The 57671-nt window shown below is 74.4% G+C and carries 49 protein-coding genes (2 of these 49 cut by a window edge); 39 read left to right on the top strand and 10 right to left on the bottom strand.

The features are described from left to right. The 3 genes from THESUDRAFT_RS15090 to THESUDRAFT_RS08645 all read left to right on the top strand — a co-directional run. Positions 1-824, top strand: the end of a protein-coding gene (locus THESUDRAFT_RS15090; protein ID WP_006904401.1) for a DNA-directed RNA polymerase subunit alpha C-terminal domain-containing protein. It extends 2389 nt beyond the left edge of the window; 824 of the gene's 3213 nt are visible here — the last part of the coding sequence; the start codon falls outside the window, past its left edge; the stop codon is at positions 822-824. Between the two features lie 133 nt (positions 825-957). Further along, complete coding sequence (locus tag THESUDRAFT_RS08650) at positions 958-2184, top strand: bifunctional phosphoglucose/phosphomannose isomerase (protein WP_006904400.1); 1227 nt, start codon at positions 958-960, stop codon at positions 2182-2184. A gap of 110 nt (positions 2185-2294) precedes the next feature. Then, positions 2295-3293 (top strand): ABC transporter substrate-binding protein, encoded by a 999-nt coding sequence (locus THESUDRAFT_RS08645; protein ID WP_006904399.1) that lies wholly within the window; start codon positions 2295-2297, stop codon positions 3291-3293. A gap of 168 nt (positions 3294-3461) precedes the next feature. Here the strand turns inward: THESUDRAFT_RS08645 and THESUDRAFT_RS08640 are convergent, their stop codons facing one another. Then, positions 3462-4175 (bottom strand): thiamine diphosphokinase, encoded by a 714-nt coding sequence (locus THESUDRAFT_RS08640; RefSeq protein WP_242823384.1) that lies wholly within the window; start codon positions 4173-4175, stop codon positions 3462-3464. A 135-nt stretch (positions 4176-4310) separates the two neighbouring features. Here THESUDRAFT_RS08640 and THESUDRAFT_RS08635 point away from each other — a divergent pair, with 135 nt between their 5' ends. Next, entirely contained in the window at positions 4311-4700 is a 390-nt protein-coding gene (locus tag THESUDRAFT_RS08635) for an SH3 domain-containing protein (protein WP_006904397.1), read from the top strand. On the opposite strand, the gene mntR is transcribed toward THESUDRAFT_RS08635, so the two are convergent. The 5 genes from mntR to THESUDRAFT_RS08610 form a co-directional block, all read right to left on the bottom strand. After that, positions 4666-5385, bottom strand: a complete 720-nt coding sequence (gene mntR / locus THESUDRAFT_RS14610) for a transcriptional regulator MntR (RefSeq protein ID WP_006904396.1) — start codon at positions 5383-5385, stop codon at positions 4666-4668. The two genes, THESUDRAFT_RS08635 and mntR, sit on opposite strands and share 35 nt — an antisense overlap. Before the next feature lie 302 nt (positions 5386-5687). Then, on the bottom strand, positions 5688-6089 hold the full coding sequence (locus THESUDRAFT_RS08625; RefSeq protein WP_006904395.1) for a cupredoxin domain-containing protein: 402 nt from the start codon (positions 6087-6089) through the stop codon (positions 5688-5690). A 320-nt stretch (positions 6090-6409) separates the two neighbouring features. Then, on the bottom strand, positions 6410-7798 hold the full coding sequence (locus THESUDRAFT_RS08620; protein ID WP_006904394.1) for a M28 family metallopeptidase: 1389 nt from the start codon (positions 7796-7798) through the stop codon (positions 6410-6412). 98 nt (positions 7799-7896) lie between these two features. Then, positions 7897-9621: a VOC family protein gene (locus THESUDRAFT_RS08615; protein WP_006904393.1), complete on the bottom strand. Its 1725-nt coding sequence runs from the start codon at positions 9619-9621 to the stop codon at positions 7897-7899. Positions 9622-9875: 254 nt separating this feature from the next. Next, the gene (locus THESUDRAFT_RS08610; protein ID WP_006904392.1) at positions 9876-11024 is read right to left on the bottom strand and encodes a hypothetical protein; all 1149 of its coding nucleotides are present in this window, start codon (positions 11022-11024) and stop codon (positions 9876-9878) included. 395 nt (positions 11025-11419) lie between these two features. On the opposite strand from THESUDRAFT_RS08610, the gene THESUDRAFT_RS08605 reads away from it, so the two are divergent. Next, on the top strand, positions 11420-12031 hold the full coding sequence (locus THESUDRAFT_RS08605; RefSeq protein WP_006904391.1) for a MerR family transcriptional regulator: 612 nt from the start codon (positions 11420-11422) through the stop codon (positions 12029-12031). Beyond that, a complete protein-coding gene (locus THESUDRAFT_RS08600) occupies positions 12012-13328 on the top strand; it encodes a glutamine synthetase family protein (RefSeq protein ID WP_006904390.1) in 1317 nt (438 codons plus the stop codon). Before THESUDRAFT_RS08605 ends, THESUDRAFT_RS08600 begins: the two co-directional genes overlap by 20 nt. A 307-nt stretch (positions 13329-13635) precedes the next feature. On the opposite strand, the gene THESUDRAFT_RS08595 is transcribed toward THESUDRAFT_RS08600, so the two are convergent. After that, a complete protein-coding gene (locus THESUDRAFT_RS08595) occupies positions 13636-13932 on the bottom strand; it encodes a glutaredoxin domain-containing protein (RefSeq protein WP_006904389.1) in 297 nt (98 codons plus the stop codon). Positions 13933-14081: 149 nt separating this feature from the next. After that, positions 14082-14486 carry a DUF192 domain-containing protein gene (locus THESUDRAFT_RS08590; RefSeq protein WP_006904388.1) on the bottom strand — a complete coding sequence of 135 codons (405 nt, stop codon included), beginning with the start codon at positions 14484-14486 and terminating at the stop codon, positions 14082-14084. A 327-nt stretch (positions 14487-14813) separates the two neighbouring features. Here THESUDRAFT_RS08590 and THESUDRAFT_RS08585 point away from each other — a divergent pair, with 327 nt between their 5' ends. From THESUDRAFT_RS08585 to menC, 26 genes are all read left to right on the top strand, one after another. Beyond that, positions 14814-17441 (top strand): glycoside hydrolase family 2 protein, encoded by a 2628-nt coding sequence (locus THESUDRAFT_RS08585; RefSeq protein ID WP_006904387.1) that lies wholly within the window; start codon positions 14814-14816, stop codon positions 17439-17441. Positions 17442-17581: 140 nt separating this feature from the next. After that, a complete protein-coding gene (locus THESUDRAFT_RS08580) occupies positions 17582-18841 on the top strand; it encodes a glycosyltransferase family 2 protein (protein ID WP_006904386.1) in 1260 nt (419 codons plus the stop codon). A gap of 255 nt (positions 18842-19096) precedes the next feature. Further along, positions 19097-19762, top strand: a complete 666-nt coding sequence (locus THESUDRAFT_RS08575) for a hypothetical protein (protein ID WP_006904385.1) — start codon at positions 19097-19099, stop codon at positions 19760-19762. Positions 19763-19870: 108 nt separating this feature from the next. Further along, a complete protein-coding gene (locus tag THESUDRAFT_RS08570; RefSeq protein WP_006904384.1) occupies positions 19871-22129 on the top strand; it encodes an ABC transporter ATP-binding protein in 2259 nt (752 codons plus the stop codon). Positions 22130-22334: 205 nt separating this feature from the next. Beyond that, positions 22335-22805: an acyl-CoA thioesterase gene (locus THESUDRAFT_RS08565; RefSeq protein ID WP_006904383.1), complete on the top strand. Its 471-nt coding sequence runs from the start codon at positions 22335-22337 to the stop codon at positions 22803-22805. Continuing rightward, on the top strand, positions 22802-23200 hold the full coding sequence (locus THESUDRAFT_RS08560) for a hypothetical protein (protein ID WP_006904382.1): 399 nt from the start codon (positions 22802-22804) through the stop codon (positions 23198-23200). Before THESUDRAFT_RS08565 ends, THESUDRAFT_RS08560 begins: the two co-directional genes overlap by 4 nt. Before the next feature lie 78 nt (positions 23201-23278). Continuing rightward, the gene (locus THESUDRAFT_RS08555; RefSeq protein ID WP_006904381.1) at positions 23279-24136 is read left to right on the top strand and encodes a class II fructose-1,6-bisphosphate aldolase; all 858 of its coding nucleotides are present in this window, start codon (positions 23279-23281) and stop codon (positions 24134-24136) included. 145 nt (positions 24137-24281) lie between these two features. After that, positions 24282-25271, top strand: coding sequence for a class II fructose-bisphosphatase (gene glpX, locus THESUDRAFT_RS08550; protein WP_006904380.1), 990 nt, complete (start codon positions 24282-24284; stop codon positions 25269-25271). Positions 25272-25282: 11 nt separating this feature from the next. Next, the gene (locus tag THESUDRAFT_RS08545; protein WP_006904379.1) at positions 25283-25840 is read left to right on the top strand and encodes a GAF domain-containing protein; all 558 of its coding nucleotides are present in this window, start codon (positions 25283-25285) and stop codon (positions 25838-25840) included. A 26-nt stretch (positions 25841-25866) separates the two neighbouring features. Continuing rightward, positions 25867-26385: a type 1 glutamine amidotransferase domain-containing protein gene (locus tag THESUDRAFT_RS08540; protein ID WP_006904378.1), complete on the top strand. Its 519-nt coding sequence runs from the start codon at positions 25867-25869 to the stop codon at positions 26383-26385. 798 nt (positions 26386-27183) lie between these two features. Next, positions 27184-27993, top strand: coding sequence for a molybdate ABC transporter substrate-binding protein (modA, locus tag THESUDRAFT_RS08535; protein WP_242823297.1), 810 nt, complete (start codon positions 27184-27186; stop codon positions 27991-27993). A 218-nt stretch (positions 27994-28211) separates the two neighbouring features. Then, the gene (gene modB / locus THESUDRAFT_RS08530) at positions 28212-28946 is read left to right on the top strand and encodes a molybdate ABC transporter permease subunit (RefSeq protein ID WP_006904376.1); all 735 of its coding nucleotides are present in this window, start codon (positions 28212-28214) and stop codon (positions 28944-28946) included. Beyond that, positions 28943-30313 (top strand): substrate-binding domain-containing protein, encoded by a 1371-nt coding sequence (locus tag THESUDRAFT_RS08525; protein WP_006904375.1) that lies wholly within the window; start codon positions 28943-28945, stop codon positions 30311-30313. The genes modB and THESUDRAFT_RS08525 overlap by 4 nt, the downstream gene beginning before the upstream one ends. A gap of 256 nt (positions 30314-30569) precedes the next feature. Next, positions 30570-31772, top strand: a complete 1203-nt coding sequence (locus tag THESUDRAFT_RS08520) for a polysaccharide deacetylase family protein (protein WP_006904374.1) — start codon at positions 30570-30572, stop codon at positions 31770-31772. 179 nt (positions 31773-31951) lie between these two features. After that, positions 31952-33043, top strand: a complete 1092-nt coding sequence (locus THESUDRAFT_RS08515) for an ABC transporter ATP-binding protein (protein ID WP_006904373.1) — start codon at positions 31952-31954, stop codon at positions 33041-33043. 5 nt (positions 33044-33048) lie between these two features. Next, positions 33049-33768, top strand: a complete 720-nt coding sequence (locus THESUDRAFT_RS08510) for an ABC transporter permease (protein ID WP_006904372.1) — start codon at positions 33049-33051, stop codon at positions 33766-33768. A 218-nt stretch (positions 33769-33986) separates the two neighbouring features. Then, positions 33987-35507 (top strand): GldG family protein, encoded by a 1521-nt coding sequence (locus tag THESUDRAFT_RS08505; RefSeq protein ID WP_006904371.1) that lies wholly within the window; start codon positions 33987-33989, stop codon positions 35505-35507. Continuing rightward, the gene (locus THESUDRAFT_RS08500) at positions 35504-36721 is read left to right on the top strand and encodes a DUF4340 domain-containing protein (protein WP_006904370.1); all 1218 of its coding nucleotides are present in this window, start codon (positions 35504-35506) and stop codon (positions 36719-36721) included. The genes THESUDRAFT_RS08505 and THESUDRAFT_RS08500 overlap by 4 nt, the downstream gene beginning before the upstream one ends. A 287-nt stretch (positions 36722-37008) precedes the next feature. Then, entirely contained in the window at positions 37009-37620 is a 612-nt protein-coding gene (locus THESUDRAFT_RS08495; RefSeq protein ID WP_006904369.1) for a TetR/AcrR family transcriptional regulator, read from the top strand. Between the two features lie 55 nt (positions 37621-37675). Beyond that, on the top strand, positions 37676-38482 hold the full coding sequence (locus THESUDRAFT_RS08490) for an electron transfer flavoprotein subunit beta/FixA family protein (RefSeq protein WP_006904368.1): 807 nt from the start codon (positions 37676-37678) through the stop codon (positions 38480-38482). Positions 38483-38507: 25 nt separating this feature from the next. Next, entirely contained in the window at positions 38508-39464 is a 957-nt protein-coding gene (locus tag THESUDRAFT_RS08485; RefSeq protein ID WP_006904367.1) for an electron transfer flavoprotein subunit alpha/FixB family protein, read from the top strand. A 99-nt stretch (positions 39465-39563) separates the two neighbouring features. Next, on the top strand, positions 39564-41699 hold the full coding sequence (locus tag THESUDRAFT_RS08480) for a (Fe-S)-binding protein (protein ID WP_006904366.1): 2136 nt from the start codon (positions 39564-39566) through the stop codon (positions 41697-41699). A gap of 103 nt (positions 41700-41802) precedes the next feature. Continuing rightward, on the top strand, positions 41803-43647 hold the full coding sequence (locus THESUDRAFT_RS08475; RefSeq protein WP_006904365.1) for a long-chain-fatty-acid--CoA ligase: 1845 nt from the start codon (positions 41803-41805) through the stop codon (positions 43645-43647). A 216-nt stretch (positions 43648-43863) separates the two neighbouring features. Next, positions 43864-44643, top strand: a complete 780-nt coding sequence (locus tag THESUDRAFT_RS15190; protein ID WP_341349088.1) for an acyl-CoA thioesterase — start codon at positions 43864-43866, stop codon at positions 44641-44643. Positions 44644-44745: 102 nt separating this feature from the next. Continuing rightward, positions 44746-45837, top strand: coding sequence for a GNAT family N-acetyltransferase (locus tag THESUDRAFT_RS08465; protein WP_006904363.1), 1092 nt, complete (start codon positions 44746-44748; stop codon positions 45835-45837). 143 nt (positions 45838-45980) lie between these two features. After that, complete coding sequence (gene menC / locus THESUDRAFT_RS08460) at positions 45981-47288, top strand: o-succinylbenzoate synthase (protein ID WP_006904362.1); 1308 nt, start codon at positions 45981-45983, stop codon at positions 47286-47288. Between the two features lie 9 nt (positions 47289-47297). On the opposite strand, the gene THESUDRAFT_RS08455 is transcribed toward menC, so the two are convergent. After that, complete coding sequence (locus THESUDRAFT_RS08455) at positions 47298-47822, bottom strand: PaaI family thioesterase (RefSeq protein WP_051009268.1); 525 nt, start codon at positions 47820-47822, stop codon at positions 47298-47300. Between the two features lie 504 nt (positions 47823-48326). Here THESUDRAFT_RS08455 and THESUDRAFT_RS08450 point away from each other — a divergent pair. The 4 genes from THESUDRAFT_RS08450 (at position 48327) to THESUDRAFT_RS08435 (ending at position 52911) form a co-directional block, all read left to right on the top strand. Next, positions 48327-49526, top strand: a complete 1200-nt coding sequence (locus tag THESUDRAFT_RS08450; protein WP_006904360.1) for an ABC transporter substrate-binding protein — start codon at positions 48327-48329, stop codon at positions 49524-49526. Between the two features lie 181 nt (positions 49527-49707). Continuing rightward, entirely contained in the window at positions 49708-50742 is a 1035-nt protein-coding gene (locus tag THESUDRAFT_RS08445; RefSeq protein WP_006904359.1) for an ABC transporter permease, read from the top strand. A 99-nt stretch (positions 50743-50841) separates the two neighbouring features. Beyond that, positions 50842-51654, top strand: a complete 813-nt coding sequence (locus THESUDRAFT_RS08440) for an ABC transporter ATP-binding protein (RefSeq protein WP_006904358.1) — start codon at positions 50842-50844, stop codon at positions 51652-51654. Between the two features lie 204 nt (positions 51655-51858). Continuing rightward, a complete protein-coding gene (locus THESUDRAFT_RS08435; RefSeq protein WP_006904357.1) occupies positions 51859-52911 on the top strand; it encodes a cation diffusion facilitator family transporter in 1053 nt (350 codons plus the stop codon). 36 nt (positions 52912-52947) lie between these two features. Here THESUDRAFT_RS08435 and THESUDRAFT_RS08430 read toward each other — a convergent pair whose 3' ends face one another. After that, positions 52948-53151, bottom strand: coding sequence for a YHS domain-containing protein (locus tag THESUDRAFT_RS08430; protein ID WP_006904356.1), 204 nt, complete (start codon positions 53149-53151; stop codon positions 52948-52950). A gap of 138 nt (positions 53152-53289) precedes the next feature. On the opposite strand from THESUDRAFT_RS08430, the gene rlmD reads away from it, so the two are divergent. The 3 genes from rlmD to THESUDRAFT_RS08415 all read left to right on the top strand — a co-directional run. After that, positions 53290-55185, top strand: coding sequence for a 23S rRNA (uracil(1939)-C(5))-methyltransferase RlmD (rlmD, locus tag THESUDRAFT_RS08425; RefSeq protein WP_006904355.1), 1896 nt, complete (start codon positions 53290-53292; stop codon positions 55183-55185). A 140-nt stretch (positions 55186-55325) separates the two neighbouring features. Then, positions 55326-56189, top strand: coding sequence for a hydrogen peroxide-dependent heme synthase (gene hemQ / locus THESUDRAFT_RS08420; RefSeq protein ID WP_006904354.1), 864 nt, complete (start codon positions 55326-55328; stop codon positions 56187-56189). Positions 56190-56433: 244 nt separating this feature from the next. After that, positions 56434-57671 carry the 5' portion of an amidase gene (locus tag THESUDRAFT_RS08415; RefSeq protein WP_006904353.1) on the top strand. Its footprint extends 622 nt past the window's final position, so only the first 1238 of its 1860 coding nucleotides appear in the window; its start codon is at positions 56434-56436; its stop codon lies beyond the right edge, outside the window.

Genomic DNA, 57671 nt, shown 5'->3' with positions numbered 1-57671 from the left:
GAACCGGGCCCGCAGGGCACCGGGAGTCCGCCGTGCCGGCCCTGGACCAGGCCGCCGGCTGGCTGGCGGACCGCATCCGCCGGGCCGCCGGCGCCCGGGGGGAGGAGCCGGGCCCCGAGCTGCTGGAGCGGCTGCGCCGGCAATGGCTGGTTACCGCCTGGTTCGACCCCTGGATTTCCCTGCTGGTCCCGGAGCGGGTGGCACCGGCGGGCGGGGCGGGAGAGCCCAGCGGCGCCGCAGCGGCCGCCGCGGCGGACGAACCGGCGGCTGCCGGCGGGGGTCGCGGCCGGGGCGCCCTGGCCCGGGCCGCCTTGTGGGACCAGGCGGTGACCCGCCTCTGGCCCCGCCGCCCCGTTCACCTGCCGGCGGCGTGGGTGGAGACGCCGGCGACGGCCTGGGCCATCCTGGCCGACGTGGTGGCCTCCTGGTCGGGACCGGACCGGGTGGTCGACCTGGAGGCTCTGGGGGACTGGTGCCGGTCGCGGGGGTTGGACGCCAACCCCGTGCAGATCGAGGCGGAACTCTTCGCCCTGGGGCTGTGGCCTGTGGGCGAGGGCTCGCGCCTGCGCCTCTACATGCCTTACCGGCTGGTCGTGCCGCCGGGCGGGTTCGGTGCCGCCGGCTTGCCCGGCGGCGGCGACCTGGCCGACGCGGCGGCCGCCGCCCTGGAGGGCTCCGGGGTGGTCGCTGCAGCCCCCCCGGGCTGGCCCGCGGCGCCCCAGGCCCGCGTCGACGTGATCCCGCCCCTGGGGGACGGGGGCCCGGCGGAGGCCGCAGCGCTGGGGGAAGAACCGGAACCGGGCGGCAACACTCGCGACGGGTAGCGGTTACCGGCCGGCGCCGGGAGGCCGGCCGCGGCCGGCTCCCCGCACCCCTTGCCGGACCCCTGGTCCGGGAGGGCGGCTAGCGGGCCGGTGCCGGCGGATCGAGGGACTGGCGCAAAGGGAGGCCCAGCGGATGGATTCGAACCAGCGGGTAAGCAACCCGTCACGGCAGGAGGAAGGGGCGCCGCCCCCGGCACCGGCAGCCGCGGGGCCGGGGACGGTGGTTCCCGACTGGGCAGCCTTGCGGGAACTGGACCGGCAAGGGATGCTGGGCGCGGTCGCGGCCTTCCCCCACCAGCTGGAGGAAGCCCTGCGGCTGGGCCGGGAGGCGGCCAACCTGCCCCGGCCCCTGGCGGGCACCCCGCGGGCCGTGCTGGTGGCCGGCCTGGGCGGGTCGGCCATCGGCGGCGACTTCGTGGCGGCGGTTCTGGAGCCGGAAGCGCCGGTCCCGGTGGTGGTCCACCGGGATTACGGCCTGCCCGGCTGGGTGGGGACCGGGGACCTGGTCTTTGCCGTCAGCTACTCCGGGGCCACCGAGGAGACCCTGAGCGCTTTCGAAGAAGCCCTCGCCCGGGGGGCGGCGGTGGTGGCGGTCGCCAGCGGCGGGCCGTTGCTGGAGCGGGCAGCCGCGGCGGAGGCGGCCGGGCGGCCGGTCCGGCAGGTCCGGGTGCCCGGCGGCCTGGCGCCCCGGGCCGCCCTGGGCTACCTGATGCTACCGGTTCTGTACCTCACCTGCGCCTGGACCGGCATGGGCGATCCTTCGGCCCAGGTGGAAGAAGCCATCGCCGTCCTGCGCCGCCAGGCCCGCGAGCTGGAACCCGGCGGCCCGGAAGGCCCCGCCCACCGGCTGGCGCGGCAACTTCTGGAGCGGCCGGTGTTCATCTACGGCGCCGGGCGCCTGGGCCAGGCGGCGGCCTACCGCTGGCAGTGCCAGCTGAACGAGAACGCCAAGCTGCTGGCGCACTACCACGCGTTCCCCGAGCTCAACCACAACGAGATCATGGGCTGGGAGGGAGTGCCCCTGGACGGGGCGGCGGGTGGAACCGGCAGCGGCGGGCGGGACGGGGCATCGCACCGGCCGCTGGTGGTTTGCCTGCAGGCCGGCCCGGACCACCCGCGGAACCGGACGCGCATGGCCATCACCGCCGAGCTGGTGGACGGCCGGGCCGGCTGGGTCACCGTCGCGGGGCACGGCCGGAGCCGCCTGGCGCAGCTGCTCAGCCTTTCCTATTTCGGCGATTTCGTTTCGGTCTACGCTGCCCTGCTGAGGGGCCTTGACCCCTCGGCCATCGCCAGCATCCAGCGGCTCAAGGAGAGGCTGGCGGCCCTGCCGGTGGGAGCGGGCGGATCTTCGAACTGAAAGCCGGCGGGTTGAAACCCGCCGGCGGGAGATGGTCTGTGCCGGCGGGAGAACGCGGTCTTTCTCGCCGGGCGGGGACATAGCCATGGGCACCGGGAGGGGCAATCCCGGTGCCCGTGAACTTTTTCCGCCGGCGATGGGTCTGGGTGGCCGCGGCCCTTGCGGGCCTGGCCGCCGGCTGGGTGGCGGCGGCCGCCCGTTCCCCCGCCCCGGCGCCGGGCCGCTGGGTGTTCCGGGACGATCTCGGCCAGCGGGTGGCGCTGCCCGGCCCGCCCCGGCGCGTGGCCTGCAGCGGCCGGGATCTCTGCGACCTGGCCCGGGCGCTTCTGGGCGAGGAGGCCGTCATCGTCCTCCCCGCCGGAGCCGAAGAGCAGCGCCTGCGGGAGAGCGGTGCAGGCCTGGTGGTCCTGCCGGCGGTGACCCGCCAGCCGGGGCTGGCGGCACGATTGCGGGCCCTGGGCTGGCCGGCGGCCACCTTGCGGTGGCGGGACGTGGACCAGCTCCCCGCTGCCGCCCGGCGCCTGGCCGGGTGGTTGAACCAGCCCGGCCGCGGCCAGGAGCTGGCCGCGGCCTACCGGCGCCGGCTCGATCGGGTCGCAGCCGCCGTGGCTGGGGTGCCCGAGGCGCAACGGCCGGTGGTGGTGGTGCTGGCGTGGGATCAACCGCCGGTCTGGGCGCAGCCGGGCAGCCCGGTGGCCACCCTGGTGCGGCGGGCCGGGGGGCGCCTGCCGGCGGAGGGAAGGCCGGGTGAAAGGGCAGGGGGGACGGGGATTGCGGCGTGGTGGCACCGCCCGGGCAGCCGCTGGGGAGGCCTGGCCCGGCTCGACGTCCCGGCCGGGGCTGGTGCGGGCTGGCAGGCGGGCGAGGAGGGGTGGCGGGCCCTGGGCCACCCAGGTCCCGTGCGGGTGGTGACCCCGCTTTTGACGCCCGTGGTCCCGCCGGGCGGACCGGCGGTGGGCACGGCGCTCTACCTGCCGCCCGCCCAGCTGCTGGGGGCGGGCCCGGCGGCCCTGGAAGGCCTTGAACGGCTGGCTGCGTGGCTCTACCCGGAGCGGCTCGCGTTCGAAGGCGATCCGCACCGGCTGGTGCCCCTGCGGGTGGCGCCCTGAGGGGCCGGGCCGGGGCAACGCCGCTCCGGTCCGGATTGCGGCGGTGCGGGCGGCTGCCGGCCGGGGGCGGCACCGCAGCTCCGGCCCGTGCCCGGGTGGTCGACCCGGACCGTCCCCAGGGCGGCCGACGGCACGGCCCTTTCAGGCTGGGGGGTGCGGGCGGCCGGGTCAGTGCCGCCGCTGGAGGATCACCAGCCCCAGCCCGGTCCGGGCGCGAAATGCCCCCTCGGTACCCGCCAGGGCGTTGCTGACGGTGTAGGCCGTTCCCCAGGCCAGCGTGGCGTCCGCCAGGGGGTAGACCAGCCCTTCGGTGCTCACGCCGGTCATCCGGGGGGTGAGGGGTACCAGGGAGACGACCTGCCCCGGCCGGCCCTGGAACCGGACCTCGCCGGGGCCCACCAGGGGCGCGACGTGGGCGGGTGCGGCCAGCACCCTGAGGGCGTGGCCGCCGGCCACCCAGCGCGCGGCCATCAACAGGTTGGTCAGGGTGTGGTCGACCCGGTCTCCCACCCCGCCCACCAGGTAGAGGGGAGCCGGGCCCAGCCGCTGCCGGGCCAGGTCCAGGGCCAGCTCGGTGTCGGTGAAGTCCTTGGCGGGGGGAACGCGCCGGACCTCCACGCCGGCCGCCCGGGCCGCCTCCACTTCCGCGGCGGTCAGGGTGTCGAAGTCGCCGGCCAGCAAATGCGGCCAGAGGCTGGCTGCCCGCAGAAGGCGCAGGCCCCCGTCGGCGGCGATGCAGAGGGACGCCCCGGCCACCAGGCGGGCCGTTTCGGCCACCAGGGCCGGTTCGTCCAGGTCACCTCCTGCCACCACCACGCCGTAGGGCGGGGAGGGAGGCGGCAGAAAGCCGAAGGGTTCGGAAAAGGGATGGGCTTCCGGCATGGGGGACAAGGGAACACCTCCCGGCATGTCCGGTTCTTCCCCTGCATAGGGTCATACGGGTCCGGTGGCGGCCGGGTCACCGCCGGCCGGTGCACCGGCACCGCCGACGCCGCTTGACCGGAAGGGGGAGGAACCGTGTCGCGGATCAAGGAACTGGCGGCCGAATTGCGGGAGCAGGAGCGTCCCCTGCTCGACCACTACAAGCAGCTGGTGGATGCCGCCACCAAGGAGACGGAGCGGCGCCTGGCGCAGATGATGTACAACTACCAGCGCTTCCAGCTCCAGAGCCTCGAACTGTTCCAGGACCGGGTTCCCGAGCGGTTCCATTGTTTCGGCGTCGTCACCCACGATGACGTCAACGTCCGCCAGCGGCCCTCCGGCAAGTCCGAGGTCCTGGCCCGGGTGGGCCGCGGGACGCCGGTCATCGTCATGGCCTTCGAGGGTTTCTGGGCCGAGGTGCAGCTGGTGGGGGGCGAGACGGGTTACGTTTTCAAGGATTACGTCCGCTGCGAGGCGGGCGGGTAGAACCGGCCGGTCCGGCCACCTGGCTGCGGGCGTCCGGGCCGCGGGCGGCCCCGCGAGCCTCGTCGCCGCCCGCCATTTCACCACCCGCCCCGTTGTCGCCCCCGCTGCCGGCAGCCTGGTGGCGGGCAAGCCCGGCGGGGGCCTCGCTACCCCGCGCCGGCCCGTCCCAGGCCGGCCTCCCGCTCCCCCTGCTGCCAGGGACGTCCGGCCCGCCGGCCGTTTCCCCGGCGGGCGGGCCGCCGGCGTTCCCAGGGCCGGCCGCGCTGCCGCCGGTGTTCATGGCGGCGTGAAGCTGGTTCATCCACGCGGGGTTGGCCCGGGCGAAGGCGACGAACCGCTCGATGCGCTCCAGGGTTTGGCGGCTGACGTGGTGCTCGATGCCCTCCACATCCTGCTGGACCACCTCCTCGTCGTGCACGCCCAGCAGGCGCAGGAAGGTGGCCAGCGTCTCGTGCCGCTGGCGCATGGCCCTGCCGATGGCCTCGCCGCGCTCCGTGAGCACCAGGCCCCGGTATCGCTCGTAGGTGACGAAGTTCTGCTCGTCCAGTCGCTGGACCATGCGGGTGACGGAGGACGGCTGCAGGTTCAGGGCCAGGGCGATGTCGCTCACCCGGGCGTAGCCCTTGCTGCGGATGAGCTCGTAGATGGTCTCCAGGTAGTCTTCCATGCTGGGCGTCGGCCGCACCCGGGTCACCTCGTTGCCGCCCTGGGGAGGGGCCCGCCGGACCTTGGTGGCGCGGCGCCGGTCCGGTGACGGGCCGCCGGGCGGCGGGTTCTCGCCACCAATATAGCTTACGTGGGGAGGCGGCGCGCCAGGGGGCCCGGGTGGCGCCGGCAGCCCGGGCAAGGACCCGGCGGCGGGGGACAAGAGGACAAGAAAGGAGGCAGCCTGCCGGCTGCCTCCCGAGCTTGCGGGGATGTGATCCGCGCGTTACCGCGCACCGCTTCCGGGCTTCAGGCCTGCTGTGCCTCGGCGACCCGGGAACGTCACTCGGTGACGCGGATGGTGCCCTTCATCGTGGCGGAGTGGCCGGGCACCGTGCAGATGAACTCGAAGTCGCCCGTCTGCTGGGGCGTGAACTCGACGGAGGTGCTCTTGCCGGGATCCGTCAGGCCGATTTCCAGACCGAGCTGCTCCGCCGCCAGGTCATGCTGGACGGAGTCGTTGTTGACCAGCTCGATGGTGTAGGTCTGGCCCTTCTTCAGGTTGATCTCCGTCTGGTCAAAGGACATGTTCTGGGCGGTCACCGTGATCTTGTTTCCGGCCGCCTGGTCGCCACCGTTGCCCTCGTTGCCGCCGCCGCCACCGCCGCCGCAAGCGGCGAGGACCGGCAGGGCCAGCAGCATCAGGGCCGCGACCACCAGCAGAGAACGGCGTGCGCGCTTCATGCTGGGCAAGTCCCTCCTTACGGGATTTCGGTCCACCGTTCTTTTATATCCCATCCCGGAGGTTCCCGCACTCGGATGGATAACCGATTTCAACCCCCGTCCCTCGACCGGGGCCGGCGCCGCGGCCGGCCCCGGAACCCGATCCCGCGCCCGGCCCTGGTCCCGGACTCGGGCCCGGGCCGCGAAGGCCCGGGCGAGCGGAGTCCCCGCAAGCCATAGCCTGCCCGCCCTGGGGACGGAAGCGCGCCCGGCGGGCCCGCCCGGCGCGGCAGGGGCCCGTTCAGGCCGGGTAACGGCCGGCGCGCGGCGGGCCCGCGCCGTCAGGTCCACGTCCTGGGCCGGTTCGCGGAAGCCCGTTCGGGCGGATAACGGCCGGCGCGCGGCTCACCCGCCAGCTGGGCCACGTAGGTCCACAGCACGCGGGCGACTTCGGCCAGATGGGCACGGTCCACGTGCTCCAGGCGGTCGGTGTGCCAGTGGTAATGGGGAATGCGGCCGCCGGGACCGGTCGCCAGGAAGGTGATGACCGGGATCCGCCGCGCCGCGGGGACCAGGGCATCGGTGGGCAGGAGGGGCCGCGGCCCCGGGGTCAGCCGGCCCGCCGGCAGCGCCGCCGCCAGCCGGCGGGCCTCCTGGACCAGGCGGGCGTCGTAGCGCACGGGCAGCAGCATGCCTTCGGCCGTCAGGTAGTGGAGCCGGCCGGCACCCACGTTGTCGATGTTGAGCACCGCCACCCGGCTCCCGCGCGGCCGCGGGAACCAGGGGTGGGAGAGCAGGGCCGCCATGCCCCGCATGCCCGTCTCCTCGGCCCCCGTCAACGCCACCACCAGCTCGACCCCCGGCAGGGGGCGCGCAGCCCAGCGCCTTGCCAGGGCCAGGGCCACGGCGACCCCGGAGCCGTTGTCGTTGGCCCCGTTGATGGGCCGCCCGGTGGCCCAGCTGAGCAGGAGGAACCCGGCCACCGCCGCGGAAACCAGGGCTGCCGCGGCCAGCGGCGCGGCGGCGGCCATCCCCGCGGCCCGGGCCGCCAGCAAGAGGGGCACCGCGGCGAAGGCGGCATACCCGGCAACGAAAAAGGCCTGCAGCCAGGGCAGAAAGCGCGGTGCGAAGAGCCAGCTGCCCCACTGGGTGTCGTAGTGGGCGGTGATCACCAGGTGCAGCGGCCCCGGCTCACCCCGCCGGCCGCCGGGCGGCTCCTGCGGGCCGGCCGCCGGCAGTCCCGCTGCCGAGGGTCCCGGGCCCGCTTCGGCGGGCTGCCGGGCCGCTGCCGCCCGCGGGGCGCCTTGCGGCCAGCGTGCCACCACATTCTGGGAACGACCCCGCGGCACCACCCAGGCCAGGCTGACGGGGATGCCGCCGGGCCACAAGGCCAGCTCCCCCAGCAGGGGAACCAGGGTCACAAGGGCCATAAGGGCCAGCAGCCCGCTGCCGGCTCCGGGGCCGGCCCAGCGGGCACCGGCCAGGCCCAGGGCCGCCAGCACCAGGCCGGTGAGGCCGGGGCCCAGGTAGAGGGTGTGGCGCGGCGCGGTGAAGGGCTGCAGGTCGACCTCAAAGCCCAGCTCCGCCAGCCGCGCCGCCAGCCAGCGGGCCGCCCGCCCCTCTTCGGGCGTACAGGTGCCCCGGTGGGGAAGGCGGCACAGGGACTCCAGATCGTCCCACGGGTCCGGCACCGGTGGCTCCCCGGTAGCAGCCGTCCTGGTTCCGCCCATGGCGGCATACCCCCTGGCGGCAGGGCGCGGGATCGCCCAGGCCGCATCCCTGGCCTCCGCGTTGCCCCAATGATTCTCGGGTGGACGCCTCGAGCCCTTCACTCCGTGGCTGCGGGGCCCTCCCCGCTGCCGTGCCACGGCCAGCGGGCCTCGACGGCCAGCCACCGGGCGGCGGCGTCCAGCTCGGCCCGCTCCAGCTGGTGGCCCGTGCCGGCCCGGTGCAGGGTGACCGCCGCGCCTGCGGCTTCCAGGGTCCGGACCAGCTGGAGGCTCTGCTCTGGAGGCACCACCGGGTCCTGCCGCCCGGCCGCGACGAGAACCGGCCGCCCCGCCAGCGCACCCGCCTCAGGGGCCTCCACGGGAACGGCCATGGGCCGGAACAGCACCGCCCCCGCCAGCAGCCGGGGGTGGCGCAGCAGCAGGGCTGCTGCCAGGTTGGCGCCGTTGCTGTAACCCACCGCCACCACCCGCCCCGGGTCAAAACCGTAGCGGCGCGCCGCCGCGGTGACGAACCGGGCCATGTCGCCGGCCCGCCGGCGCAGGTCGGCGGCGTCCAGCACGCCGGGCGCCAGGCGGCGGAAGAACCGGGGCATGCCGTCCTCCAGCACCTGGCCCCTGGGGCTCAATAGGGCGGCCCCGGGCCACAGATGGGCACCCAGGGGCAGCAGGTCGTGCTCGTCGCCTCCCGTGCCGTGGAGGAGCAAGAGCACCGGGGCCCGATCGGGGTCATCCGTACCGCGGGCGAACCGGTGGATGAAGCCCAGCTCCCCAAAACCGCTGGGGTGGTGCAGCGGCGGCAGGGCCTGCTCCAGGGCCGCCCGGGCCGGTTCGTACCAGGGCGGCAGGCGCAGCCCGGTGCCCAGAGCGTCCCGGTCCTCGTCGATCAAGAAACCCGGTGGATCGGTGGCGATCTCGAAGAGCACGCCCCCCGGCTCCCGGAAGTAGATGGAGCGGAAATACTGGCGATCCTGGACCGGCGTGACGTGCAGGCCCAGCCGGGCGAGGTGCTGCTGCCAGGCCGCCTGGGTCCGGTCCGTGGGCGTGCGGAAGGCCACGTGATGCACCGTGCCCGCCCCCAGGGTGCCCCGGGGAGCACGGGCGTCGCCGGCCAGCTCCAGCCAGCGGCCGGTGCCGCCCGGCCCGGCGACCCAGAGCTGGGGCGGGGAGGCCGGCCCTGGTTCCTGCGGGGCGGGTGGGGCGGGAGCGCCATCCGTCCCCTGGGATCCCGGCTGCTCCCGGCCGGAGCGGCCGCCCGCCGGCCGGTACCCGAGCTCCCGAAGGATCCTGGCCGTGGGTTCGATGTCGCGAACCGTAAGGCGCACGCCGGCGACGGCGCCGATGGCGGCGGTGGCGGGCACGGGCCCGCCCGGCCAGCCCGGCCCGCCGGGGCCGGGTTCCTCCACCAGGGCCAGGGGCAGGCCGTCGGGATCCTGGAAGAACAGGGCCTGCCGGCCCAGGGGGCCCGGCCGCCGGTGGCAGGCCACGCCAAATCCTTCCAGGCGCCCTTGCCAGTAGTCCAGGGTTCCTTCCGGAACGGAGAGGTACACCAGGGTGGCCTGGCCGGCGCCGTGACGGCCGCGGCCGGCGCCGGGCACGGGGAAGAAGGTGAGCAGGGTGCCGGGCCGGCCCGTCTCGTCGCCGAAGTAGAAGTGGTAGGTCCCCGGGTCGTCGAAATTCACGGTCCGCTTGACCAGCCGCATCCCCAGCACGCCGCCGTAGAAGTCCGCGTTGGCCTGGGGATCGCCGGCGATCATGGTGACGTGGTGGATGCCCTCCACCTGCGCTGCTCGCTCCTGCCCGGGCACGGTCGCGTCGCGGGCCATGGTCGCCCTCCCTGCCGCTTGCTGGCGTGGCGCCTGCCAGAGAGGCGCCTCCGCACCTAGCGTACCTTACGGGACCGGCGACCGGACAGCGGGGCTCCGGGGTCCGCCGGGGCCCGGGGAGCGCCGGCCGCGGCCGGAAAGGCTGCGGCCGGGACGAGCCGGCCCCGCCCGCCCGGGGTGCCGTTACCGGTTGGCCGGTCCTCCTGCGTCGGGTCTGCCCCGGTGGTGCCGGCCGGGCCGCAGGGCGGACCTCGTCACGCCAGTTGCTGGCGCTCCCGCCGCCGGGCTTGTTCTTCCATCAGGGCGCCGGCCTCCGCCAGGATCTCCCTGGCGTAGGCCTCGACCTGGGCGCGCAGCTCCGGCGTGGCGTAGATCGCCTCCAGCTCCTGGTGGGCCATCAGGGCGCGGCGCAGGTACCAGATGCCCTGGTCGAAAGCCTGCCCGAAGAGGGCCTGGGCGACCTCCATCTCCTCCCGGTACCGTTCCAGGGCTTCCACGTTGACGAAGGCCGCCGTGTCGATCACCAGGTCGCCCGTCTTGGGTTCGTAGGTGTGGGGGTAGGCGTTGTGCACCACCGCCACGCCCAGTTCGGGGATGAGCACGTGGTCCAGGCGCTGCCCGTGCAGGCCGCAGTGGTAGGCCTCGATGTCCAGGCCCCGGCGCAGGGCCGCTTCCGCCACCCGGGCCACCAGGGTGGCGCAACCGGTGCCCGGGTTGCCGCGGATGAACACCCGCCGGGGCAGCGGGTCCAGCAGGCTGTCCAGATAGTGGCGGGGCCCTTCGGGGGTCACGGCGCTGGCAAACAGGCGCCGGATCCGCCCGCGCCGCCCGGCGCGCACGACCCGGTGCCCCTCGAAGACGGCGGCCTCGATCTCGTGGGCGGAGTGGTCAAGGGCCGCCAGGTCAAGAGCCCCTGCATGCTCGTAGAAGTCCTCGTACAGGCCCAGGGCTTCCAGGGCCAGTCCCAGGTAGCGGTGGGCCAGCTGGAAGCGCTGGCGCACCCGCCGCCCGGTAGCGTCGATCCTGTCCTGCCGGGACGCCAGCAGGTCCCGGCCGGCCGTGGCCTCCAGGCTCAGCAGGCGGCCGACCAGGCCGGGCAGGGGCGGCTCCACCGCGTGGGGCGGCGTCCCGTCCACCACGGCCAGCCCCAGCTCGGGTGCGTTGACGCCGTCCAGGGAGGACGGATCCGACGGGCAGTGGAACAGCTCCACCCCCACACCCTTCTCCATCAGCCCCTCTGCCACCATCCGGATGACCGCCGACTTGCCGGTGCCCGGCCCGCCCTTGAGGACGAAGACCCGGCGCGGCTCGGGCCAGGCGATGTATTCGAAGAACGACTGAAACCCGTGGCCGGTGTTGCCGCTGGCGAACAAATGGCGCACCCGTCCGTGACCCGTGGCCATCCTGGTATCCCCCTCTTGCTGCCCGAGACGCCGGTGACCGGAACCCCGTGCGGATCATCGGGAAAGCGCGATGCTACACGCTATGGAGGCGGCCGGGGCCGGGGTGCCTGTACGCGGCGGGGCGGGCGTCCCGAAATGTCAGGGAACCTGACAGGGGAGGCGGGAGCTCCGGCGGAAGGTCCGGGGCGGCCGGCCGGCGGCTCCGGGACGATCCGGGACGGCCGCCGCGCAAGAACGCCCCGCCGGGCCGTCCTGCCCTTGCCACGCCGTGCTGCGGGCGCCGGAGCACGGCCGCGTCACCCCTGCCCGGGTTGCCGCAGGCCGGGCGGAGGGGAACGGACCTGCCGGTGCCGCCATATGTATGAAAGAACCCACGGCAAGGGGAGGGGGCTGGCGTGTCGCGGCACCGCAACCTGCCCCTGTATTCCATTGGCGCGGTGTGCCACCTGACCGGCCTGAGCGAGCGCCGCATCCGCTACTACGAGCAGGCGGGCCTGCTGCGCCCGGCGCGGACGGCGGGCAACCAGCGGCGGTACAGCCAGGCGGACGTGGACCTTTTGCTGGAGATCAAGTGGCTGCTCCAGCAGGGGCTGCACCTGGACGAGATCCGCCGCCGCCTGCTGGAGCGCCGCGGCCGCGACGAGGTCATGGGACCTCCCGACGTGCCGGCGGCCCGAGCCGCGGCCGAGCCCTGGCCCCTGGCCGCGGCAACGCCGGCGGTGCACCGCCCGCCGGGGGCGGGTTCGCCCCGCTGGCCGGGGTCCCGCTGGCCCGACCGCCCGGGCGCCTCCGGCGCGGCGGCCGGGGTCGCCGAGCCGCCTGCCGGCCTGGGGCGCATCGACCGCCTCTTCCGCGGGCCGGCTCCCGCCGTGCCGGGTATGGGCACCGCCCGCAGCCTGTACCCGGCCCTGGACCCCACCGTGCTCTACGAGGTGCGCCGCTGGCAGCGCCGCCGCAACCCGCCGGCGCCGGGGGAGGCAGGGCGCGATGCGCCGGCCGCCGGCTGAGCCGGCTCCTCCCGACGAACCGGCCCGGCGACTGGCCCAGCAGGGCATCCAGCTGGTGCAGCTGGTGTACGCCGACGTCCTCGGCGTGCAGAAAGGGCTGACTCTGCCGGTCCAGCAGGCGGCGGCCGCCTGGGACGGCGGCGTGCGGGTGGACGGGGCGTCCCTGGAAGGGTTCATGCGCGTCGAAGAGCGGGAGATGCGCCTGCGGGCCGGCGGGGAGCAGGTGTTCGTCCTGCCCTGGGAGCCGGGTGGCCGCGTGGCCATGGTGCCCGCCGGGATCTACACCCGCGACGGGCGCCCCTTCGACGGCTGCCCGCGGGAGCGGTTGCAGGCCGCGGTGCGCCGGCTGGACGGGCTCGGCGTCGCCGTGGAGCTGGCCTTCGAGATGGAGTTCTACCTCCTGCGGCGGCGCCGGGGCCGCCCGGAGGTCCGGGTGCCGGACCGGACGGGGTATCTGGACCTCTCGGTGCGGGACGCGGGGGAGCCGGTGCGGCAGGAGATCGCCCTGGCGCTGGAGGGCATGGGCATCGTGGTGGAGTCGGTCCATCACGCCGTGGCCCCGGCGCAGCACGAGATCGATCTGGGCTGGCAGCCGCCCCTGGCGGCCGCCGACCACCTGCTGATCGCCCGGCGGGCCGTCTACGCCGTGGCGGAGCGCCACGGCATGCACGCCACCCTTCTGCCCAAGCCCCGGGCCGGCACCCACGGCTCGGGCCTGCACGTGCGGATGCGGGTTCGTCCCGCGCCGGGTTCGGGCTGGAGCCGGGCCGCCGTGACCCGCCACTGGCTGGCCGGGCTGCTCCACCATGCGCGGCCCCTCTGCGCCGTGACCAATCCCCTGGTCAATTCCTACAAGCGGCTGGTGCCGGGGTTCGAGGCGCCGGTGTACGTGGTCTGGGGTCGCGACACCCACGCTCCCCTGGCCCGGCTGGTGGCCGGCTGGGAAGCGGGGGAGCTGGAATGGCGGGCGCCGGATCCCTGTTGCCACCCGTACCTGGCGCTGGCCGTCCTGCTGCGGGCCGGTGCCGACGGCCTGGAGCGCCGCCTGGAACCGCCCCCGCCGCTGGAGGAGAACGTGTTCGAGCTGGACCCGGCCGAGATCGCCGCCCGGGGGCTCGAGCCGCTGCCGGGCAGCCTGGGCGAGGCCCTGGACGACATGCGCCTGAGCGGGCTGGTGCGGGAGGCCCTGGGGGATTACCTGTTCAGCCGTTACCTGGAGGCCAAGCGGACGGAGTGGGACATCTACCGCGTCCAGGTGCACCAGTGGGAGCTGGATCAGTACCTGCCCATCTTTTGATGAACCGGCGGGCCGGGACGGGCGGTCTCCGCAGCCGACCGCCGCCCGGGCCGGTCCCGGGGGTCTGCGGAGCGGACAGGGCAGCGGGCGATCCGCCCGGGGCGGTCCCAGGTCCTGCTGCAGGGGCGCGGGCAGCGGGCGAGCCGCTCGGGCCGGTGCCTGGGCCTTTTGCGCAGGTGCGGGCAGCGGGCGATCCGCCCGGGACTCCCGCCACTTTCTCGCGTTGCCCGCCCTGCGTGCTGTCCCGGCCTTCTCGACGTGCCTGTTAACCCGGTGAGCTAACCCGGTGACACCATGGCGAAACCGGCTAGCCGCCCTCGCCATCGCCGCCGCCCGGGCCCGGCGGGCTCCCTGTGACACCCGCCTCCCTGAGCGCCCGCTCGATGGCCTCCCGGTTGCGCCCGAAGCCGCGAAACACCTTCTCGCCGATCACCACCGTGGCCGTGACCCGGCTTTGGTAGCGGTGGATCAGCCGGTCGTAGGCGTCGGGGTCCCGGCGCACGTCGTAGGCGGTGTACTCGACCCCCATCCGGCGGAGGAACTCCTCCGCATGGCGGCAATCCCCTCAGCCGGGTTGAACGTAAAGCTCCACCTGCGGGAACATCCGGGCACCTCCTCATTGGGGCTCCGGCTTGGGCGGCAGGTTCATCCTGCCACCTGGAGGCCGTCGCTATACGGGTTGACAGAAATCAGCATGGCGGCCGGTCGCCGGCGCCCGGGTGCAGCCGCAGCTGCTGCCGCCGGTCGGTGGTGCTACGCAGGTTCCCACGCCAGGCGGTCGCCGGGGCGTGTTCCCGTGGCCGCCAGGGTGCCGGCGGGCAGTTCCAGCACACTGTGGCCGCGCCACACCAGGGGGCCGACCCGCCCGGGGACCAGGCGGTAGGCGGCCACCACCCTGCCCGACCGGTCCAGGTGCACCACGTCCAGGGGAAAACCCATACCCAAGCTGTGGACCCACCGGCACGGCCAGAGCCAGAGGCCTTCCCCGGGGGCCAGTTCGTCCCGGTCCAGCAAGCCCCGGCTCCGGCTGCGCCACGAGGCCGCCACCGCAATGGCATGGCCCAGTTCCGTCCCCCGGGTCCGGTTGACCACCCGCACGGGTCCCCGGCCCGGCGGCCCGGCGCCGGTTCCACCCTCCCTGCCGTGAACCTTCCGCATCGCCCTCCTCCTTCCCGGGACGAACCGGCCCTGTGGCGGCCCCAGGCTACGGCGACGGCCCCGGCCTGCGCCCGCCGCCGGGTCGCGGCTGCAGCCTCTGCCCGTGGCCCGCGCGTCCCACGCACCCGTGACGGTCGCCGCCGGTTCCTGCCCGGTTGCCGCCCCGCCGGCGGCCCCCGAGCTCGCATCCATGATGTCGGGCCGGCGGGCAGGGCGTTGAGGGGAGCTGCAGCGACCCGTTCATGTCCCGCGGCAAGGCCGCATAGGGTTGTCCCCGGCAGGGTTGTCCGTTGCCGGACTGGTCCGGGACGGCCGGAGGTGGCAACCATGGGATGGACGGCAGACTCTGCAGATCACCGGCCAGATCACGGAACCGGCGACCCCTCACCCCTGACGGCCCCCGAACCGCCCCGGGACGGGCGCAGGCCCCTGGCACCGCGCTCCCAGGGCGGCTCCCGTCCCAGCCCCTGGGAGGAACGGCCCGACAGGCCGGCGGGGCTGGGGACCGCGGCCGGCGGTGCGCAGGCCGTGATCGGCCTCGAAGGGACCTGGGAGGTCACCTGGGCCGGCCGGGCTGGCCCGCCGGTCCGGGTGCGGGTACCCGAGGAGCCCCCATGCCCGCCAGGCTCGGCTCCACCGCGGGCGGTGGTCTACCGGCGGGATGTGGAGGTGCCGCCGGGGCTCTTGGGTGGGAAGGACGTCCGGGCCTATCTGGAGCTGGCCATGGTGCTGGGCCGGGCCCGGGTGCAGGTCAACGGCGACGCCTACGACGTCCCCGGCGCCGGCCAGGTCACCGCGGACCTCGACGTCACCCGCTCCCTGCGACCCGGGACCAACCGGCTGGTCGTAGAAGTGGCCGGGCCACTGGGAGGAGGGGAGGAGGGGCGGCAAAGCCGGCGCCTCCGCCGGCGACGAAGGCGGCGACCGGCCTTGCTTGCCGGCGCCCAGGAAGGCGCTGGACCCGGGGGGGTCCAGGCGGTGGCCTGGGGTGCCTGGGCCCGGCCCGAAGCGGTTCCGCCGGGGTTCCTCCCACCGGGCCTGGCGGGTCCGGTCCGCCTGCGGTTCGTCCGCGGCGTGGTGCCGGTGGCGGTGAGCTGGTTCTTCCGGGACGAAGCAGAAGGGGCGGGGTCCGGGTCCGGCGCAGCGGGCCGGGGCGGCGGGAGGGCCGCCGGTCGCCCGCTGCCGGGTCCGGCAGGGCCATGGGCACGGCCGGAGCCGGCGGGACCACGGCCCCTCCGCGTCCCCTGGCGACCCGGGGCGAGGGGGGAGACCCCGGACCTGCCGGCGGGCGGGCCGGGCCCGGCCGTGGCGTACGGCTGTGCCCGGGTGCGCTACCTGGCCACGGAAGCCGTCCAGGGCCGGTGCTGGATCGAGATCGAGCCGGACGGGTTCGATGGCCCCGGTGCCCGGGCGGCCTGGGACGTGGAGGCCCGGCCGCCCGGCGGCACCTGGGAGGTCTGGTTTGCGCTGCCTTCCCCACGGCTGTGGACCGTAGGGGATTGGGGCCGGCCGCACCTCTACCGCCTGCGGGCCGGCTTCGAGCCTGCCGGCGGGACGGCCCAGCCGCCGTTGGTCTCCGCCGGCTCCGGGGAACCCGCCTCGCCCGCAGCGGCCTGGGGGCCGGCCCCCGCGGTGGAAGTCCTGGCCGGCGTCCGCTTCATCCGGCGGCTGGAGGGCGCCTGGTACCTCAACGGGCAGCCCCTGCGCTTCCGGGGCGCCTGCTTGCTGCCCCTGGCTACCTGGCCGGGGGCTATCACCCCGCGCCAGGCCCGGGCCTGGGTCCGGCGGGCCCGGGCCCTGGGGCTCAACGCCCTGCGGGTGTACGCCCACCTGGCCCACCCCGCCCTCTACGAGACGGCCAGCCGCCTGGGCGTCGTCCTCTGTCAGGACCTGCCTCCGGTGGGGTGCCCCACCCCGGAGGCGGCGACCGCGCTGGGGGAACAACTGGCGGCCTGGGTGGAAGAGGCAGGCCGCTGGCCTGCGGTGATCGCCTGGTCCATCTGCCCGGAGCCGGCCCTGCCCCTGGCCGAAGAACAGCTACAGGGGGTGGGCGGCCGGGTGCCGCCGGGCATTCGGATCCTGTGGCTGCAGGCGGCGGCCAGCCGGGTGGCCGCCGGCCTGGCGCGGCAGCTGGCCGCCATGGACCCCGGCCGGCCCGTCCTGGAACGGGCGGGTGCCCCGTCCTGGACCCGAACCGGCGGGGCGATGCGGTTCTTTCCCACGGGGGACGTCCCCGACCCCGCTGCCTTGGAACGGCGGTGGCGCCTGGCACCCCATGTTACGGTGATCGCGTCCCTTGGCTGGCCGGCGGGCGACCAGACTGCCCAGGCGCGATTCGTAAGGTATAGCGGGGATGCTTTGCGCCGGCGGCCCTACCCGGCCAGCGGCGGGTTCTTTTTTGCGCTCAACGACCCTCCTGGCGGTCCGGCCTACGGCCTCTACACGGCCGAGGGACGGCCCCGCGAGGCGGCCCGGGCATGCCGGGAGGTCCTTGCGCCGGTGCGCCTGCTCGTGGGGGCGTGGCCCCGGCGCTGCCGCCCGGGCCGCGGCTTTCGCCTGCCGGTGTGGCTGGTCAATGACACCGCCCGGCCCCTGGCAGGGCGGTGGACGTGGCAGCTGGTGGCGGGACGGCAGGTGCTGGCCGCCGGCACCATGGCCTGCGGGGCCGCTGCCAGGTCCCTGGTGCCGGTGGGCTGGATCACCGGCCGGTGGCCCCAGGAGGCCGTACCCTCGCCTTGGGCGAGGCCGGCCACCGGTGCGGGAAGGGACGAACCCGGCCCCCCGGCGCGGGCCTTGCCCCTGGTGCTCCACCTGGACCTGCAGGTGGGCGGGCGGGCAGTCCGTTCGGCCTACCCGCTGCCGGCCTGGCTTCCCGGCCCGGCCGGCCCCGGTGCGCCCGCGGCGGGTGGCGCCGGGGACCCGGGGGGAACCCCGGAGCGGCTGCGTTCGTCCTAACCCATTGACGGCGCCTGCAGCCGGACTATGCTGGAATTCCGGAAGGCGACCCGGGTCGCCGGGGTCCCCGCCCTGGGCTTGAGTTCCCGGGTTGCCGCCCCGGGCTCGCGGGCCGAGGAGGCCCTGTGGGAGGGAGAACCGTGACGTACCTGGATCCGGCGGCCACGGTGATCGGCACGCCGGCCTGGCCTCTGTGGCTCCTGCGCGGCCTGGAAGCGGCCGTGGTCTTCGTGGTGGTCTACAACCTGGCCGTGTACCTCGGGGGGCTGCGCAATCCCCGCCCGGTTCCCCGCACCGCGCCGCGAGCGCGGTTTGCGGTGCTGATCCCCGCCCACAACGAGGAGGCCGTGATCGGCCCCCTGATTGAAAGCCTGTGGCGCCAGGAGTACCCGCGCCACCTCTACGACGTCTTCGTCATCGCGGACAACTGCACCGACGGGACGGCCGCCGCCGCCCGGGCCGCGGGGGCCCGCGTGTGGGAGCGTTTCGACCACCGCCGGCGCGGCAAGCAGTACGCCGTGGCCTACGCCCTGGAGCGCATCGCCAGCCTGGGCCGGCGCTACGACGCCGTGGTGATGTTTGACGCCGACAACCTGGTGCAGCCCAACTTCCTGCAGGTGATGAACGATCACCTGGCGGCGGGCGAGAAGATCATCCAGGCCTACGTGGACGCCAAGAACCCCGACGACAGCTGGGTGGCCGCGGCCTTCGCCTTCAGCTTCTGGATGAGCAACCGCTGGCGGCTGCAGGCCCGGCACAACTGGGGCCTGTGCGGCGCCCTGGCCGGCACGGGCATGTGCATCGCCTGGGAAGTGCTGGAGCGGGTGGGCTGGGATGTGAACACCCTGACGGAAGACCTGGAGTTCTCCGCCAAGGCGCTGCTGCACGGCTACGTGACCACCTTCGCCCGGGAGACCCGCATCTACGACGAAAAGGTGACGGGGTTCGTGGCCTCCTGCCGCCAGCGGGTGCGCTGGGCCCGGGGGAACGTCCAGGTCATGCTGATCCACGCGCCCCGGCTGCTCTGGGCCGGCCTGCGCCAGCTGGATCCGGTGAAGTTCGAGTTCGTCTTCGACCTGACGCGGCCGCTGCACCTGGTGGTGACGGCGGCAGCCTCCCTGCTCAACCTGGTGGCTGGGCCGGCCCTGGCCCAGTGGGGCTGGATCCCCCTGCCCGAGTGGCCTGTGCGCCTGACGGCCCTCTTTGCCCTGGCGGGACCGCTGCTGGTGCTGGTGCTGGACCGGCTGCCGCTGCGGCCGTACCGGTTCATCCCCCTGCTGCCGCTGTTCCAGTACTCCTGGATCGCCCTGGTGCTGTGGGCGCTGCTCACCCCGCGGAACCGGCAGTGGGTTCCCACGGTCCACACCCGGGCGGTGCGGCTGGGGGAGCTGTCCCGCTGACGGGCCAGGCGGCGGTCCGAGGAAACGGCCAAGGGCGCCCCGGTTGGGGCGCCCTTCCGCGTCCCGGCGGAGTGCCTGCCGGTCCGGATCGAGCGGGGAAGGGAACGGGGGCCTGGGTTTCGAAGGAAGGGATCCAGAGCCACCCAGACCGGCGAAGCCGCAGGCTCATCTGGGGGGCGGCGGCCGGCGCAGCCGGGGTGCCGGCCGGGCGCGGCACCCGGCGACAGGGCGCTTCTCGGAGGGGAGGAGCATCCCATGCCACGTACCCGCCGCCGGACGAGCGCGGCCCTCGCATGGGGGCTTTTCCTGGCGGCCATCACCCTGTCGGCGCCTGCCTGCGGGGCGCGCCCACCCGAACCGGAACCGGTGACCCTGTATGACGTGGAAGGCTGGCCTCCCTTCGACCGCTTCCTGCCGGCGGCGGAACTGGCCGGCGATGTGCGGGTCACCGCCCGGGTGACCGTGAGGCCGGTGACCCGCCCGGGGCCCGATCCCCGGAATCCCTCGCGCCAGGTGCCGTGGCGGGATGTCCATTTCGAGGTCCGCATCGAACCGGCCGGCGGCCGGGCGCTGCGAGGGGTGGTGGCGGGCGTGCGGCTCAACGCGGCGCTGGCGCCCTGGATCCCTTCGGGCCTGCTGGTCTTTGGCAGCGATAGGCATGCGCCTCTTGACGTGGGTCCCGGTACCGAATCGCCCGGGCTTCTGGTGTCGCGGGTCACCGGCGTGCCGGACCCCTCCGTGCTGTCCGGGGAGGAGCGGCGCGCCCTCCGGGCGGCCCTCCAGACCCCGATGTGGTTGAAGCTCACCTGGGACGGGTATCCCCGTTACATCCGCCTGGAACCGGGCGAGGACATCCAGTACCAGGGGCTTGAGGTCTTCGGTGAGACTGGAGCCTCCGGCCCGGGTGCGGGGAACCGGTGAGGGCGCCCGGGAGGGTGGCCGGGCCGGTGCCGGCGCCCGGCGCCTGGCGCCGCCGGGGCGCCCGGCGATGCGCCCCGGGCTTCCGGGCCGCGTTACAATAGGCTCATCATGAACCGCTGGAACCGCCGCCGTTCTTCCTCGTCCGGTGCCGCCCCTTCCCCGGCCGGTGCCACTCCCGGTTCCGGAGCGGCCCGCTCCGGTCAGGGAACCGGGCTGCCCGGGGTGAGCGACGGCGCCGCGGAGCCCTCTGGCACCGCCGGTACCGCCGGCACCGACCGAAAGGAACCGGGAGCCGGTGCCTGGGCCGCCTATCGCCAGCTGCTGCGTCCCTTCCGCACCCAGGCCGTGCTGGCCGTCGCCCTCCTTCTGGCCCGGTCCGGGCTCGATCTAGGCATCCCCCAGATCTTCCGCTGGCTTCTCGACGTGGCCATCCCCGCCGGCGACCTGCGGCGCCTGGCCATGGGGGCGCTGGTGGCCCTGGCCCTGGTGGGGACGCGGGCCGCCGTGCACTATGCCGCCGTCTACGTCTCCTTCGACCTGACCCAGCGGGTGGTGCACGAGCTGCGGGTGCGCCTTTACCGCCACATCCTGTCCCTTCCCCTGGCCTTCTTCCACCGGGAGCGGCAGGGGGCCGTGGTCGCCCGCCTGACCACCGACACCGGCGCGGTGGAAAGGTTCATCCAGGCCGTCTTCGCCCGATTGGCCGGCGAGTTCGGCGGCGTGCTGGCGGTGGTGGCGACGGTGGTGGCCCTGCAGCCGGCCCTGGGGCTGGGGCTGGTCCTTCTGCTGCCCCTGGCGGGAGCCTGGTTCTACCTGCAGACCGTGCGGATCCGCAGCCTCAGCCGGGAGATCCAGGCCCAGGCGGGCCGCATCGGGGCCGCGGCCACCGAGGCGGTGGGCGCCATCGCCACGGTCAAGGCGTTTGGCGGTGAAACCCGCGAGGCCGGGCGGCTGGCGGCGGCCAGCCAGCGTTACCGTGCCCTCAACATGGCGCGGCGCCGGTTCATCGGGCGGATGGAGAGCGGTGCCGACCTGATGGGCAACCTGGGCCTGCTGCTGCTGTTCTTCGCCGGCGGTTACCTGGCCATCGCGGGCCGGCTGAGCCCGGGCACCCTGGCGGCCCTGGTGCTCTACCTGCGGATGATGCTGGCACCCGTCAGGAGCCTGGTCAACTTCCACCTGATCCTGCAGGAGGGCCTGGCGGCCATGGAGCGGGTCCAGGAGATCCTGCAGCTGCCCGCCGAGGGGGTACCGCCTGCCGGCGGCAACCGGGAAGCAGCGGCCGGCGGCGGACCGGACCGCCCGGACCGCCTGCTCCCGCCGGAGGCGGGCGGCGAGGTCCGGGCGGGCGCCGGCCAGGATGGCCGGGGGGCCGTAGCCGTGCCGGCGATCGCCGGAGCCGGCCCGTCGCGTCCCGCGGGAGGCCCCGCGCTGCCTCAGGGAGCGCAGCGGCCTCCCGGAGGACCTGGGGCGCCCGGGGGTGGCGGCGGCGCCGGGGCCGCTGGCGCCGCCGCTGGGGCGGAGGCCCTGCCACGGCCCGGGGCAGCGGGGCGGCCCGGCCGGCCGTCGCCCGCGGGGGCGGCCCTGGAGCTGGCCGGAGTCTGGTTCCGCTACCGGCCCGGCGACCCGCCGGTGCTGCGGGGTGTGAACCTGCGGGTCGAACCCGGCGAGCGCATCGCCCTGGTCGGGCCTTCGGGTGCAGGAAAGACGACCCTGCTGCACCTGATACCCCGGTTCTACGACCCCGAACAGGGGGTCGTGTTGCTGGACGGGCAGGACGTGCGCCGGTTCGACCTGGCGGAACTCCGCCGCCAGGTGGCCTGGGTGATGCAGGACCCGGTGCTCTTTTCCGGCACGGTGGCGGACAACATCGCTTACGGCTGCCCCGGCGCCAGCCGCGCCGCCATCCAGCGGGCCGCCGAGCTGGCCAACGCGGCGGGCTTCATCGCCGCCCTGCCCCAGGGCTATGACACCCCGGTGGGGGAGCGGGGCGTGCGGCTTTCCGGGGGCCAGCGGCAGCGGATCGCCATCGCCCGGGCCCTGTTGCGCCGGCCGCGGCTCCTGCTGCTGGACGAGGCGACCTCCTTCCAGGATGCCGAGTCGGAGGAACGGATCCACCAGGCCCTGGACCTGCTGGCGGCCGGCGGCTGTACCAGCATCGTGGTGGCCCACCGGCTCTCCACCGCCCTGCGGGCCGACCGCGTCGTGGTGCTGGACGGCGGCCGGGTGGTGGAGGCGGGGACCCACGCCCAGCTCATCGCCCGCGGCGGCCTCTACGCCCGCCTGTACCGCACCTTCTTCAGTCCTCGCGGCCCCGGCCGGCCGCGGCCGGGCCTTCCGGCCGGCGGGACAGGCACGGGAGACTAGCCGGGGATCCGTCCATCTGTGCCCGGATGGTCTCGTGGGTCCACCCCGTCTCGGGGGCGACCTTGCCCGCGACCCAGCCGTCATGGGTCAGGGTGGCCCGTCAAGGCAAGCCGGCCTGACAAGGTGAGGTGGCCTGTCAAGGCACGGCGGGCTGCCTCAGGGTGGCCCGCCCCGGCCAGGTGATATGGTGGACGTGTAGGAGGCGATGGTCTTGGCCCGCTGGACCCTGCGCCTGCGGGTACGCTACGGTGAGACGGACCGCATGGGCCGGGCGTACTACGCGCGCTACTTCGACTGGTTTACCGACGGTCGCACCGAGCTGATCCGCCGCCTGGGCCTCTCGTACCGCCGCCTGGAGGACGAGGGGGTGTTCCTCCCGGTCCTGGAGGCGACCTGCCGCTACCTGCGCCCGGTGGATTACGACGACGAGCTGGAGCTGGACGTGGAGCTGGTGCGCCTGACGCCCACCCGCATGGACTTTGCCTACCGGCTGCGGGCGGCCGGCAGCGCCCAGGTGGTCGCCGAAGGCGAGACCCGCCACGCCTTCATCGACACCCGGGGCCGGCCCATCAACCTGCGCAAGGCCCGGCCTAAGATCTGGGCCCAGCTGGAGGGCTTGCAGCTCGAGGTGCCGGTGGAAGCCGGCAGGCCGGGCGGGGGGGACGGCGGCCGGTGAGCAGCCGGCAGCGCCTGGCCCAGGCATTGGAACGGGTGGCTGCGGCGGACCCGGCCCTGGCCGGCATCGCCGGTCGCCTGGGCCCCCTGCTGGACCTGCTGGATGCCGTCGACGCGGGGGCCACCCTGGACGTCTGGATCGAGTTCGGGGGCGGGCACGCGGTGATTGCCGACGTGGCCTCGGAGGCCCGGGAGCTGGTCTGGGATGCGGCCGGGCCGGGTCTGGGCTTCGAGGGGGCGGCCGGGGAGCTGGTGCTCCTGCTCCACCACATCCAGCAGGTGCGGCGGGAGCACGCCACCGGCGGGGTGCGGGTGCTCTTGGCCACCGGGGAGGCGCTGTGGTTCCGAGCCGTGCGGCCGGGCCACAGCGGGCTCTCCCGGCCGCTGCAGGCCTGAGGTCCGCTTTCCCCGGACGGAAGTTTCTTGCTATCGTGGGAGCGGTGTGGACTACCCTCGCGCGAGGTGATTCTCGACATGCCGCTGGTCACCGGCATCGAGCTCCTGGAAGACGCCCGCAAGCGGGACTACGCCGTGGGCGCCTTCAACGTCAACAACATGGAGATCATCCAGGCCATCATTGCCGCCGCCGAGGAGGAGCGGTCGCCCGTGATCCTGCAGGCCAGCCAGGGCGCCATCAAGTACGCGGGCATCCGCTACATCCGCGCCCTGGTGACGGCGGCGGCGGAAGAGGCCCGGGTGCCCATCTGCCTGCACCTGGACCACGGCCCCAGCTTCGAGCAGGTGATGGAGTGCCTGCGCTACGGATTCACCTCGGTGATGTTCGACGGATCCCACCTGCCCTATGAGGAGAACGTGCGGCTGACGGCCAAGGCCGTGGAGGCCGCCCACGCCGTGGGCGTCTCCGTGGAAGGCGAGCTGGGCAAGATCGGCGGGGTGGAAGAAGAGATCCGCGTCGAGGACTGGGACGTGGTGCTGACCGACCCCGAGGTGGTGCCCGATTTCGTCCAGCGCACCGGGGTCGACTACCTGGCGGTGGCCATCGGCACCAAGCACGGCTTCTACAAGGGCGAGCCCAAGCTGGACTTCGACCGCCTGGCCCGCATCCACCAGCTGATGCCGGACCTGCCGCTGGTGCTGCACGGCGGCAGCGGGATCCCGGAGGAGCACATCCGGCGGGCCATTCCCCTGGGGGTCCGGAAGATCAACATCGACACCGAGCTGCGGGCCGCCTTCGTCGGCCGGGCGCGGGAGATCATGGCGGAGAAGCCCCAGGAGATCGACCCGCGCAAGATCCTGGGCCCCGCCCGGGAGGCCATGAAGGAAAAGGTCAAGGAGAAGATGCGGCTCTTCGGCTCCTCGGGCAAGGCGTGAGCGCCGTCCGGGCCAGGGGCGAGGAGAGCAGGGCCCCTTGGACCGCCTGATCCCGACGCGGGATGCGGCCCGGGAGCCCGGAGGCCGCCCGGGCCGGTTCGTCCGGCCGGGGGGTGGCGGCCGCGGGGGAGGGGAGGCAGCCGGGATGGAACGGGAACTGACGCTGGAACTGGTGCGGGTGACCGAGGCGGCCGCCCTGGCCGCCGCCCGCTGGATGGGGCGGGGGGACAAGAAGGCCGCCGACGGCGCCGCGGTGGACGCCATGCGGGCGGTGTTCGACACCGTGGACATCCGCGGGACGGTGGTCATCGGCGAGGGGGAGATGGACGAGGCGCCCATGCTCTACATCGGCGAGCAGGTGGGCAGCGGCCGGGGGCCCGAGGTCGACGTGGCCGTCGACCCCCTGGAAGGGACCAACCTGGTGGCCAAGGGTCTGCCGGGGGCCATTGCGGTCCTGGCCGTGGCGCCCCGGGGCTGCCTGCTCCACGCCCCCGACATGTACATGGAGAAGATCGCCGTCGGCCCGGCGGCGGCGGGCTCCATCGACATCGAGCGGCCCATCGAGGACAATCTCCAGGCCGTGGCCCGGGCCCTGGGCAAGCGGGTCGAAGACGTGACGGTGATCCTGCTGGACCGGCCGCGCCATGCGGACCTGGTGGCCCGCATCCGGCGGGCGGGTGCCCGCATCCGGCTGATCTCCGACGGCGACGTCTCGGCCGCCATCGCCACGGCCCTGGAGGGGACGGGCATCGATCTCATGGTCGGCATCGGCGGCGCCCCCGAAGGCGTCCTGGCGGCGGCGGCCCTTTACTGCCTGGGCGGCGAGCTGCAAGGCCGGCTCTGGCCCGAGGACGACGAGGACCGGCGGCGGATGCAGGCCATGGGCATCGACCAGGCCCGGGTGCTGCGCATCGAGGATCTGGTGCGGGGCGAGGACGTGATCTTCGCCGCCACGGGCATCACCAGCGGGGAGATGCTGCGCGGCGTTCAGTTCACCAGCCGCGGCGCCTACACCCACTCGGTGGCCATGCGCTACCGCACGGGCACGGTGCGGTTCGTCGAGGCGTGGCACCGGCTGGAGCGCAAGCCCGTCATCGGCGAGATGGTGGGCGGCGCCGGGGCGGGCAGGGCATGAGGTGATGGGCGATGGCGGAGCGGGAACGGGACGAACGGGCCGGGCAAGCCGGAGAGGCCCCGGGGGATCTGGAGGCCCGGCGGGCCCGGACCCTGGCCTGGCTGCGGGAGGAGGCCGGCCGGGGGCAGCCTTTCCGTGACCTGGCCCAGGCGGTGTGCACCCACCTGTACCGGGAGTTCCCCCACTACTCGTGGGTGGGAATCTACATGGTGGAGGGGGACCGGCTCAAGCTCTGGGCCTGGGACGGCCCCCAGCCCACCCAGCACGTGGAGATTCCCCTGAACGCGGGCTTGTGCGGCTGGGCCGCCTCCACGGGCCAGCTGGCCAACGTCCCCGACGTGCGCCAGGACCCGCGGTACCTGCAGTGCTTCCTCTCCTGCCGGTCGGAGATCGTGGTCCCCATCGCCCGGCAGGGCCGGGTGTACGGCGAGATCGACATCGACAGCGACCGGCTGGCCGCCTTCGGGCCGGAGGACGAGGACTTCCTGCAGGCGGTCTGCGCCGTCCTGGCCGAGGTGGCGGCGGGCGACGGGGCGGTCCAGGCAGCCCTGGCGGGTGGCAGCCGCTGAGATGCACGAAAGGGGAGGTGGCACCCATGGCGGCAAGGCGCATCGCCATCCTGGTCGATGACATGTACGAGGACCTGGAGCTCTGGTATCCCTACTACCGCCTGCTGGAGGCGGGCCACCAGGTCGAGCTCATCGGCAGCGAGCGGGAGCGGGCGTACACCAGCAAGCACCACTACCCGGCCAAGGCGGTGAAGTCCATCGGCGAGGTCCGGCCGGAAGACTACGATGGTGTGGTGATCCCCGGCGGTTACGCGCCGGACAAGATGCGGCGGGACGAGCGGATGGTCCGGTTCGTCCGGGAGATCCACGATCAGGGCAAGCTGGTGGCGGCCATCTGCCATGCCGGCTGGATGCTGGTCTCGGCCGACGTCCTGCGCGGCCGGCGGGCCACCAGCGTCCGGGCCATTCGCGACGACATGCGCAACGCCGGCTGCGAGTGGGTCGACGAGCCCGTGGTGGTGGACGGGAACCTGGTGACCTCGCGGACGCCCGACGACCTGCCGGCCTACATGAAGGCGATCCTGGCCAAGCTGGGCGAGGGGTGAGCCCGGGCCGCCCGGCCGCGGCGGGGCCCGGGCGGCCCGGCTGTGGTGAAGCCGGGAGACGGCGCATGGACCGGGGGACGGCGCAGGGAAAGGACAGGGTGCAGCGGCTGCCGGGGCCGCTGCACTTTTTTGTCCGGCATCTTGCCGGCTCGCCGGGGGCACCGGCACCCGGGGACTTGGGTCGCGCCGCCGGAGACAGCGGGTCGAGGCCGCCGGCCCCAGGTAGTGGCCGGCAGTTGGCCCGAGGCCGGCGCCAGAGGCCGCCGGCCCGAGGCTCCCCCTTCTCGGGGCACCCCGCCCAGGAGGGGCCGGCCCGAAGGACGGGTCCGCGGGCTGGCCCGCTGTACGGGCCAGGGGCGCGGGTCCCATGGGCCAGGGGCACGGGTCCCATGGGCCAGGGGCACCGGCGGGGTGGAGCGAGGCAATGTAAACTAGCCGATTAGCCAACAGGAATTGCGTCCGCCGCGGGGAACTACGATCCCCAATCCGCAAGCCCCAGCACCCCACCCCCCTGGCAGGTCAACCCGCAGCTCCGGGGGCCATCCCCAGGTCCGGGGGCGGGGCGCCGGGGCGGGAGGAGCCGTGCAGGCCATGGAGGATGCCGCTCCGGGAACTTGCCGCCCAGCGGGCCCGCTTCTCCCACGGCACGCCGGACGCCGCCGCCGGCGGTGGGGGGCGAGCCGGGCTGCCCGCATCCTTGCCGGCCTGGTCCTTGTGCTGGTGTTGGTGGGGCTGGGCGGCTGCGGCAGGGAAGGGCTACCCCGGGACGGGCATGGGGGGCCCGGAGCCGGCGCTCTGGTGCCGGCATCCTCCCGGGAGGAACCGGCCGGCTCCCATGCCAGCCCGCAAGGTGGGCCGCCCGGGCCACCCGCCGGTCCGGGGGAAGGCCCGCCGGGCGGCACGGAGATCCTGGTGGCGGCGGCGGCCTCGCTCCAGGAGGTCATGGAGGAAGCGGCCGCCGCTTTCGGCCGGGTTCGTCCCGGGATCCGGGTGCGATTCCACTTCGGCTCGTCGGGGGCGCTGGCGGCCCAGGTGGAGGCCGGGGCGCCGGTTGACCTCCTGGTGGCGGCGGGGCGCCCGCCGGTGGACCGCCTGATCCGGGCCGGCCTGGCGGCACCCGGCGACGTGCGGGTGCTGGCGGGCAACCGGCTGGTGCTGGTGGCCCCCGCGGGCCCGGGACCGGCCGGGCCCGGGACACGGGTCCGCAGCTGGGCGGACCTGGCGGGAGACCAGGTCCGCCGGGTGGCGCTGGGCGACCCGGCCCACGTGCCGGCGGGGCAGTACGGCCGGCAGGTGCTGGAACACCTGGGGCTCTGGCCGGCGGTGGCCTCCCGGCTGGTCCTGGATCAGGACGTGCGCCAGGTGCTGCACCATGTGGCCGCCGGAGCCGCCGACGCGGGGATCGTCTACGCGACGGACGCCGCCACGGCCCCGGGGGTGCGGGTGGTCGCCGAAGCACCGCCCGGCAGCCACGATCCCATCGTCTACCCCCTGGTCATCCCGCGCAGCGCCCCCCAGCCCCAAGCGGCCCGGGTCTTCGCGGACTTCCTCCTGGGGCCCGAGGTGTGGGCCATCCTGGACGAACACGGCTTTGCGCCGCCACCCTGAGGCCGGCACGGCCAGGTGGGGCCCCGCGGGGCAGGACGAGGGCCCGGCTTCCCTCGGGTGATCGTGAGGCCCAGGGTGAGGCCGCCGGGCCGGCGACGCCTGGACCGTGCCTCGGGCCCCAGGGTGCGGGCGCTGGCCTGGCGGCCGGGAAGCGGGGTGCGGAAACGGGCGGGAGACCGGTGCACCGGAGCACCGGGGTCCGGGGAGGAGGCCGGCGGGTGGTCGACGGCATCCAGGCGCTGCAGGTCTCGCTGCTGGTGGTCACGGCGGCCACCGTCCTGGTGGTGGCCGCGGGGCTCCCCCTGGCCGTCGCCTTGTCCCGGCCGGGCTGGAAAGGCCGGACGCTGGTCGACGTGCTGGTGACCCTGCCCCTGGCCCTGCCGCCCACGGTCCTCGGGTTCTACCTGCTGGAGCTTCTGGGTTACCGGGGGCCGCTGGGCTGGCTCAGCCGGCACCTGCTGGGCAGCACCCTGATCTTCACGCCGGCGGCGGCCGTGCTGGCGGCGGCGGTCCTGGCCCTGCCCCTCTTCGTCCAGCCGGCCCGGGCGGCCCTGGAGGAGATCCCGCCCGAGGTGCGGGAGGCCGCCGCCATCGACGGGGCGGTGGGCTGGGCCCTGATCCGGCACGTGATCCTGCCCCTGGCGTGGCCCGGGGTGGCCACCGGGGTGCTGCTGGCCTTTACCCGCGCCCTGGGCGAGTTCGGCGCCACCCTGATGGTGGCGGGGAACATCCCGGGGCGTACCCAGACCCTGTCCCTGGCCATCTACAGCGCCGTCCAGGCCGGGCGGGACGACCTGGCCGGCCGCCTGGCGCTGCTGCTGACGGCCGTGGCGGCCCTCTCCCTGGGGGCCGGCTACCGCTGGCGCCGGCCCGGGGGGCCGGGGTTTCCCGTTGGGGTCGGGGGGATCCCGGCAAGGCTCTCTGCGCCGCCGGGAAGGAGGGCCCGCTCATGACCGGCCGGTGGAACCGCCGGGATCACCCGGACCGGCCTTCCCGCCGGCCTCTTCACCGGCCCGGGGACCAGCCGGCGCCGGATGGAGGGGCCCCGGGGCGCCGCGATGGCGAGGCCGGCCCGGAGGCTCGCGGCCGGGCCCGGCCAGGCCGCGAGGGTGTCGCCAGCCGCCTGCGGGAGGCCCGCCGGCGCCTGGGGCTCAGCCAGCGGGAGCTGGCCGTCCGGGCCGGCGTGTCCCGCCAGGCCATCGGCGCCATCGAGGCCGGGCGGATGACCCCCTCGCTGGCCGTGGCCATGCGCCTGGCCCGCGCCCTGGGCTGCCGGGTGGAAGACCTGTTCCGCCTCGACGAGCCGGCACCCGAGATGGTGGTCGAACTGGCACCGGCCACGGCCCTGGCCACCCCCCGGCAGGACCGGGATGGGGGGCCGGTCCCGGCCGGAGCCGGAGCCCGGATTCTGGTGGGGCGGGTGGGCGGGCGCTGGGTGGGCCACCTGCTCCAGGGCGACGGCGCCTTCACCCCGGGGCTGGTGCCGGCCGGGGCCCGGCTGCTGGCGCCCGCCGGCGGCGGGCCGGCCCCGGGCCCCGGAGCGGGCGGCCGGTGGCGGGCCGCCCTTTTGGAACCCCCGGGCGACCTGGCCCGGAGCATCCTCATCGCCGGCTGCGCTCCCGAGCTCTCCCTGTGGTCCCGCGCCCTGGGGGCGGGCCGGTACGGGGTGACCCTGCACCGCATCCCGGCCAACAGCCGGCAGGCGCTGGAGCTTTTACGGGCGGGGATGGTCCACGGGGCCGGGGTCCACCTGGCCGGTTCCGCCGGCGAGCCCGACAACCTGCCCCTGATCCGGGCGGTGCTGGAGGGCCTGGAGGCCGTGGTCGTCCGGTTGGGGGTGTGGGAGGAGGGCCTGGTGGTGGCGCCGGGCAACCCCCTGGGCCTGCGGGGCGTCGCCGACCTGGCCCGCCCCGGCGTGGTGGTGGTCAACCGGGAGCCGGGAGCCGGGTGCCGGGCGCTGCTGGAGCAGAGCCTGGCGGTCGCCGGGATTCCCCCGGCGGCGGTGGCCGGCTTCGACCGGCAGGCCGCGGACCATTTGGAGGTGGCCCGGGCCGTGGCCCGGGGCCAGGCCCACGCCGGCATCACCACGGCCGCCGTGGCGGCCGCCTACGGGCTCGACTTCATCCCCTTCCGGTCCGTGGCCTACGATCTGGTCTTCCTGCGCTCTGTCCTGGACGAACCGGCGGTGCAGGCCCTCCTGGGAAGCCTGGGGGACGCCTGGGTGCGCCGCCAGCTGGCCGCCCTGGGCGGCTTCGACACGTCGGCCACGGGCACCGTCACCGCCCGGATCCCACTCATGCTAGAGTCCCCCGGCCCATAGGCTCGGAGTGGGCGGGAAAGGGGGGCGGGCCCGCCCAGCCCAGGAGGCAGGGCCGGGATGGCGCCCCGCCGGGCCGGCCGGTCCGGCGAGGTGACCTGGAGGGTGACCCGGCGGGTGGGTCTCGCCTCCGGATCCGGCGACCGGGCTCAGGAGCCGGACCCGCCCGCAACGGTGGCGGCGGGCCTGGCCGGCCGGCCCGGCCCGGCCCGCCGTCGCCGGCCGGACAACCGGCCGGCCATCCAGGGGAGCGTGGCCTATGGCGGCAGGTGGTCGTGGCCGGCGGGGACCTGCAGGGGCCCGGCGGTGGCGGTGGGCGGCGGGGTGGATCCTGCTCATCGCGGCGGCCATGGCGCTGGGAAAGGCGGGCTGGTCCCCTTTCCGGCTGCTGCCGTGGAGCGGCCGTGGCGACGGTTTGCCCGCCCGGGCCGCCCCGGATGTATGGGTCGGGCCGGTGGCCGTGGGCGGCTGGCCCCGGCAGCAGGTGGAGTCCTGGCTGGCCGGCCTGGCCCGGCAGGTGGCCATGCCGCCTGAGGATGCCCGCCTGGATCCGGCCAACCGGGCGGTCATCCCCGGCGCCGCCGGCCTGGCCCTGGACGTTCCCGCCAGCCTGGAGGCCATTCTGCGGGCGCGCCGGGGCAGCCGGGTCGACCTGGCCTTCCGGGCCCTCCCGCCGCGACAGGACCTGGACGATTTTCCCGCCGAGCCCGTCTACCACGGCAACCGCCGCAAGCAGGCCGTCACCTTCCTGGTCAACGTGGCCTGGGGCGAGGAGTACCTGCCCGCCATGCTGGATGCCCTTGCCCAGGGCGGCGCCCGGGTGACCTTCTTCCCGGTGGGGCGCTGGGCCGAATCCCATCCCGACCTGGTGGCGGCCATGGTCCGGGGCGGCCATGAGCTGGGCAACCACGGCTACTCCGATGCCCTCGACCTGGAAGGGGCACCCGCAGAGACCGTGCTGGCCGACCTGCGCCGCGGGGCGGAGGCGGTGGCCCGGGCGGCGGGGGTCGACCCGGTGTCCATCCGCTTCTACAGCACCCACCGGGGGGTGCGCACCGCCGCCGTGGAGCAGGCGGCGGCCGCGGCCGGCGTGCGGTTGATCTACTGGAGCCTCGATACCGTGGACTGGATGAAACCGGCTCCCGAGGTCATGGCCCGCCGCATCGTGACCCAGGCCCAGCCCGGCGACCTCATCCTGATGCACCCCACGGCGGTGACGGTCCAGGCCCTGCCCGCCATGATCCAGGGCCTCCAGCGGCGGGGCCTTGCCATCGTGCCCCTGGGCCAGTTGCTCTCGCCCCTGCCCGCCGGCGAGGCGGATCCCGCCTTCCGCCCCCTGGTGCCCCCGGGGCCCGTCTTGGCCGGGCGGCTTGACCCGCCGCCTTTCGGTCCTAACCCGGCCGGTCCCGGCCGCGCGGAAGAGGGATTCCTGTCCGTCCCGCCGGCCCCCTCCCTGCGGTAAACCTGCGGGTCCCCGTCTCGCGGTGAACTCCCGCGGAGCCCTCCCCGGCGAACCCGAAGCCCGTCCTGCCCGTTAACAAATCCTTTACATTTGGCTCCTGCCGCGCCCCGCGGGGTGGCGGGGGCCAATGCTATACTGTTTCGCGGCAGCCGGGTTGCCCGGAGGGGAGGAGGGTTGCCATGATCGAGGTTTCCCGCGTGAGCAAGCGCTTCGGCGAGCACCGGGCGGTGACGGATCTGACCTTCACCGTCCAGCGGGGCGAGATCGTCGGCTTGCTGGGGCCCAACGGCGCGGGCAAGACGACCACCATGCGCCTCATCACGGGGTACATGCCGCCCAGCGCCGGCACCATCCGGGTGGCCGGGTTCGACACCTGGGAAGAACCCCTGGAAGTCAAACGGCGGGTAGGCTACTTGCCGGAGAATCCGCCGGTCTACCCCGACATGACGGTGGAGTCCTACCTGCTGTTCGTCGCGGCCCTCAAGGGCGTGCCCCGGCCCCGGCGGCGGGCGGAGGCCCAGGAAGCGGCCGAGCGCACCGGCGTCGCCCACGTGTGGAAGCGCCTCATCGGCAACCTGTCCCGGGGTTACCGGCAGCGGGTCGGCCTGGCCCAGGCCCTGGTGGGCAAGCCCGATGTGCTGATCCTGGACGAGCCCACCGTGGGCTTGGATCCTGCCCAGATCGTGGAGGTGCGCCAGCTGATCCGCGACCTGGCCGGGGAGCACACGGTGATCCTGAGCTCCCACATCCTGCCGGAAGTGCGCCAGACCTGCCAGCGGGTGCTGATCATGAACCGGGGCCGCCTGGTGGCCCAGGACACGCCGGAAGGCCTGACCCGGGCGCTCCAGGGCGGAACGGCCCTCCAGCTGGCCGTCAAGGGGCCTGCCGAGGCGGTGGCCCGCCGGTTGCGGGAGCTGGACGGCGTGGAAGCCGTGCGGCTGCTGGAGCCCGGCCCCAGGACGGCGGCCCCGGCCCCGGCCGGGGCGGGAGCCGCGCCCGGTGACCGGACGGGCCCGGAGCCCGAAGCGGTGGTCCGGCTGGAGGTGACGGCGCGGGGCCGGGACGTGCGCGAGCCGATCTTCTACGCCATGGCCGCCGAGCGCTGGCCCATCCTGGAGATGCGCCCCCTAGAGATGACCCTGGAGGAGATCTTCATGCAGCTGGTGACCGACGAACCGGCGCCTTCCGCCCCGGGCGAGCAAGGGCGGGGCGGGGCGGCGGCCGGCGACCGGCGGGGTCGCCGCCCGGCCGCAGGCGCCGCCAGGAGGTGAGGGCCGTGGGCTGGCACGGGCTTCTGGCCCTGTGGCGCAAGGACGTGCTGTCCTTCTGGCTGTCCCCCCTGTGGTGGGTGGTGGCCGCCGTCTTCCTGGCCCTGACGGGCTGGTACTACCTGGCCGTGGTGGCCAGCTTTCAGGCGCCCGACCTGCGCTTCCTGCTCGACCACATGGTGGTGCTGCTGCTGTTCGTGGTGCCCGCGCTGACCATGCGCTCCTGGGCCGAGGAGCAGCAACGGGGCACCGCGGAACTCCTGCTGACCTCGCCCATCACCCTGAACCAGGCGGTGCTGGCCAAGTTTCTGGCCGTGCTGACCCTGCTGACCGTCCTCCTGCTGGTGACGGGGATCTACCCGGCCGTCACCGCCGCCTACGGCGGGGTGGAGTGGCCCATGCTGCTGGTCGGCTATCTGGGTGTGTGGCTGGTGGCCGCCACCTTTGCCGCCGCGGGCGTGCTGGCCTCGACCCTGAGCGACAGCCAGGTGATCGCCGCCGTGGCCGGGTTCGGCATCCTGCTGGCCCTCTACATGCTGGACTGGGCCGCCGGCTCCGTCGGCGGGACCACCGGCGACGTGCTGCGCGCCGCCTCGGTCTGGGAGAACCTGAGCGATTTCATCAACGGGGTGCTGGACACCCGGCGCCTGGTCTATTTCGTCACGCTGATCGCCGGCTTTTTGTTCCTGGCCGTGCGCAACGTGGAGCGGCGCACCTGGGCCGCTTGACGGCGGGTTCTGCGCCGGCCGGCTGCGTCCGCCGGGACGCGCAGGCGACCGGAACGGCCGCGGGATGGCCGGCTGCAGCCCGCCCGGCAGGACGCGAAGCGCAGCGTCAAGCGCGGCGGCTTCGCTGCGGAGCAGCATGACGTGAGGACGTGAGGCGGAGCAGCGACGTGATGCGGAGCACCACGACGTTCATGAGCACTGGCTGAGGAGGACCGCCTATGGCCGAACGGGCCGATGCCCATCGCCGCCGGGTCCTGTGGCGGGGGACGAACACGGCCGTCCTGACGGTGGCCGTCCTGGCCCTTCTGGTGCTGGCCAATGTGTTCGCCGCCCGCTACTCGTGGCGGTACGATGCGACGGCGCAAAAGATCTACTCCCTCTCGCCTTCAACCCACCAGGTCTTGAGCGAGCTCGACCAGGACGTCACCCTCTACGGGTTCCTCCAGTCCGGATCGGCCGAGGGTGACACCCTGCGCCGCATCCTGGAGCTGTACGACCGGAACTCGGACCGGATCCGGCTCGAGGTGGTCGACCCGGAGCGGGAACCCGCCACGGCCCGCCGGTACGAGGTGGACACCTACAACACCGTGGTGGTGGAGTCGGGCGACGACTACCGCAAGATCGACCCGCTCAGCCTGTTCGGCTACGGTGCGGGCGGCGGCCTGGAGATCCGCGCGGAGCAGGCCATCACCCGCGCTCTCCTGGATCTGACGGGCCGTGGCGGCAAGAAGGTGTACTTCCTGACGGGCCACGGCGAGGGCACGCCCGGCGGGGAGCTGGCGACCCTGGGCCGGTTGCTGGAGGGTGAGGCGCTGGCCGTGGAGACCCTCAACCTGGCCCAGAAGGGCGAGGTGCCTGCCGACGCCGCCGTGGTGGCCATCGCCGGTCCCACCCGCGATCTTCTCGAGGAAGAACGCCAGCGCCTGGAGGAGTACGTCCAACGCGGCGGGCGGCTGCTGGTCCTCTACGGCCCGGTGCCCAACCAGCCGCGCCTGGAGCAGCTGGAACGGTTGCTGGCGACCGTGGGGGTCGACGCCGCGGCGGACGTGGTGGTCGACCCGGAGCGGGCCTTCCTGGGGCAGGATCCTCTCTCGCCCATGCCGCTTTTGGGCAGCCATCCCATCGTCGACCCCCTGCAGCGGGGCGACCTGGTGCTGGTCCTTCCCGGCAGCCGCAGCCTGGCGCCCAGGGAGGACACCCAGCTGACCACCACCGAGCTGCTCCATACCAGCGACGCAGCGTGGGGCGAGACGGATCTGCGGGCCCGGGCCGTCCGGCAGGACAGCCAGGACCGGCCCGGCCCGCTGGCGCTGGCCCTGGCGGTGGAAGGGGAGCTGGGCCAGGGGACGGCCGGTACCGGTGGGAACGGGCAAGAGGGCGGCGCCGGCGATCAGGAGGCCGCCTCAGGAACCGCCGGGCAAGGGGAGGATGCGGGGTCCGAGGCGGCGGAGCCGGCCGGCGGCCCGCGCCCGGTGGCGGTGGTGGTCGGCAGTGCCGCCTTCGTCGCCAATGACTACCTGGACCGGGTGCCCGGCAACCGGGACTTCGTGGTCAACGCCGTCAACTGGCTGGTGGGGTCCGAAGAGCGGCTGACCATCCGGCCCAAGGAGCTGGCGTCCACGCCCATCGTCCTGACCCCCGGCGCGGTGGTGGGCATCTTCTACGGCCTGGTGCTGGGCTTCCCGGCCCTGGTGGCGCTGGTGGGGCTCGGCATCTGGTGGAGGAGGCGGCACGCATGAGCCGCCGCAGTCGCCGCCGCGGGCCGGTTCAGCAGGCCTTCCTGGGGCTGTTCCTGCTGGTGGTGGCGGCCGGCCTGGCGGTGTACGCCTGGGCCACCCGGGACCGGCAGCCCGGCGACGGGGAGGCCGGTGAGGGCGAGACGGCCGTCGTGTGGGATGCCGGCGATGCCGCGGTGCGCGAGGTGGTGATCGAGGGCGAGGACGGCCGGATCGTCCTGCGTCCGGGCCCGCCGCCGGAGCTAGTGGTGTCGCCCGACCGGCCCTTCGCCGGCCAGGGGCCGGTGGCCGCGGATACCATCGACGGCCTGCTGTCCAGCCGCCGCTGGTGGATCCACCAGCCGGGCCCGTACCCCGTGGCCGACGAGTATGCCACCACCATCGCCGACAACCTGCGCCGGCTGGTGGCCCAGCGGGTGGTGGCCGAGGACGTCCCCGAAGGCGAGCTGGCCCAGTACGGCCTGGACCGGCCGGCCACCCGGGTCACGGTCCGTTTTGCCGGCCAGGGCGAAGCCCGGGTGCTGGAACTGGGGGCCCGGAGCCCCCTCACGGGCGGCGGCACCTACGCGCGTCTTGAGGGCGGCCGCCAGGTGTACCTCATCGCCCCGGGGGTGGCGGACACCCTGCAGCTGCCCCCCGGCCAGCTGCGGGAAACCATGTTCCTCCCCTTCAACGACGAGCGGGTCCGGCGGGTGGAAGTCGACTGGAACGGCCGGCGGCTGGTGTTCGTGCGGGAGGAAGGGGGCACCAGCTGGTCGATGGAGCGGGACGGCCGGCCGGTGGGCAAGCAGGACAGCAGCCAGCTGTCGGAGCTCTGGTTCGCCCTGCACCAGTGGCGCGCCGCCGGCTTCGCCGCCGACCAGGGGGACGAACCCGCCGCCCAGCGGCGGTACGGCCTGGCGGAGCCCTACGGCCGGATCCGCCTGGAGTTCCAGCCGGCGCCGGGCCAGCAGGCGGCACCGTGGCTGGAGATCCGGGTGGGCGCCCCGGCGGAGGAGGGCGGCCGCTTCGTGATGACCAGCGAGGGGCCGTGGGTGTACCGGCTCGATCCCGACGACCTGTCCTACCTGGAAGATCAGGTGCTGCCTGCCCTGGAGAAGCCGGTGGAAGAGGGCGAGGCCGGCGGCCAGGCGGGCCAGGGGCAGGACGGCGGGCAGGCGGGACAGGAGGCGCAGGAGGACCAGGCCGGGCGGGGGCAGGGGGCTGGAAGCGACTAGCGGCACCCCAAGGATCCCCCAGGGCGGCCCGCCGCGGCCGGGGAGGAAACGGGCCGGGCGCGCCGAATCTCTGTAACACCCGCCGCACAGGGCGGGCGTCCGGAGGGCAGGCGGGCGGCCCGCGGGCCGCGTTCGTCCTGAGCCGTCCGCGCCGCCCTTTTTTATGCCCCCGCCCCGACCGAACGGTCGGTCGGGGCACCCGAGCCGGGAGGGGGTCTGGGGCCACCGCTGCGGGCGGGCGGAAGCCCCGCTGCGGCGTGGGACGGGGCAGCGCAGGAGGCGACGGCATGGCCAGCCGGGAGCAGGAGATCCTGGACGCGGCGCGCAAGTTGTTCCGCCAGAAGGGCTACTACGCCACCACCATGCAGGACATCGCCGAGGCGGTGGGCCTGCAGAAGGCGTCCCTCTACCACTACATCCGCAGCAAGGAGGCGCTCCTGCTGCAGATCGCCGGCGAGACCATGCGGCTCTTCCACGCCGAGCTGGACCGCATCGAGGCGGCGGGGGGGAGCGTTGCCCAGCAGCTGGCGGCGGCGATCCGCGCCCACGTCAAGGTGGTGGCGGAGCACCAGGAGACGCTGACGGTGCTGTTCCGCGAGTCCCACGCCCTGCCGCCCGAGCACGCGGAGAAGGTCCGCGGCGAGACGGGCCGGTACACGCGGCGGCTCACGGAGCTCATCGCGCGCGGGGTGGCCGCCAGCGAGCTGCGGCCGGTCGACCCCGGCGCGGCCTGCCTGGCGATCCTGGGTGCCTGCAACTGGATGTACCGCTGGTACAGCGCCGACGGCCGGCTGACGCCGCAGCAGATCGGCGACCAGTTCGTTGAGGTGATCCTCCACGGCCTGCTGGCGCCGGGCGGGGCGGGGCGCCAGGCCCGGACGCCCGGCCGGGCGCCCTGAAGGCGGGCCGTGGCCGAAACCCTTTGACAACCCCAGGGAAAGGTGGGGAAGCCGGATGGGTTGGAACGTGGTGGTGCTGGTCAAGCCCATCCTCGACCCGGAGCTGCCGGCGCGGAAGTTCCGGGTGGCGGCCGACGGGCGCCGTCCCGAGCGGGGCGACGCGCCGGTGGTGATCAACCCCTTTGACCAGAATGCCCTGGAGCTGGCGCTGCAGCTCAAGGACAAGGGCGCGGCGGACTCGGTGACGGTCATCAGCGCCGGCGGCGCCGAGGCCACCGACGGGCTGCGCAAGGCCCTGGCCCTCAAGGCGGACCGGGCCGTGCGGGTCGACCTGGGCGGGCTGGACCTGCCCGACGCGGCCACCACCGCGCGGGTGCTGGCGGCGGCGGTGCGCCAGGCGGGCCCGGTGGACCTGGTCCTGGCCGGGCGACAGGCGGGCGACTGGGACCAGGGCCAGGTGGGGTACCTGCTGGCGGAGGAACTGGGCTGGCCCTGCGCCGCCCTGGTCCAGCAGGTGGAACCGGCCGGCGGCGGCCTGCGCCTGGTGCGGGAGGCGCCGGGGGGGCGCGAGGTGCTGGAAGCCTCCCTGCCCCTGGTGGTCACGGTGACCAACGACGACAGCAACGTCCTGCGCCTGCCCAAGGTGCGCGACGTGATGATGGCCAACCGGAAGCCCATCGACCAGTGGACCCTGGCCGATCTGGGACTGGACGAGGGGGCGCTGGCCGGCGAGGCGGCGAGCGAGGTGCTGGCGCTGCGCATCCCGGAGCGCAAGACCGAGTGCGAGATGATCCAGGGCGACGATCCGGCGGAGGTTGCCGCGACCCTGGTGCGGCGGCTGCGGGAGCTGAAGGTGCTCTGAACCGCCCTTGGGAGGAGGACATGCCATGATCCTGGTAGTCCAGTGGAACGGAAAGGGCCTGACCCAGGGGACCGCCGAGCTCCTGGGTGGCGCCCGGCAGCTGGCCGGCGACGGTCCCGTGGCCGTGGCCGTGCTGGGACCCGGCGCCCGCGAGGCGGCGGCGGAGGCCGGCGCCTACGGTGCCCGGGCCTACGCCGCCGACGGGGACCTGGAGAGCTACGGCGGCGAGGCGTACGTGGCGACCCTGGCGGCGGCCTGCCAGAGCCTCCAGCCCCAGGTGGTCCTGTTGCCGGCCGACCCCCGCGGCCGGGAGGTGGCTCCGCGGCTGGCGGCCCGGCTGGGGGGTGCTGCGGTGACCGACGTGATCGAGGCCCGGCGGGACGGGGACCGGATCGTGTGGTCGCGACCGGTGTTCGGCGGCAAGGCCGTAGCCGACGTGGTGCTGAAGAAGTCGCCCCAGGTGGCCACGGTGCGGCCGGGGTCCTTCCCGGCGGCGGAGAAGGCCGGTTCGTCCCCGGCGGAGGTGGAGGATCTGCCCGTCAGCGGCACCGACCGGCCGCTGCGCCGGGTGGAGGTGCGGGTCGCCGACGAGGGCGGCGTGCGCCTGGAGGAAGCCCGGGTCATCGTCTCGGGCGGCCGCGGCCTGGGCGGTCCCGAGCCCTTCAAGGATCTGGAGGAACTGGCCCGGCTGCTGGGTGGCGCGGTGGGCGCTTCCCTGGCGGCGGTGGACGAGGGCTGGGCGCCGCCGGAGCGGCAGGTGGGCCAGACCGGCAAGATCGTGGCGCCGGACCTCTACATCGCCATCGGCATCTCCGGCGCCAGCCAGCACCTGGCCGGCATCGCCGGCGCCAAGACCGTGGTGGCCATCAACAAGGATCCCGAGGCGCCGATCTTCGAGGTGGCGCGCCTGGGGGTGCCCATGGAGTACCAGAAGGTGCTGCCCCACCTGATCGAGGAAGTACGCAAGCTCAAGGCCGGCTGATGCCGGCCCGGACGCCGGTGCCCGGGCGGCGCGGCCGCCGCCCGGGGCCGGACCGCCTCCCGGCGGGCGGGGGCGGCAAGGAGCGAGGGGGGAAGGAGCATGCCGGAGGCGATGCCTGCCGTCGCCGAGGCGACCCGCCAGGTCCAGTGGAACGTTCCCCACAGCTTCGTGTGGATCATGTACATCAGCATGACCGTGGCCCTGGCGGTGATGGCCTATGGTGCCTGGCAGCGGGTGCGCACCTGGATGGCGGGCAGGCCCGAGGTGCGGTGGGATCGCCCCGGGCAGCGCCTGCGCCGCGTCCTGATCCACGGGCTGGGCCAGGGGCGGCTGCTCAAGGAGCGGCTGCCGGGCATCGCCCACGCGCTGCTGTTCTTCGCCTTCATCGTGCTGTTCATCGGCACCCTGGTGGTGATGATCCACCACGACCTGGGCATCCCCATCCTGCGGGGCCGGTTCTACCTGTACTTCCACAGCCTGACCCTGGACGTGTTCGGCGCCCTGGCCACGGTGGGCCTGGCGGTGTTCTTCTGGCGGCGGTACGTGATGCGGCCGGGCCAGCTGGAGAAGGGCAAGCGGGCCGACTTCCTGCTGCTCCTGGGGCTTCTGGTCATCATGGTGACCGGGTTCGTCCTGGAGGGGATCCGGCTGGTGGTGACGGCCGATCCCTGGGCCCTCTGGTCGCCCTTCGGCTACCTGACGGGCCTGGCCCTGGCGGCCGTGCTGCCGGCGGAGGGCGCCCTGCGGGCGGTCCATGCCGGGACCTGGCTGCTGCACATGCTGACCTGGCACGCCTGGCTGGCTGCGCTTCCGTACAGCAAGGCCTTCCACCTGGTGACGGGGCCGCTGAACATCTTCTTCAGCAACCTGGACGCCAAGGGCGAGCCCAAGCCCATGGACCTGGAGGACGAGACGGCCAGCCTGGGGGCCCGGACGGCGCTGGACCTGACCTGGAAGCAGCTGCTGGACCTGGACGCCTGCACCGAATGCGGCCGCTGCGAGGCGGCCTGCCCCGCCTTCGCCGAGGGCAAGCCCCTGTCGCCCAAGCGGGTGATCCTGGACCTGCGCGATCACGTGCGGGCCTACCGGGACGATTTGCTGCGGGCCAAGGCGGCCCAGCTGGCCGGCGACCAGGAGACCTATGACAGCATCGTCGAGCACCTGCCCATCCTGGCGGGCGGCGTGATCAAGGAAGAGACCCTGTGGGCCTGCACCACCTGCCGCGCCTGCGAGCAGGCGTGCCCGGTCTTCATCGAGCACGTGCCCACCATCCTTGACATGCGCCGTTACCTGGCCATGGAGAAGGCGGAGATGCCCGAGACCCTGGCCAGCGCCATGGAGAGCCTGGAGACGCGCCAGCACCCCTACCGGGGCGCCACCGCCGATCGCACCGACTGGTACAAGGACCTGCCGGTCAAGACCATGGCGGAGCTGGACGACCCCGAGGACATCGAGTACCTCTACTGGGTCGGCTGCGCCGGCGCCTTCGACGAGCGGGTGCAGAAGGTGGCCCGGGCCCTGGCCCGGGTGATGGACCGGGCCGGCATCAAGTTCGCCGTGCTGGGGCCCGAGGAGCAGTGCACCGGCGACCCCGCCCGGCGCAGCGGCAACGAGTACCACTACGAGATGCTGGCCCAGGCCAACGTGGAGACCCTGAACGGCTACAAGGTCAAGCGCATCGTCACCCACTGCCCCCACTGCCTCCAGCAGCTCAAGCACGAGTACAAGCGCTTCGGCGGCCACTACGAGGTGATCCACCACAGCGAGCTGGTGTTCAAGCTGATGGAGGAGGGCAAGCTGGAGCTGGCCCGCGAGCTGCACCGCTCGCTGCAGGTCACCTACCACGACCCCTGCTACCTGGGCCGCTACAACGACGTCTACGACGCGCCCCGCCAGGTGCTGGACGGCCTGGGGACCCGGCGGCTGGAGATGGGGCGGTCGCGGGAGCGCAGCTTCTGCTGCGGGGCGGGCGGCGCCCACATGTGGTACGAGGACAAGTCCGGCGGCAAGATCAACCGCAACCGGGCGGAAGAGGCCGTGGGCACCGGAGCGGATGTGGTGGTCACCGGCTGCCCCTTCTGCCTGGCGATGATGGAGACCGGCGTCAAGGCCGTGGCCGGTGCGGAAGAACGCGGCGTGCGCGTGCGGGACTTTGTCGAGCTGGTGGACGAGGCCCTGGCCGGTCCCGCCGGTGCCGCCGCAGGAGGAGAGGCCCGGCAGGCGGCGGGCGATTAGCCTTGGCCGGTCCGGACGGCGGCCCGGCCGGTCGCTCTGCCGGTGCGTGCAACGCCCCCGGCCAGGAGAAGCGGAGAGGCTGGGGGCCAGGGAGGGGAGTACCGTGGCGGAATCCCTGGCGGGAACGGGGACCCCGGCGGGACAAGCCCAGGCGGGGGAGTTCCCCTGGCTGCGTTTCTACCCCGAGGGGGTGCGGCATCGCCTGGATTATCCCTCGATGCCGCTCTACGGCTTGCTGGACAAGGCGGCGCGGGAACGGCCCGAACACCCGGCCGTGATCTTCTTCAACCGGACCCTGACCTACGCCCAGCTCAACCACGCCGCCGACCGCTTCGCCCGGGCCCTGGTGCGGCGGGGAGTCCGGCCCGGCGACCGGGTGGCCATCATGCTGCCCAACTGCCCCCAGTTCGTCATCGCCTACTACGGCGTCCTCAAGGCGGGCGGCGTGGTGGTCAACCACAACCCGCTCTACACCGCGCCGGAGCTGGAGTTCCAGCTCAACGACTCGAGCTGCCGGGTGCTGGTGGCGCTGGACATGACCTATCCCACGGTGCGCCAGGTCCGGCCGCGGACCCGCCTGGAGACGGTGATCCTGACCCGGGTCAACGAGTACATGCCGGCCCTGCTCCGCCTGCTCTACCCGCTGAAGGCCCGGCGCGATGGCACCTGGCCGGAGATCCGCGAAAACGACGACGTCCTCTGGTTCCAGGACGTGCTGGGCGAGGGTGGGGAGGCCGGCGGCGGAGCGCCCCCGGTGCCGGTGCCCGTGGAGCCTGATCAGGTGGCGCTGCTGCAGTACACCGGCGGTACCACGGGGCGGCCCAAGGCCGCCATGCTCACCCACCGGAACCTGCTGGCCAACGCCCTGCAGACGGCGGAGTGGGTGCTGCAGGGCAAGGTGGACGACGGGCCCCGCCACCGCATCATGGGGGTCATCCCCTTCTTCCACGTCTACGGCATGACCACCGTGATGAACCTGGCCATCGCCATCCAGGGCACCATGATCCTGCTGCCCCGCTTCAACGCGGGCGAGGTGCTGAAGGCCATCGCCCGCTACCGGCCCACCATGTTCCCCGGCGTGCCGACCATGTACGTGGCCATCCTGAACCACCCCGACTTGCGCCGGTATGACTTCTCGTCCATCGAGTCGTGCGTCAGCGGCGCCGCCCCCCTGCCGCTGGAGGTCCAGGAGCAGTTCGAGCGGCTCTCCGGCGGCTCGCTGGTGGAGGGCTACGGGCTGACGGAGGCCTCGCCGGTCACCCACGTCAACCCCACGGGCCCCGGCAAGCGCAACGGCACCATCGGCATTCCCCTGCCCGACACCGAGGCCCGCATCGTGGACATCGAGACCGGCACCCGGGTGCTGGGGCCGGGCGAGGTGGGCGAGCTCGTCATCCGCGGCCCCCAGGTGATGAAGGGCTACTGGAACCGGCCCGACGAGACCGAGCGTACTCTCCGAGACGGCTGGCTCTACACCGGCGACATCGCCACCATGGACGAGGACGGCTTCTTCCGGATCGTGGACCGGAAGAAGGAGATGATCATCACCGGCGGCTACAACGTCTACCCCCGCGAGGTGGAGGAGGTCCTCTACCAGCACCCCAAGGTGCTGGAGGCCGCCGTGGCCGGCGTGCCCGATCCCTACCGGGGCGAGATGGTCAAGGCCTACGTGGTCCTCAAGCCGGGGGAGACGGCCACGGAGCAGGAGATCATCGAGTTCTGCCGCCAGCGGCTGGCCAAGTACAAGGTGCCGCGGGCCGTGGAGTTCCGCAGCGAGCTGCCCAAGAGCCTCATCGGCAAGGTCCTCCGCCGGGTCCTGGCCGAGGAGGAGCGGAAGCGGGCACCGGCGGCGGGCGAGCAGGCGACCCCGTCCGGGGAAGGACCGGCCGGGCCGCAGGCCGGGGTGGCGGGGGACGGGGAGGAACCCGGCGACCCGCAGCCCCGCTAGGGCCGAGCCCGGCGGGGACAGGGAGGCTCCCCGGCGGCCGGGCGGGGCGCGCTGGGCGTCGCCCGGGGCGCGAAGCAGATGGCTGCCGCCCGCCGGCGGCCGGGACCGGGGCAGGTCGTGGGATCGCGGCAGGGCCGTGGTATCATGGGCAACGAGAGCCAGGACCGTGGGGGAGGGGCCGGCCGACCGGCCCCTCCCGCGCAGCGGGGTGAGCCCATGAACGGCCAGCAGCCGCAGGATCCCGAAACGGGCCCGGCCCGGGATGCCGGCCTGCCGGGGGCGCGCCCGTCCGGGGAGCCCGGCCGGCCGGAGCCCGCCGCCGAGAACCCCCCGGCGGCCCCCGATACGGGCCCCGTGCCACCGGCGCGGCCCGCCCGGGAATCCCGGGTGGAAATGACCGAACTGGTCCTGCCCAACGATGCGAACCCCCTCGGCAACATCCTGGGCGGGAAGGTCATGCACCTCATGGACATCGCCGGGGCGCTGGCGGCGGCGCGCCACTCGCGGCGGATCTGCGTCACCGCCTCGGTCGACCGCATCGACTTCCTGCACCCCATCCGCGTGGGCGAGGCGATCCTGCTGGAGGCCCAGGTGACGGACGCCGGCCGCACCTCCATGGAAGTGCGGGTGAACGTCTACAGCGAGAACCTGCGCACCGGCCAGCGGCGGCACACGGCCACGGCCTTCTTCACCTTCGTGGCCCTGGACGACAGCGGCCGCCCGGCCCCCGTGCCCGCCGTCATCGCCGAGACGCCCGACGAGCAGCGCCTGCAGGCGGAGGCTCGGCTCCGCCGGCAGGAGCGCCTGGCCCGGGCAGGCCGGGCGGGAACCGGCCTGCCGGAGGCGGCCGGAGAGGGGCCGGCCGGCACCGTGCCGGCCGGCGGGATCCGGCCCGACCCGTCAGCCGGCGGATTCCCGGCGGGCGGGGCACCGTCCGGCGGCCTGCCCGCCGGGGCGGCACCGGGCCCGGATCCGGCCGGGGGCGCGACCCCGTAGCCGTCCCGGGCCCGCTCCGGGGACCGGCCCAGGGCCGGCCGCCCGGCGCCGGCGGAATTCCCGGTCACGGGAGAAGCGGTCAGCGGAGAAGGGGGGAGAGCCTTGCAACTGGTCATCCGGCCCCTGGAGCGGCATGCCGAGCTGGCCCAGGCCGAAGCCCTGCAGCAGGCGGTGTGGGGCGGGCCGCCCCTGGTGCCGTCGGCCACCATGCGGGCGGTGCTGGAAGTGGGCGGGTCCGTCCTGGGGGCCTGGCTGGACGGCGAGCTGGCCGGCTTCTGCTTCGGCTTCCCGGGGTGGCGCCAGCGGCAGCCCGTGCCTCCCGGCCTGGAGGAACCGGCTGGCGGCGCTGCCGCGGCGGCCGGGCCGCCGGACGGGCCGCCGCCCGTTCCGGGCGAGCCGGGCCGGCGGGAGCCGGTCTTCCATTCGGACTTGCTGGCCGTGCGGCCCGAGCTGCGGGACCGGGGCATCGGCCGCCGGCTCAAGCTGGCCCAGCGGGAGTGGGCGCTTCGACAGGGGCTACACCTGATCACCTGGACCTACGACCCCCTGCAGGCCCGCAACGGCTATCTCAACCTGACCCGCCTGGGCGGCGTGGCGCGCCGCTACGTGCGGGAGTTCTACGGGGTGCTGGACGACGAGCTGAACCGCGGCTTGCCGGCCGACCGGGTGGTCATCGAGTGGTACCTGACCAGCCGCCGGGTGGCCCGGCGGGCCGGGGCCGGCGAGGGCCCGGGGGACTCGGGGCGGTCGGGCCTGGCGGTCCCGGCCGGCGCACCAGGCCCGGGGGCCGGCGCGGAGACGGCGGCCGCCGGGGACGCCCCAGGCTCCGCTCCCGAGGGTTCCCGGGCACCGGGAGATCGCCCTCGGCACCGCCCGCAGCTGCGGCCCGACCCGGTACCGCCAGCGCCGGGACCGGCGGAGCGGCCCGTGCTCAACCGGGTGCGGGACGATGGGGGGCTCCCCGTGCCTCTGGACTGGCAGGCGCCCGGTGGTGAACCCGAGGTGGCCGTGCTGATCCCGGCCCGCTTCGCCGAGTGGCGGCAGAACCGGCCCCAGTGGGGCCTGGAGTGGCGGTTCCACCTGCGCCACGTGCTGGAGGCGGCGCTGGGGGCGGGTTACCTGCTGGACCGGTGCCTGCCCGGGCCCGGTGGGGCCATCGTGACGTACGTGCTGGCGCGGCGGGCCTCCCCCTGACCCGCCTTTTTCTTCCGCAACGCCCAATCCATGCGACCGGCGCGGCCCTGGGACCTTTCGCCAGGGGGCAGGGGCCGGCGGGAAGGATCCCGGACCCGGCAGGACCGGGCTCCGGGCCGGCGCCGGAGAGAGGAGGAACCGCCGTGGAGCAGCGGGACAGGGTGGAACGGGGCGAGTGGCAGGAGGCGGCAGCGGAAGCCGGGGCCGCGGCGACTGCCGCGCAGCGGGATGCGGTGGCACCGGCGGCGGGATCAGAAGGTCCGGGCGTTCTGGACTTTCCCCCCATGCCTGCCGAGCCGGAGGTGGAGGCCGTGCCGCTGACCATCACCGGCGTCCAGCTCTTCTGGTTGCGTATGCCCCTGGTGGCGCCCTTCGAGACCAGCTACGGCCGGGTCGACCGGCGGGAGTGCCTGCTGGTGCGGCTGGAGGCCCGTCATCCGGAGGCGGGGGTGGTGGAGGGCTGGGGCGAGGTGGTGGCCGACGCCGACCCGGGCTACAGCTACGAGACCACGGGCACGGCCTGGCACGTCCTCACCGAGTTCATCCTGCCCGCCCTGCCCGGCCGCACCTTCGCGACGCCCGGCCAGTGGCGGGCCGCGTGCGAGTGGGTGCGCGGCCATCCCATGGCCAAGGCCGGGGTGGAGATGGCCCTGCTGGACGCCCGTTCCCGGGCCCGGGGCGTGCCGCTGTGGCAGGAGTACGGCGGTTACCCGGCCCGCCGGCGGATTCCCGTGGGGGTCAGCGTGGGAATCCAGCCCAGCCTGGATGCCTTGCTGGCCACGGTGGAGCGGTTCCTGGAGCAGGGCTACCGGCGCATCAAGATCAAGATCAAGCCCGGCTATGAGGTCGAACCGGTCCGGGCCTTGCGGCAGCGGTTCGGCAGCATCCCCCTGATGGTCGATGCCAACGCCGCCTACACCCTGGCCGATGCCGGCCGGCTCCGGGTCCTCGACGACTACGGCCTGATGATGATCGAACAGCCCCTGCACGAGGACGACCTGCTGGACCACGCCGCCCTGCAGCGGCAGCTGGCCACGCCGGTGTGCCTGGACGAGTCCGTAAAGCACGTCCACGGCGCCCGGGAGGCCCTGGCCCTGGGCAGCGGCCGGATCGTCAACATCAAGCAGGGCCGGGTCGGAGGGCCGATCGACGCCCGGCGGATCCACGACCTCTGCCGCCGCTACGGCATCCCGGTGTGGTGCGGGGGGATGCTGGAGACCGGCGTCGGCCGCGCCCACAACATCGCCCTGACCACCCTGCCCGGCTTCACGCTGCCCGGCGACACGTCGGGAAGCGACCGGTACTACCACGAGGATGTCATCGACCCGGCGGTCCGGGTGGGGCCCGACGGCACGGTGGAGGTGCCCCAGGAGCCCGGCCTGGGGTACCGGGTGGTGCCGGAACGGGTCGAGAAGTACACCCTCCGGCACCGCTCCTGGCACGCGTCCTGACCGACCCGCTCAACCCGGCCGGCGCTCCGCGCCGGCCGGGCCCGGGGTCATGGCCGGTGGGGCCAGCACCGCCACCACCTGGCCCCGGGCGCAAAGGGTCTCGCCGGCGTAGAGCTCGCTCTCCACCACGGCCTTGCGCTGGCCCAGCTCCACCACCCGGCCGCGCACCGTCAGGGGAACTCCCAGGGGCGTTGGCCGCAGGTAGTCGACCTTGAGCGACGCGGTGACACAGCGCGGCACCGGCTCGGGATCGCCCAGCCGGTGGCCGTCCCGGCGATAGAGGGCCAGCGAGGCCGTGGCCATGCTGTGGCAGTCGATCAAAGAGGCGATCAGCCCGCCGTAGACGAACCCGGGCACCGCCATGTGTTCCGGGCGGGGTTCGAACACCGTGACGGTTTCATCGCCGTCGGGATAGGTCTTCAGGTGCAGGCCCGCAGGGTTGTGCCGGCCGCAGCCGTAGCACCAGGCGAAGTCGTCCGGGTAGCGGTCCTGCACGGCCGGCCCGCGGTGGGCGGGACCTGCATCCGGCTCCATCGGCACCGTCGCTCCAGCTCCTTCCCGTCCCCCCAGCCGGGGCAAGTTCCTCGACCCGCCGGCTCCGGCCGCGGATCGGGCAGGCTGGCTTCCTTTCGCAGGTTCAACGCTTCCCGACGGGTGGAACGGCCCGGCGGGGGAGCGTCCCGGTGGGGCCGCGTCCCTCCCGCCGCCCCGCCTCGCCCCATCCCGCCCGGATTCCCTGAAGCTTGCGGCCTGCGCCCTGACGGCCGCCACCGGTGCTTTTCCCCCCGGGCCGCCGCCTTCCCTGCCGCCTCTCGCCGCCCGGCCGGGCGGGCGGCACCGCAGGCCCCCGCCCAGGCTGAGGGAGGTGGCCTGCGAGTCCCCCTGCCTCCGGATCCCCCACCGTCCTTGGGGCCCGTGACGGAAGGGCCCGCTGCTGCACACCCGCCCATGGCCACGGCATATCGTGGGGTAGTCGTCACGGCCGGTGCGTCAGGTTTCCTGACGCCGGCCGGCGGCAATCCATGCGGGGGGTCGAGTATGGGAGGAAGTATCTGGAATAGCAGGCGGTGGGGCCACGTTCTTCCCGCCCTGGCAGCCCTGCTGGCAGCGGCTCTGCTGCTGGCCGCCTGCGGCGCCGGTGGGGGCACGGGCAGCGGGACCCCGTCCGGCTCACCGGCCGGTGGAGCGGCCGGCGGCAGCGGGGGCGGGGACGGGGGCGGAGGGGCGGCCGCCGGCGACTGCAGCCAGCGGCCCGGCCTGGCCGGCGTCCCGCCGCTGCCCCAGGAGGTCACCGTCAAGATCGCGGAGGATGGGGCCCCGTCGGGGGCGGGCTTCTACATCGCCACCGAGAAGGGGTACTTCCGCGACCTTTGCATCAAGCCCGAGTTCGTCACCTTCGAGTCCAGCGCCTACATGCTGCCTGCCCTGGCGGCCGACCAGGTGCAGGTGGCCGGCGGGGTGCTGAGCGTCGGCCTCTGGAACGCCATCCAGAGCGGCCTTGACCTGCGGCTCATCGCCACCAAGGGCGAGAACGTCCCCGGGCGTTCCTACTTCAACCTGACGGTGGCGGCCGGCAAGGCCGCCGAGATCAAGGACTACGCCGACCTCAAGGGCAAGCGCATCGCCATCACCGCCGAGGCGTCGCTGGACGAACAGTTCGTCGATCTGGCCCTCCGGCACGCGGGCCTGACCCGGGACGACGTGGAGTACGTGATCATCAAGTCCTTCGGCGACATGAACGCCGCCCTGGCCAACGGGGCCGTCGATGTGGCGATGCACATTGAGCCCCTGATCACCCAGGCGGAGGAACAGGGCATCCTCAAGCGCTTCGGCGACGCGGCCCGGGACTACGCGCCCGGCTTCCAGATCGCCGAGGTGCTGGCCAGCCCCAAGTTCGTCGCCGACAAGGAACTGTCCCAGCGCTTCATGCTGGCGTACGTCAAGGCGCTGCGGGACTACAACGACGCCTTCGTCAAGCGGGATGAGGCCAAGATGGCCGAGATCATCCCCATCATGACCAAGTACACCGCCCTGAAGGACCCGGAGCTGTGGAAGAAGGTCTACGTCCCGGGGCTGAACCCCGACGGGCGGCTGAACGTGGAAAGCCTGCAGGCCCAGCTGGACTGGTACCGGGAGCGGGGCTACTTCACCGGGCAGATCGACCTGAACAAGGTGGTGGACCAGTCCCTGGTGGAGTATGCGGTCCAGGTCCTTGGTCCGTACGACGGGGGTCAATAGGGAAGGCGGGGCCTCCCTGAGGGGCTGCCGGTGAACTTGGGGGCGGTCGCAAGCGGCTGGGGGGTGTCCGGGTCCCACTCCCGCGGCCCGGCGACCGCTCCCTTTCCCGGCCACCGTTCGCCGTCCCTCCGGGGCGGGCCGGGAGGCGGGTAGCCAGGAGTCTGGTCAAGGAGGGAATGCCATGCTGAACCGGCGACAGGTGCAGGGCGACGGCTGGGCGCGGCGGCCGGGGCTGGAAGCGCCGGCCGCCGCGGGGGGCCGGCAGGACCGGCAGGCGGTGGTCCCCGCGGGGGCCACCGCGGAAAGGGGGCCCGGCGGGCCGGACGACCGCCGGCCCGAAGCCGGTGCCCTGGCTCCAGGCGCCAACGGCGCCGGCCGGCGCCGGGCGGGGATCCTGCCCGGAAGGGGATCCCGGCGGGGCCGGGCCGGCGGTGCCGGGGCGGTTCCGGGGCGCCGCGTCCCCTGGCTCGATCGCGAGCGGTGGCTTTCCGTGGTCAGCCCCATCGCCCTGCTCCTCATCTGGGAGCTCATGGTCCGGGCGGGCATGCTGGATCCCCGGTTCTTCCCGCCGCCCAGCCGGATTGCCGTGCGGTTTGCCGCCATGGTGGCCGACGGGACCCTGGCCCAGCACCTGGGCATCAGCCTCCTGCGCGTCATCCTGGGCTTTGCCGCCGGCGCCATCCCGGCGGTGATCCTGGGCCTGACCATGGGGCTCTTCCCCCTGGTGCGGGCGGTGCTGGAGCCCATCGTGGCGGCCATCTACCCGATCCCCAAGATCGCCCTGCTGCCGCTGCTGCTGATGATCTTCGGCGTGGGCGAGGCCTTCAAGGTGGTGACCATTGCCCTGGGCTGCTTCACCCTGGTGCTGGTCAACACCGTGGCCGGCGTGGTGAACATCGAGCGGATCTACGTGGACGTGGCGCGCAACTTCGGCGCCTCCCGCCTCGACTTCTACCGCACCGTGGCCTGGCCGGGCGCCCTGCCGATGATCTTCGCCGGCCTCAAGCTGGGCATGGGCGTCTCGCTGCTGCTCATCGTGGCCGCCGAGATGATCGGCGCCCGCAGCGGCCTGGGCTACCTGATCTGGAACTCCTACCAGGTCTGGGACATGGCCGCCATGTTCATCGGCCTGGTGCTGATGAGCTTCTTCGGTTACGCCTTCACCATGGCCCTGAACGAACTGGAGCGGCTGGTGCTGCCCTGGCGCCCCCGCTAGGCGGGGCCCAGGGCCGGCGATGCCGGAACGGAGGTTGCGGGGCGGCGGCCTGCCGCGAGGGGAAGCCGGGGTGACGGGACGGCTTCAGGGGGGATGAGGATGTCCGAGCGGTGGAAGATCCGGATCCGCGGCCTGCGCAAGGAGTTCGTCGCCCGCCGCCGGGTGGTGACCGCGCTGGACGGGGTCGACCTGGAGGTGCAGGAGGGCGAGTTCGTCTGCCTGGTGGGGCCGTCGGGCTGCGGCAAGACCACGCTGCTGCGGATCCTGGCCGGCCTGGAGAGGCCCACGGCGGGCGAGATCCAGGTGGCGCGCAGCGATCCCTCCCGGCCTCTGCAGGCCATGGTGTTCCAGGAGCAGTCGGTGTTCCCCTGGATGACCGTCCGGCGCAACATCGGCTACGGCCTGGCCCTGCGGCGGGTGCCCCGGGCCGAGCGGGAACGCATCGTCGACCACTACCTCAAGCTGGTGGGCCTCGAAGCCTTCGCCGACGCCTATCCCCACCAGCTCTCCGGCGGCATGAAGCAGCGGGTCAGCGTGGCCCGGGCCTTTGCGGTCGACCCGGAGATCCTGTTGATGGATGAACCCTTCGCCGCCCTGGACGAGCAGAACAAGCTGCTGCTGGCCCAAGAGCTGCTCCGCCTCTGGGAGGCGAACCGCAAGACGGTGCTCTACGTCACCCACTCCATCGACGAGGCGATCCACCTGGCCGACCGCATCGTGGTCTTCACCGCCTCGCCGGGGCGGATCAAGGCCCAGGTGCCGGTGGCCATCCCGCGCCAGCGGGACCTGGACACCTTGCGCAGCCACCCGGCCTACGCGGCCACCTACCAGCGGGTGTGGGAGGCCCTGCGGGACGAGGTGCTGGCGGCGCGGGAGCGCGACGAGCGCCGGCTGGTGGCCGGGCGGCGCTAGTGGATGCCGGCCCCCGGCCGCGGCAGCGCCCGCTGATCCCGGGCGCTTGGGGAGCGGCAGGAGCACCCGGGGTTCACCGGACCGGTGGCGGAGGCTATACTGGAACCGTTGTGGGAGGGAGGCCGCACCCCTGGGTGGCGGGCCTCCCTCCCTGCGTGTCGAGGGATTTGCACGACGGCAACCTTGTTGTGGGGAGGAAATCCGGTGACGGCGCAGGCGCGGGCTCACCGCCAGGGGCAGGACCAGGCCGTCCGGGCCAGCTTGAAGGGGGCCTGGCTGAGCGCAGCCAGCTACGTCGTGTTGAGTGCGGTGAAGATCGGGGTCGGCTGGCGGGCCGGGTCGCGGGGCATGCTGGCCGACGGGCTCAACAACCTGACCGACGTGCTGGCATCGCTGGCCGTCCTGTGGGGCATCCGGGCCGCGGCGCGGCCGGCCGACGCCGAGCACCGCTACGGCCACGGCCGGGCGGAGACCGTCGCCCAGCTGGTGGTGGGCACGGTGATGGGCATGGTGGGGCTGAACGTGGGCCTGTCGGCCCTGCAGGCCGCCCTGGCGCCCAACCTGGAGCCGCCGGAGCCCTATGCGGCCGGGGTGGGCCTCGCTGCGGCAGCGGTGATGGCCGCGGTGTACTTCTACAACCGGGCCCTGGCCCGGCGCACCGGCAGCCCCGCCCTGCGCGCAGCCGCCCGCGACCACAGCTCCGATGCGCTGGTCAGCCTGGGCACGGTGGTGGGCATCTGGGGAGCCGGCCGGGGCTGGACCTGGCTCGATCCCGTGGCGGGCGTGGTGGTGGGGCTGCTGGTGGTGCGGACGGCCTGGCGGCTGGCCAGCGAGGCGACGCATGAGCTCCTGGACGGCTTCGAGCCGGAGCGCGTGCAGCGGCTAGGCCGGCGTGTGGCCCGCGTGCCCGGCGTGGAGACGGTCCGGGACGTCCGGGGGCGCCGCCTGGGCAAGGCCACGGCCATCGACGTGACCATTACCGTCGACCCCGGCTTGACGGTGGAGGAATCCCACGCCGTGGCCGACCGGGTCGAACAGGTCCTGCGCCAGGATCCCGACGTGACGCACGTCCACGTGCACGTAGAGCCCCACCGGGGAAAGGGTCCGGCCCGCCGCCGGGCGACGGACCCGGAGGCCGGCGCGAGGGCCGGGCCGGCCGGTTCGTCCCCGGAAGCCGGGAGGCCGGGCCGCCCGGTGACGCCGGTGGGACCTGCCGGCCGCAGGGGAGAAGACCCGGGGGACGGCCGGAGGGGCTGAGGGATCCGGCGCCGCAGCAGGCCGGTTCAGGCCGGGTCAGGCCGGCCCGTCGCCGTGGATGGCGTCGTGGTGGGTTCCCGGTGCCTGCTTGATGTACCTTTCCGGGTCCTGCTCGAACTGCTTGCGGCAGTAGGGGCAGCAGAAATAATAGGTGGTGCCGCGGTACTGCACCGTCTCGATACCCATCTCCTCGGCGGTCGACTCGTCGATGGTCATGCCGCATACGGGATCGACGGCCACGTCCCATGCGCCTCCTCGGTGCAGGCTGCAGGCCGCGCAGGCGGTGCCCGCGGGCCCGTTGCATGTGTATGTACAGAATTGGCCGCCCGCCCGGGCATCCCTGCCCCGGCGGGTTGGACCGGCCCGGGAGGACTGGTCATGCCACAAGATTCGCACCACCGCCCACGAGCCCGCTCCCGGCGTTCCGGGACCCGGTTCCCCGGGCAGCCCGCGGACCGGCACCATGCTCACCGCCGGCCCGCTCCGGGGGGCCGGCCGCAGGGTGCCGAACCGCAGGGGCACCGGGCGGCGGCCGCTGATCCGGCAGGGCACGGGCCGCCCACCGTGTCCCCCGCGTCCCCCCAGGCCGCCCCATCCCCCGCCCCCCTTCAGGTGGGCCAGGTGGTCGAGCTGGAACCCCATGCCCTGGCGGCCGGCGGGGACGCGGTGGCCCGCTACGGCGGCATGGCCGTGTTCGTCCCCTGGGTCGCCCCGGGGGACCGGATCCGCGCCCGGGTGACCGAGGTGAAGCCCCGCTACGCCCGGGCGGCGGCGGAGGCCGTGCTGGCGCCGGGGCCGGACCGGGTAAGCCCCGCCTGTCCTCTCTTTGCCCGCTGCGGCGGTTGCCGGCTGCAGCACCTGTCGTACCCGGCCCAGCTGGCCTGGAAGCGCCGCCTGGTGGTCGACGCCCTGGAGCGGGTGGGGCGGCTGGAGGCGCCGCCGGTAGCCGAGACCCTGGGTATGGACCCGCCCTGGTTCTACCGCAACAAGGCCGCCCTGCCCGTCCGCCGGCTACCCGGCGGGCGGGTGGCCATGGGCTTCTTCGCTCCCGGCACCCACACCGTCGTCGACCTGGAAGAACACGGCTGCGCCATCCAGCACCCGGTGATCGACCAGGTGGCGGCCGCCCTGCGCCGCTGGCTGGAGGAAGACCCGGACGGCCGGGCGACGAGCACCTATGACGAGGAGCGGCACCAGGGACTGTTGCGGCATCTGGTGGTGCGGGTGGGGCTGCGGACGGGCGAGGTGCTGGCCGGGCTGGTGATCAACGGGGACGGCCTGCCGGGGGAAGAGCGGCTGGCCCGGCACCTGCAAGAACAGGTGCCGGCCCTGGCGGGTGTGGTGAAGAACCTGAACCGGCGCCGCGGCAATGCGATCCTCGGCCCGGAGACGGTGCCCATCGCCGGCCGGCCGTGGATCGTCGACCGCCTGGGCGGGCTGGAGTTCCGCATCTCCCTGGAGTCCTTCTACCAGGTCAACCCCGTCCAGGCCGAGCGGCTCTACCAGGTGGCCCTGGACTACGCCCTGGCGGGCCGGGAGGCCGGGTCCGCCGCCACGGGTTCGAACCCGGGGGCGGCGGTGGCCGAACGGGATACCGCGGCCGGCCGGCCGGCCCGGGACGCCGGGGCCACCGGGGCGAGGCGGGACCCCGGGACGGGGGACGGCGGGACTGCGGCGGGCGACCGTCCTTTCTGGCTGATCGATGCCTACGCCGGCATCGGCACCCTGGCGCTGCTGGCGGCGGCCCGGCTGGCTGCCGGCACCGCCGGCCGGGGGGCGGCCGGCTCCGGCTACCGGGTGACGGCCATCGAGGTGGTGTCCGAGGCCACGGCCGACGCCCGCGTCAACGCCGAGCGCAACGGCCTGCAGGGCGTGGAGTTCATCACCGGCGCCGTGGAGGACGTCCTGCCCCGCCTGGCCGCGGAGAGCCAGGGCGGCGCCGGAGGCGGGGACGGGGCCGCGGCCCGCGGCGGCCGGCCCGACGGGATCCTCCTCGATCCGCCACGCAAGGGCTGCGAGCCCGCGGCGCTTGCCGCGTGCCTCGAACTGGCGCCTCCCCGGATCGTCTACGTTTCCTGCAATCCCGTCACCCTGGCCCGGGACCTGGCCGTGCTCTGCGACACGGGCTCGCCGGCGGCGCCCGCCGTCCACGGCAGCGGCCGGCGGCGGGGGCGGAGGGCCCGCTACCGCCTCGAGGCCGTCCAGCCGGTGGACATGTTCCCCCACACCGCCCACGTGGAGTGTGCCGCCCTGCTGGTCCTGGAGGACGGGTGAGGGCAGGGGACCCTGGAGGACGGGGGGGGAAGGGGGCAGGGCGGGGCCGGACCGGGCGGCCCAGCCCGCCCGGTCCGGCCCCGCCGCCCTTGTAGCCTGCGGCGCCTTCTGTCATGCTCGTGGCGGTGAGGTGGATGCCCATGCACCCCGGTGGAACCGAAACCAGCCATCACTCCGCCAACCCCCAGTCGACCCAGAATGCACCGCCCTTCACCCTGGAGGGCTGGTTCATCCTGCACGATTTCCGGCGGCTGGACTGGCGCCGCTGGAAAGCCCTGGATCCCGCCCGGCGGGCCCAGATTGCCCGCGAGGCGGCCGCGTTCCTCCGGCACGTGGAGGCCGCAGGGGACACGGGCGAGGGGGCCAGCGCCCTCTATCGCGTGGTGGGCCACAAGGCGGACCTGCTGTGGCTCCACTTCCGCCCGGCCCTGGCCGACCTGGGCGAGCTGGAGGCGGCCTTGGCCCGGACGGCCCTGGGCGACTATCTGGAGCCGGCGTACTCCTACGTCTCGGTGACGGAGCTCAGCTTTTACCGCTCCGGACCCGGCGGTCCCGAGCGGGACGTGCGCCAGGAGCCCTTCGTCCGCGCCCGCCTGTACCCCGCCATCCCCCCGGCCCGGCACGCCTGCTTCTACCCGATGAACAAGAAGCGGGACGGCGCCGACAACTGGTACACCCTGCCCTTTGAAGAACGCGGCCGCCTGATGCACAGCCACGGGCTCATCGGGCGCAAGTATGCGGGCCGGGTCACCCAGATCATCAGCGGGTCCGTGGGGCTGGACGACTGGGAGTGGGGCGTCACCCTCTTCGCCGACGACCCCGTGGACTTCAAGCGCGTGGTCTACGAGATGCGCTTCGACGAGGCCAGCGCCCGCTACGGCGAGTTCGGCCCCTTCTACGTGGGCGTGCGCCTTGCGCCCGGCGAGCTGGTGCGCTTCCTCAGCCCCGAGACGGCGGCCGGGGCGGCGGGGGCCCGGGAGGGGGCCCAGGCGGCCGGCGGCTGAGGGTGCTGAACCGGGTCTCGGGCCGCTCCCACGGGCCCGCACCTCGGCGCCACCGCCACCGCGCCCGGGTCGCGGGCATCATCCCCTGGGTCCAGGCGGTCATCCTCCGGCGGGTCCGGCGGCGGCGAGCCCAGGCTGCCGGGCCCGCCCCGTTTTTTCCCCCGGCCCCTTGCCGCGGCCGGGTAGGGACGGGCCGGCCCGTCACGAAATCCCCGGCAAAGCAAAGGCAACAGGGGGTGCCCTCTTGGAAGAGCTGGTCCGTTCCATGGCTGAAGAGCTCCTGGGCCGCGGCGCGGTGGAGGACGAGGTGATCCGGGAGACGGCCGCCCGCCTGGAGGGGCTCGTCGCCCGCCTGCGGGCCTTCGGCGAGGAGGTGCTGGGCGAGACGCTGCCCGCCATCGCCTTCGACCCCGGCCATCCCGCGTACCATGCCGCCCCCGGCCTGCCGGTCGAAACCCTCGAACGCCTGGGCACGGCGGGCGGGACGGGCTACGGGGCGGCCCGCCCGGTGGCTTCGCCTTCCGGGCCGGAAGGCGCCGGGACCGGGTCCGGGCGCGCGGCAGCAGGCGGGGACCGGGAACGTTCCACCCGGGCCACCGGGTCCTGGGCGGCCCCCGGCCGGCGGGTCATGGCCGGCGGGCCGTTGGCCGGGGTGAGCGCGGGGGAACTGGTCGAAGCCTTCCGCCGCGGCCGGATGGGGGTCGAGGAGGTCACCCGGGCCGTTCTCGAGCAGGTGGAAACCCTGGACCGGGACCTTCGCGCTTTCGTCACCGTAACGGCCGAACAGGCCCTGGCCACGGCCCGCCGCCGGGATGAGGAGCTGGCCCGCTGGCGGCGCGGCGGGGGTGGGGCAGGGGATGGGGCCGGCGGCGGTCCGGGTCCCCTCTTCGGGGTGCCCGTGGCCCTGAAGGACCTGATCGACCTGGCCGGGGTGCCCACCACGGCCGGCTCCCGGGTCCGGGCCGGCCACGTGGCCCGGGAGAGCGCCACGGTGGTCCGGCGGCTGGAGGCGGCGGGGGCCGTGATCGTCGGCAAGACGGCCACCCACGAGTTCGCCTTCGGCGCCACCACCGACACGCCCTTCCACGGCCCGGTGCACAACCCGTGGAACCTGGAGCACTCGGCGGGGGGGTCCAGCGGCGGCTCCGGTGCGGTGGTGGGGGCGGGCCTGTTGCCCGTGGCCCTGGGCACCGACACCGGCGGCTCCATCCGGATTCCCGCCGCCGCCTGCGGCACCGTGGGACTCAAGCCCACCTACGGCCGGGTGAGCCGGCACGGCACCGTGCCCCTCAGCTGGTCCCTGGACCATACCGGGCCCCTGGCGGGCACCGTGGCCGACGCCGCCCGGGTGCTGGAGGTCCTGGCCGGACCCGATCCCCTGGATCCGGCCACCGTGCCCGCCACCGCCCAGGGCCTGGTCGAGGCCGCGGCAGCGGGGGCCGCCGGGGACCTGGGGGGCGTGCGGGTGGGGGTGCTGGCCGC

Origin of the sequence: Thermaerobacter subterraneus DSM 13965 (assembly GCF_000183545.2) — a bacterium.
GTDB classification, from domain to species: Bacteria; Bacillota; Sulfobacillia; order Thermaerobacterales; family Thermaerobacteraceae; genus Thermaerobacter; species Thermaerobacter subterraneus.
Note: the sequence above shows the minus strand (reverse complement) of the source record. Positions and strands in the feature narration are given on the sequence as shown.

Coding starts and splice junctions, on each gene's coding strand:
- THESUDRAFT_RS08650 (WP_006904400.1), top strand. CDS start 958: ATGGATTCGAACCAGCGGGTAAGCAACCCGTCACGGCAGGAGGAAGGG.
- THESUDRAFT_RS08640 (WP_242823384.1), bottom strand. CDS start 4,175: ATGCCGGAAGCCCATCCCTTTTCCGAACCCTTCGGCTTTCTGCCGCCT.
- THESUDRAFT_RS08625 (WP_006904395.1), bottom strand. CDS start 6,089: ATGAAGCGCGCACGCCGTTCTCTGCTGGTGGTCGCGGCCCTGATGCTG.
- THESUDRAFT_RS08620 (WP_006904394.1), bottom strand. CDS start 7,798: ATGGGCGGAACCAGGACGGCTGCTACCGGGGAGCCACCGGTGCCGGAC.
- THESUDRAFT_RS08615 (WP_006904393.1), bottom strand. CDS start 9,621: ATGGCCCGCGACGCGACCGTGCCCGGGCAGGAGCGAGCAGCGCAGGTG.
- THESUDRAFT_RS08610 (WP_006904392.1), bottom strand. CDS start 11,024: ATGGCCACGGGTCACGGACGGGTGCGCCATTTGTTCGCCAGCGGCAAC.
- THESUDRAFT_RS08600 (WP_006904390.1), top strand. CDS start 12,012: ATGCGCCGGCCGCCGGCTGAGCCGGCTCCTCCCGACGAACCGGCCCGG.
- THESUDRAFT_RS08590 (WP_006904388.1), bottom strand. CDS start 14,486: ATGCGGAAGGTTCACGGCAGGGAGGGTGGAACCGGCGCCGGGCCGCCG.
- THESUDRAFT_RS08585 (WP_006904387.1), top strand. CDS start 14,814: ATGGGATGGACGGCAGACTCTGCAGATCACCGGCCAGATCACGGAACC.
- THESUDRAFT_RS08575 (WP_006904385.1), top strand. CDS start 19,097: ATGCCACGTACCCGCCGCCGGACGAGCGCGGCCCTCGCATGGGGGCTT.
- THESUDRAFT_RS08570 (WP_006904384.1), top strand. CDS start 19,871: ATGAACCGCTGGAACCGCCGCCGTTCTTCCTCGTCCGGTGCCGCCCCT.
- THESUDRAFT_RS08565 (WP_006904383.1), top strand. CDS start 22,335: ATGGTCTTGGCCCGCTGGACCCTGCGCCTGCGGGTACGCTACGGTGAG.
- THESUDRAFT_RS08555 (WP_006904381.1), top strand. CDS start 23,279: ATGCCGCTGGTCACCGGCATCGAGCTCCTGGAAGACGCCCGCAAGCGG.
- glpX (WP_006904380.1), top strand. CDS start 24,282: ATGGAACGGGAACTGACGCTGGAACTGGTGCGGGTGACCGAGGCGGCC.
- THESUDRAFT_RS08545 (WP_006904379.1), top strand. CDS start 25,283: ATGGCGGAGCGGGAACGGGACGAACGGGCCGGGCAAGCCGGAGAGGCC.
- THESUDRAFT_RS08540 (WP_006904378.1), top strand. CDS start 25,867: ATGGCGGCAAGGCGCATCGCCATCCTGGTCGATGACATGTACGAGGAC.
- THESUDRAFT_RS08525 (WP_006904375.1), top strand. CDS start 28,943: ATGACCGGCCGGTGGAACCGCCGGGATCACCCGGACCGGCCTTCCCGC.
- THESUDRAFT_RS08520 (WP_006904374.1), top strand. CDS start 30,570: ATGGCGGCAGGTGGTCGTGGCCGGCGGGGACCTGCAGGGGCCCGGCGG.
- THESUDRAFT_RS08515 (WP_006904373.1), top strand. CDS start 31,952: ATGATCGAGGTTTCCCGCGTGAGCAAGCGCTTCGGCGAGCACCGGGCG.
- THESUDRAFT_RS08505 (WP_006904371.1), top strand. CDS start 33,987: ATGGCCGAACGGGCCGATGCCCATCGCCGCCGGGTCCTGTGGCGGGGG.
- THESUDRAFT_RS08500 (WP_006904370.1), top strand. CDS start 35,504: ATGAGCCGCCGCAGTCGCCGCCGCGGGCCGGTTCAGCAGGCCTTCCTG.
- THESUDRAFT_RS08495 (WP_006904369.1), top strand. CDS start 37,009: ATGGCCAGCCGGGAGCAGGAGATCCTGGACGCGGCGCGCAAGTTGTTC.
- THESUDRAFT_RS08490 (WP_006904368.1), top strand. CDS start 37,676: ATGGGTTGGAACGTGGTGGTGCTGGTCAAGCCCATCCTCGACCCGGAG.
- THESUDRAFT_RS08485 (WP_006904367.1), top strand. CDS start 38,508: ATGATCCTGGTAGTCCAGTGGAACGGAAAGGGCCTGACCCAGGGGACC.
- THESUDRAFT_RS08480 (WP_006904366.1), top strand. CDS start 39,564: ATGCCGGAGGCGATGCCTGCCGTCGCCGAGGCGACCCGCCAGGTCCAG.
- THESUDRAFT_RS15190 (WP_341349088.1), top strand. CDS start 43,864: ATGAACGGCCAGCAGCCGCAGGATCCCGAAACGGGCCCGGCCCGGGAT.
- THESUDRAFT_RS08455 (WP_051009268.1), bottom strand. CDS start 47,822: ATGGAGCCGGATGCAGGTCCCGCCCACCGCGGGCCGGCCGTGCAGGAC.
- THESUDRAFT_RS08450 (WP_006904360.1), top strand. CDS start 48,327: ATGGGAGGAAGTATCTGGAATAGCAGGCGGTGGGGCCACGTTCTTCCC.
- THESUDRAFT_RS08445 (WP_006904359.1), top strand. CDS start 49,708: ATGCTGAACCGGCGACAGGTGCAGGGCGACGGCTGGGCGCGGCGGCCG.
- THESUDRAFT_RS08440 (WP_006904358.1), top strand. CDS start 50,842: ATGTCCGAGCGGTGGAAGATCCGGATCCGCGGCCTGCGCAAGGAGTTC.
- rlmD (WP_006904355.1), top strand. CDS start 53,290: ATGCCACAAGATTCGCACCACCGCCCACGAGCCCGCTCCCGGCGTTCC.
- hemQ (WP_006904354.1), top strand. CDS start 55,326: ATGCACCCCGGTGGAACCGAAACCAGCCATCACTCCGCCAACCCCCAG.